This is a genomic window from Lacimicrobium alkaliphilum (assembly GCF_002591895.1).
Classification (GTDB): domain Bacteria; phylum Pseudomonadota; class Gammaproteobacteria; order Enterobacterales; family Alteromonadaceae; genus Lacimicrobium; species Lacimicrobium alkaliphilum.
This window is the reverse complement of the sequence record NZ_NISX01000023.1, coordinates 1-57,195: the sequence shown is the minus strand read 5'-3', so window position 1 is coordinate 57,195 and position 57,195 is coordinate 1. Positions and strand designations below refer to the sequence as shown.

The window sequence follows — 57,195 nt, the reverse complement described above, 5'->3', positions numbered from 1 at the left end:
AATACACACCAGCAACAACGCCAGTAAACGTTTTTTCTCATCACCATTGAGGTTGGAGAAGAAGAAAATAGCGGCGTAGTAAATGCAGAATATTGCTGTGATGCCAATGGCAACATTCTGCGCAATACTGACCGGATTGATGGTTAACAGCCCGGTCATAATGGAGAATGACACCAGGGCTAAAGCAACCAGAAATGCCACAATCACACCCCAACTTACCCGGGTGGCCTTTGGTGATAATGGCTGGGGAGCTATTTGCCCTACAGTTTCCAGTTTAGGCAAGGTGATTCTGTACTGAATCAGACCCAGGCCCATACCCACAGCGGCGGCACCAAAGGCCCAGTGCCAGCCCATATTGGTTTGCAGGTAACCACACACAAAATAGCCGATAATAGAGCCGATATTGATGCCCATGTAATACAGGGTATAGCCGCTGTCACGGCGTTCATCTTCACTGCTGTAAAGCTGGCCCACCATGGCACCGATATTGGGTTTGAGCAGCCCTGTGCCCAGTACCACCAGAATCAGGCCAATGAAAAAGGTGTGATCGCCGGGAATGGCCAGCACAATATGGCCACACATGATGACGATGCCCCCATACCAGACGGCTCGCTGCCCGCCGAGCAGGCGATCGGCTATCCAGCCACCCGGTAACCCCATAAAATATACCGCGCCGGTGTACAGACCATAAATGGCTGTGGCTGATGCGACGGTAATAGCCAGACCATTTTCCTGCATGCTGGCTGTCATATACAGTACCAGCAAGGCGCGCATGCCGTAATAACTCATGCGCTCCCACATCTCGGTAAAAAAGAGTGTTGAAAGGCCACCAGGGTGACCAAAAAATCCCGTGTCGTTTTTCATTGTTGTTTTCGTTGTCATTATTATTAGCCTTGTAGAAATTGCACAATCCGTCACTCTGACCTTTTTTGAGGGATACAGTATCCGCTCAATAACAGACCAAAGCTGCAATAGCGTGGGCTTGGTTATACAGTTGAGTCTGTCGAAATGCAAGCCTCTGCACCCGGCTTTTAAAGGCTGCAGACCCTAAACTTTTTGTGAGACGCGCCCATGGGGATTGGTCCATGATTCCGGAAATTTCCCTTGCAAAACATAGGAAAACGCGATCAATTCGGCAATTACCAGGTACAGCTCCCGGGGGATTTCCTGGCCCAGGTCGAGCTGGTTGAGAAACCCGGCAAGATGCTCATCTTCGTGTATCAGCACGCCGGACTGGCGAGCCAGTTCAATAATCTCATCGGCAAGATCGCCAAAGCCTTTGGCGATCACCTTCGGCGCCTGTTGTTTATCCTCAGCCTGATATTTAATACCTACTGCACTGCGCGGTTTGCTGTTTTTGGGATTCTTCATGCCTGTGTCTCGAAAACCTGATAGGGCCGTTGTTGAAGGTGTTGCGGAATTTTCCCCAACTGGCATTGGCTATGATTGATGTCTATGCCTAACGCTTCAAAACGCTTTTTCAAATGAGGCAGAAAAGCAATGACCTTATCTTTAAGCTTGTCATTAGCGGCATAGAAATCCAGTTCCAGTTGAGTGTCATATAATCTGGCCTTGGCCAGAAGGCCTCCGAGCTCACCGATATCCATTTTCATCGTCAGGTTCCATTGTTTATCACCGCCGTGTTGTTGCTGATTTTTTTTATCTGGCGGCGGTTCACGGCGGATAAGCAGCTCAATATCCTTTCGGTTGGAATCCTGACCGACGGGCAGACTGTAATAAAAACTGTCCTGGCCCTGAAGCTGACTCTCTGCGCTGCTGGCTTTGTGCCCAGTATGGCTTGCCAATAACAGGTTCAGATTACGAATCAGTTGATGCCTCTGTTCGGCCTGGGCAAAATCAGCCAACCCTCTTGGGGAGACCCGATTGCCGCCAGAGACCGTTTCCAGCATACCGCTTATTCGTTCAGCCAGCCTCTCACCCTGAGCGGGTTGATTTCTTGCTTGTCTGGCAGCCAGAGACAATTGCAACAAGGTCACCAGGCCACCGATAAAACCCTGCTGACTGGTACTGGTAGTGAGACTTAAAGGGGTCAATGCCATTGCTGGCTGGCTAAGCAGAGCCCGCAACTGAACGGCATCTTGCTCGGTGCCTTTTGGCAGGCTCTGATTTAGCTGTTGTGTAAGTTGTTGCACGACTTTGGCAGTATCGGGTTGATTAATAACACTGTCCTTCAGCGCCTGTTCAACCTTGCTCATATTCAAAGCCGGAGACTCCTGTATTGCGAGGGTACGACGCAATAACAGCTGCAGAGACTGATTGGTAGTGGAATCTGCCGACGGCTTTAATAACTGTGGGCTGACTAAATCTGCATTTTGCTGAGCCACTGACAGATTCTGGCCTGAGATAGCAGGTTGTGAGGTTATTACCTGTGAGTTCGGTGTTGGTTTTTGTCCTGCCAGTGTCGGCAACAACTGTTGCAGGCTCTGCCGCTGAGTGTCGGATAAGCTGATACTGGCTTTCTCTGTACCATTTGTCATCGTCAACAGCAGATTTACCTTGCCCGAGTGTGTGACATTCAGGGCGCCGGCATCCGGCATAGTCCTGAGCTGATTCAACAGTGGCAAAAGTGGTTGCAGCGATGGTGGTGCCTTTTGCAACAAATTCTCAACACTGCTTTGCGACAGGGGGATGGTTTTGTCTTTGGCAATCAGAACGGTCAACGGACTGACCTGATTGGCCGGCATCGTCACCTTCACGGTGTTTTGCGACGCCGGAGCTTTAGGCTCCATGGTCAGTGCCCATTCACCAGTGTTTTGATAGCGAAGCTGTACTATTTGCCCTTTGCTCAATTCTAAAGGGGGCCTGGGCAATTGCACATCAATCTGAGTATTCGCCAGTTGTAGCGTCAATCGGGTGCCCTGTGCAGCGATTACCTTTGCCGACAACGCCACGGTATTGTGTTCTACATTGACGGATTGTTTAAGCTTATCGGTTACCGGAGCAAGGCTTTCAGAGAGTGATTGTGCCAGTATCACCTCTGCCAGTGCCTTAGGGATTAATTGCGATATTGTGGTGCTGTTCACATCAGAGCGCCCCGATTGCAGCAGGCCAGGTGGGGTAGAAAAAATCAGTTTTCCGGTGTCTTTGTTGTCCAGTGTCAGCGTGTAAATCTGCCCTGCGCTGAGCTGCCCCCGTATTGTCCGGCCGGGTAATTGTAACTCCCCTTTTTGCGTTTGCAGCAGCAATTGGTTGCCCGAAAGGTGTTGAACCATTGCCTGGCTGGCCTGCTGTTGCAGTCCGGTTGTCGCTGCATTGCCTGCAGATTGCAGCTGTTTCAGGGCAAGCGTTAGCTGCCGCTGTGAGGAGAGTAAAATATCTGACATGCTCTGTTATCGGCCTGACCGTTAGTCTGTTAATAGCTCATAGCATCAAGCATATACCCAGCGATTACAGAATAGAATGGCAGCGCTTTATTGTGTTATTATCGCGCCCGAATTTTTCTTCACTGCCAGAGCCTGATTTGAGCTGTTTGTCTGTCAATAACCTGTGTTGCATTAAACGTGATCGTGTCTTGTTTGAGCGCCTTAGCTTTACCGTCGAGACCGGTGACATCATGCATATTCAGGGGCCTAATGGTGCCGGCAAGACCAGCTTGCTGAGAATTCTGGTGGGGCTGGCTGAGCCCGATAGCGGAGAGGTGTTGTGGCAGCAACAGAATATCAGGCAGGTGATGCAAGGTTATTCGTCACAGCTGGTTTATTGCGGTCACAAGTATGCCGTTAATCAGAGTTTAACTGCCGCAGAGAACCTGCTTTATTGGTGTCGCATGCAGAATGTTTCTGCAAATACGGACGTCTATCCCGTACTGGATGAGATTGGTTTAGTGGGCCTTGAACATTTACCGGCGGGGCAGTTGTCCGCCGGCCAGCAGCGGCGTATTGCACTGGCCCGATTGTGGCTTAAACCGGCCAGGTTGTGGGTGCTGGATGAGCCATTTACGGCACTGGATAGTTATGCGATTGACTTACTGAGTCGCAAAATGGAACAACATCTGGCAGGGCAGGGAATGCTTCTTCTCACATCACATCAGTCACTGGCACTCGATCACCCGGTACGTACCCTGGAGCTGGAGTACCGTTTATGAGGGGATCATTGCAGGCATTGCTGACAAGAGAGCTGGCGCTGGCATTCAGACAAAAGGGTGAGTTGTTGCAACCACTGGTGTTTTTTGTACTGGTGATTAGTCTGTTTCCTCTTGGAGTAGGCCCGGGGCCACAAATGTTGCAGAAAATAGGTCCCGGTGTCATTTGGGTGGCGGTGTTACTTGCTTCTTTACTGGGTATGGAGCGGCTGTTCAGAGACGATTTTAATGACGGATGGCTGGAACAAATGATGCTGTCGCCAGTACCCCTCACTCTGGTGGTATTGATCAAAGTACTGTCTCACTGGCTGACCTGTGTATTGCCGCTGTTATTGATTTCCCCTTTATTGGCGGTTTTTCTGAACCTGACTCTGGACATGTATCAGGCGTTGCTGATTACGTTACTATTGGGCACCCCGTTACTGAGTCTTGTCGGCGCCACCGGAGTAGCTCTGACAACCGGGTTGCAGCGAGGCGGGGTATTGTTGTCGCTACTGCTATTGCCCTTATTTATTCCGCTGCTTATCTTTGCGACTTCGGCAGTGGATGCAGCGGCGTTGCAACTCTCTTATAATGGTCAGCTTGCCATTATAGGAGCGCTGTTATTATTGGCGCTGGCACTAACCCCTTTTGCTACGGCTTATGCTCTTAGAGTGATTCAGAGCTGAGTAAACCACAGACAAATAAAAAGGTAGTACGTTACATGTGGAAATGGTTACATCCCTATGCCAAATCAGAACAGGCCTTCAGGCTGTGTGGCAGGCTGCTACCCTGGCTGAGCATCAGCGCAGGGCTGATTTTAGGTGTAGGTATTGTTTGGGGGTTGGCCTATGCGCCATCAGACTATCAGCAGGGCGATTCTTTTCGCATTATCTATATCCATGTACCTTCAGCCATTTTATCTATGGGCGTATACAGCGTGATGGCGATCAGCGCACTGATTGGTCTGGTATGGCAGATCCGTACTGCCACCATGGCGGTGGCTGCTATTGCTCCGGTCGGGGCGGTGCTGACGTTTATCGCACTGTTTACCGGCGCGGCCTGGGGTAAACCGATGTGGGGAACCTGGTGGGTGTGGGATGCCCGGCTGACGTCTGAGCTGATTCTGTTGTTCCTGTATCTGGGGGTAATGGCGTTGTATCAGTCTTTTGATGACAAACAGCAGGGGGGCAAAGCTGCCGGTGTAATGGCCCTCGTGGGAGTGGTGAATCTGCCAATTATTCATTACTCGGTCGAGTGGTGGAATACGCTTCATCAGGGGGCCACGATAACCAAGTTTGGCAAGCCGTCGATTGCCCCTGAGATGCTGTGGCCATTGTTATTGTGCATTCTGGGTCTGGCGCTGGTATCAGCAGCCATTGGCCTCTACCGGTTTCAAACTGAACTTATGCGCCGTGAAATACACCGGCCCTGGGTAAAAGCACTGGCCGGTGACGGCCGTACGCAGGAGAACTCTAATGCAATTTGATAGCTGGTCGGCTTTTTGGGCTATGGGTGGATATGGTTTTTTTGTATGGCTGGCGTTTGGGATCAGTCTACTGGCGTTGATCGGGTTGATCCTGCAAAGCCGTCTGGCACGTAAACACGTACTTCGGGCGTTACTTGATGAGCAAAAACGCCAGGCAAGAATTCAGGCCAGTCGTCACCAGCAACAAGGCAGCAAATTATGAATCCAAGGCGTAAACAACGATTACTGGCTGTTTCCGCAGTGTTGGTCGTGGTGGCAGGAGCCATCGGCCTGATGCTATATGCGCTGGGACAGAATATTGACCTGTTCTATACCCCGTCAGAAATTGTGCAGGGTAAAAAGGGGGTTAAACCTCAGGTCGGTCAGCGCCTGCGTGTGGGTGGCATGGTGGTGGAAGGGTCGGTACGCCGGGATCCTGACAGTCTGGCGGTAAATTTCGATTTAGTCGATACCGGGCCAATGATTACCGTTAGCTATCAGGGCATTTTGCCCGATTTGTTTCGCGAAGGGCAGGGCATCGTGGCGACAGGGTATCTGACGCAAGCGAAGCATATTGAAGCAGAAGAAGTGCTGGCCAAGCACGACGAAGAATATATGCCGCCTGAACTTGCTGAGGCGATGAAAGGTATCAAGCATGTAAAGCCATCCGAAGCTGGCTACCAAAAGGAGTGATCAGATGTTAGCCGAACTCGGACATTTCTCATTAGTATTGGCGTTGTTGATGGCCATATTGCTGGCTATTTATCCTCTTTGGGGGGCTCAACGTGGCAGTGCGACGCTGATGGCCACAGCGCGGCCGCTGGCCATTGGTGTATTTTTATTTACCGCTTTTGCCTATTTCTGCCTGAGCTGGGCCTTTTTTGAGAATGACTTTACCGTTGCTTATGTGGCCCACAATTCGAATACGTTGTTGCCCTGGTATTATCGTCTTACAGCTGTGTGGGGAGGCCATGAAGGCTCGTTCCTGTTGTGGGTGCTGATATTTTCAGTATGGACGGTGGCTGTGGCTGTGTTCAGCAGCAGTATTCCCCGTGAATTTCTGGCCAGAGTGCTGGGAATTCTAGGCCTGGTAGGTGTTGGTTTTTACCTTTACATGTTATTGGCCTCCAATCCCTTTGAACGTTTGCTTCCGTTTTTTCCTGTAGACGGCAGAGATCTTAATCCGCTGTTGCAGGATTTTGGCATGATCATTCACCCCCCGTTGTTGTATATGGGGTATGTGGGGTTCTCAGTGGTCTTTGCCTTTGCTATCGCAGCACTGATTGCCGGAAGGCTGGACTCTACCTGGGCGCGCTGGTCGCGCCCCTGGACGCTGGCTGCCTGGATATTTCTTACCCTGGGGATCGCCCTGGGAAGCTGGTGGGCATACAAAGAACTGGGTTGGGGCGGCTGGTGGTTCTGGGATCCGGTGGAGAACGCCTCCTTTATGCCCTGGCTGGTGGGCACCGCATTGCTGCATTCTCTGGCGGTTACCGAAAAACGAAAAGTGTTTAAGTCATGGACGGTGTTGCTGGCGATTTCGGCGTTTTGCCTCAGTTTGTTAGGCACCTTTCTGGTGCGCTCCGGTATTCTTGTATCGGTGCATTCCTTTGCCTCAGATCCAACTCGCGGATTATTTATCCTGGCGCTGTTAATGCTGGTGATTGGCGGTTCATTATTATTATATGCGCTCAGGGCGCCGCAGCTGCGCAGCATTGGCCGCTATCAGCTGGTATCCAGAGAGATGATGTTGATCGGCAACAATATTTTGCTCAGCGCCGCCACACTGGTGGTTTTGCTGGGTACCCTGTTGCCACTGGTGCACAAGGAACTGGGGTTGGGTTCTATTAGTGTTGGTGCGCCGTTTTTTGATCAGATGTTTGTTTATCTGACCGTGCCTTTTGTGTTCTTGCTGGCCATGGGGCCCCTGAGTCGCTGGAAACAACAAAGTACTTCGGCCCTTGGTCGACATTTGCTGATGGCCTTTGGGATCAGTGTCAGTGCCGCATTGCTGATAGGTCTGGGCAGCGATTCGTTTTCTTATATGGCAACATTGGGGTTAGTGCTGAGTATCTGGATTCTGGTGGCAACGGTACAGGAAGTCCGCCAGCGAATCGCCGGTTCAGGGGAGATGTTCGCCGGAATTAAACAGCTTACGCCGAGTCATTGGGGCATGGTGCTCGGGCACCTTGGCTTTGCTGTGATGATCATCGGTATTGCCATGGTAACCAGTTACAGCCAGGAACGGGATGTGCGGATGGCGCCTGGCGATAGTATTGAACTGGCCGGCTATACCTTCCAGCTGCAGGGCGTTGAACCTCTGCGCGGGCCCAACTACACCGGGCATGTGGCGATAATGGATATTTATGCCAACGGCAAAAAGCTTAATCATCTGGAAGCGGAAAAGCGTTTTTATACGGTACAGCGCTCGGTCATGACCGAAGCCGCCATTGATGTAGGGCTGACCCGTGATTTGTATGTGGCACTGGGGGAGCAGCTGAATAACGGCGCCTGGGCATTGCGGGTTTATGTGAAGCCTTTTATTCGCTGGATTTGGGCGGGGGCGCTGTTAATGGCAATAGGCGGGTGCCTGTCTTTGTCTGATAAACGTTACCGGATGGCAAAACTTGCACACAAAGCCTCCACATCAGAGAAGCCGCAAATGGGGAAAGCTTCAGCGATGGGAGAGATAAAGAGGGCTGACGTATGAAAAAATTAAGTCTGTTCTTGCTGCCGTTGTTGCTGTTTTTGCTTGTCAGTGTGTTTTTACTTCAGGGGTTGTTCTCTGATCCAACAGAGCGCAAGTCCAGTCTGCTGAATCGTGGGGTACCGGATTTTTCTTTGCCTGATGTGATGAATGACAGCATTGTTTATGGCCCCGAGGTGTTTGATAACCAAATTACGCTGCTTAATGTATGGGGTACCTGGTGTGTCACCTGCGCATACGAACTGCCATTTTTGACTCAATTGCGTGAGCAGGGTGTGCGCATAGTGGGCTTGTACTATGAACAGGATCTGGACCCGGATTTTGGTGCCAAATCCTTGCGCCAGATTCGTCTTGATATAGACAAAAAGCTGGGGCAGCTGGGTAATCCTTATGCCTTCAATATTTTTGATCAACAGCGCAGTTTGTCGCTCGATTTGGGGGTAACGGGTGCACCGGAAACCTTCTTGATTGGTCCTCAGGGAAAAGTACTGCTGCATCATATTGGTGACGTGAATGAACGGGTCTGGCAACAGAAATTTGAATCGGTTTATCAAAGGTTGAGTGGTCAGGCGTTAAACCAGCAGGAGTCAGTCCGATGAGGTGTTTTTTAGCGTTGCTACTGATGATCAGTTTTGCTTTAAACGCTGCAGATGAAATCTATGATTTTGATGATCCGGGTCAACGGGCATTGTTCCTGACACTATCTGAGAGCCTGCGCTGCCCTAAATGTCAGAACCAGAGTATTGCCGGCTCTAATGCGCTGGTGGCGCAGGACATGAAACGCAAAGTTTATCAGCTGTTGCAGCAGGGCTATACGGAGCAGGAAATTATTGACTATATGAAACAGCGCTATGGCGACTTTGTCTATTATCAGCCTCCCCTGAATCCATTGACCCTGCTTTTATGGATGGGCCCCGCCTTATTCGTATTACTGGTGCTGGGCATTCTGATTAGACGCAGAAATAAGCCGGCTGTGCAGGCAGATTCGGCGATGCTGGCTAAAGCTGAGAAATGGCTGGAGGAAGATAAGTGACAGTTTTATGGTCAGGCTTTGCAGTATTGATTGTATTCGCCGCACTGTTGATATTCTGGCCCTGGCTGGGCAGGCGAATAGCCGATCCGAAGCTGGACAGCCAGAATTTGAATATCCGTCTTACCCGCCAGCGTCTGAATGAGTTGCAACGTGAGGTACAGGAAGGATTGATCGGCAAAGAGGATCAGCAACAGGCAGAGCAGGAGCTGAAGCTGGCCCTGGCGCAGGAACAAAGCTCTGAACAAAGGAGCGGTAAATCTTTCTCTGTGTTGGTGCTGACAATCGGATTGCTGTTGGCATTGGCGGTAGCGGGCGGCAGTTATTGGAAAGCTAATGAAATCGGTGATCTGAGGCATTGGCAGCAGGCCAAAAGTGAGATTGGGGAGCTAGGCAAGCGCGTGGTGGTGGACGCTGATCCCAGTGTTACAGCGCAAGAGCTCCAACGGTTTGCCCTGGCACTGAGAACACGCCTGTGGCGAGAGCCTGACGCGCCTGAAGGTTGGTTACTGCTTGGTCGTTTGCATGCGAGTCTTAACCGGTTGGATTCTGCAATCCAGGCCTATGAAAAATCCTTAGACCTGGATCCCACAAGGGACAGCGCGAAAATGAGCCTGGCCCAGGCACTGGTGATGACGGCCTCAGAAACCAATCTGCAACGGGCATCGGGTATTCTGCGCAAATTAACTGAAAAAGATAAAAGCAACCACAGCGCCATGGGCTTGCTGGCCATTACCGCTACTCAGCTGGGTCAGAACGACCTTGCCCTGGATAGCTGGCGGGAGTTGCAAAGTCAGTTACCAGAGAGTGATCCTATGTACGCCTCTGTTGCAGAGCGTATTGCTGCGCTTAATGGTAGTGAAAGTGCAGTCACAGAATTACAACTGAAAATCAGTGTGGCCCCTGAGCTGACATCAAAATTGCCGGAACAAGGCTACCTGGTTGTCTTTGCCCGCGATCCACAAAAAGGCAATATGCCTGCGGCAGTGATAAGGCAACCATTGGATACGATGCCCCTTACTCTGACGTTAACTGACGCCAATGCGATGATGGCGGATTATCGATTGTCAGATCTGAACCAGGCTCAGCTGATCGCACGTATATCACAGGACGCCGATGTCTCAAGCCAGGCAGGAGAACTTGAAGGCGAAGTCAGTATCACTATTCAGGCGGGCACCATAATGCAGCAAAGTATCGTTATAAACAGGGAAATTAAATGATCAGAAAGATATTGCTTGTACCACTGTTACTGAGCGTTTTGGGTGGCTGCGCATCAGCGCCAGAACGAGGGCAGACAGAAGACATCAACAGTATGCCAGAGGCAGAGCAGTCGACGCAGAATCAAGCGGTTGACCCTGTTGCCGGACAGTCTGTAAATGATCCTTTTGAAGGGATTAACCGTGCTATCTGGACCTTTAACTGGGAGTACCTGGACCCTTATGTTCTGCGCCCTGTGGCCGTGGCCTACGCCGATTATATGCCCGGGTTTGCCCGCACAGGATTGCTCAATGCTGCAATTAATCTTGAAGAGCCGGTGAATACCGTCAATAACCTGCTCCAGGGCAAGGTAGGCGGCTCTATGATCAGCATAGGACGTTTTCTGGTCAATTCCACTCTGGGTCTGCTGGGTACCATTGATGTAGCCAGTGAGATGGGACTGGCCAGAGAAGAAGAAGAATTCGAAGAGGTATTGGGGGTATGGGGTGTTGGCGCCGGACCTTATCTGATGTTACCGGCAATGGGACCGAGAGATGTCAGAGGTGGTGTCAGTATGGTGGCAGACTCGGCGTATTTTCCGCTAGATGATCTTAGCTGGCAACTCAGCCTGGCCCGGCGTTTGATTAAAGCGCTCGAAACCCGGGTATCACTGATTCAGCAGGAACAGCTGATTAATAATGCTGTCGACCCCTATGCTATGGTGCGGAATATCTATTTGCAGAATCTGGAATACAGAATCAAAGACGGTGAAGTTGAGAAGACTGAGCAGGAAGCTGAGCTTGAAGAGGATATTGATGCCTACCTGGAAGGCCTGTGATATTTTCGGCATTGACTTGTACGGTAAATGCCTCACTATATACCCGGACTCAGAGTCAGGCTAGCGCTTTGAGGACAGAGTACAACAATAAATAACAGATGGAATCAGGACGCAGTTATGGATCTAAATAATTTGAGGGTTGCGGTAATAGGGCTGGGATATGTCGGTCTGCCTCTGGCTGCAGAGTTTGGTAAAACGCGCAGTGTCATTGGTTTTGATATAAACAGTAAACGTATTGCTGAGTTAAAAAGAGGGGTGGATTCAACCCTCGAAGTCACCACAGAGGAACTTCAGCAGTGCAAAGGACTGAGCTTCAGCGATCAGTTGCAGGATCTGCAGCAGGCGAATGTATTTATTGTGACTGTTCCTACACCTATCGACAGTTTTAAACGTCCTGATTTGACTCCGCTGATAAAAGCCAGTGAGACGATTGGTAAGGCATTAAAGCCCGGAGACATCGTAATATACGAGAGTACTGTATACCCCGGTGCCACCGAGGAAGATTGCGTCCCCGTGTTAGAGCGCGTATCCGGACTTAAATTTAACCAGGATTTTTATGCCGGTTACAGTCCCGAACGGATCAACCCGGGTGATAAAGAGCACAGAGTGTCCACTATTAAGAAAGTGACCTCGGGCTCAACGCCTGAGATTGCTGATCTTGTGGATGCGCTTTATGGTGAGATTATTACGGTTGGTACACATAAGGCCAGCTCAATTAAGGTGGCCGAAGCGGCTAAGGTGATTGAAAACACCCAGCGGGATGTGAATATTGCACTGATTAATGAGCTGGCGATCATCTTTAACCAGCTGGGTATTGATACCCTTGAAGTATTGGAAGCGGCGGGAACCAAGTGGAACTTCCTGCCATTCAGACCGGGGCTGGTGGGCGGCCACTGTATTGGTGTGGATCCTTATTACCTGACCCACAAGGCACAGGCCATTGGCTATCATCCTGAGATGATTCTGGCGGGTCGCCGGCTAAATGACGGTATGGGCAAATATGTGGTGTCCGAACTGGTTAAAAGCATGATTCAAAAAGGGATCCAGGTACAGCAGGCCAGGGTATTGCTGTTGGGGCTGACCTTTAAGGAAAATTGCCCTGATCTGCGCAATACACGGGTGGTGGACATTGTCAGTGAAATCAGTGAGTACGGCGCCAGTGTTGATATTTACGATCCCTGGGCTAATGCGGAAGAAGCGATGCATGAGTATGGCCTGGAACTGGTAGAAAGACCCGCTGAACAGGCCTATGACGCCGTTGTGCTGGCTGTGGCTCATAACGAATTTAAGCAGTATGATCTCGCTACGTTCAATCGTTTATGTAAGGAAAAGCGGGTGATTTATGATCTCAAATACGCACTGGATAAATCACTGACAGACAGAAGGCTGTAATGACTATGGAGCGCTATCAGCAGGTATTGCAAAAAATTAAGACACAACCCCAGACCTGGTTGGTGACAGGTGCAGCTGGCTTTATCGGTTCTAACCTGGTGGAAGCCCTGTTAAGAGCCAACCAGCAGGTCATCGGGCTGGATAACTTTGCTACTGGTCACAAGCGTAATCTGGATGAGGTTAAAGCGCTGGTGGGAGATAGCTGTTGGCAGAACTTTCGCTTTATTGAGGGCGATATTCGCCATAAGGCCACCTGTGAGGATGCGGTCAAAGGCGTTGACCGGGTGCTGCACCAGGCCGCTTTGGGTTCTGTCCCGCGTTCTCTGAATGATCCCGACACCACTAACGACGTGAATATCAGTGGTTTTCTGAATATGCTCGGTGCGGCTAAAGACGAGGGTGTGAAGGCCTTTGTGTATGCGGCATCAAGCTCCACGTACGGCGATCACCCGGCACTACCTAAAGTCGAAGAGAATATTGGTAAGCCGCTCTCTCCTTATGCAGTGACCAAATACGTCAATGAGCTCTATTCTGATGTATTCGATCGGGCGTATGAATTTAAGAGCACCGGCCTGCGTTATTTCAATGTGTTCGGTCGGCGTCAGGATCCGGACGGCGCTTATGCAGCGGTAATACCAAAATGGACCGCGGCCATGAACCACAAAGAAGACGTTTTTATCAACGGCGACGGTGAAACCAGCCGGGATTTTTGCTATATCGACAATGTGGTGCAAATGAATCTGCTGGCGGCAATGACACCCCTTGAGAAAAGCGAAGTCTTCAACGTGGCGGTGGGTGACAGAACAACCCTGAATCAGCTTTTCCAGGCAATCAAAGAAGCGTTGCATGAGCAGGGGGTTAGTTACGACAAACAACCGGTTTATCGCGATTTCAGAGCCGGCGATGTAAGGCACTCTCAGGCTGATATCGGTAAAGCCCGGAGTCTGCTTGGCTATGATCCTCAGTACCGTATCTTTGAAGGTATCAGTCTGACCATGCCCTGGTATGTGCAAAACGTCTGATAGCTGATACCAGAGATAGTATCCAGCCAAAGGGATTTTCATTACAGAGACACGGAGGACACAGAGGTTAAAAAGGATAAACCCTTGATATCTCTGTGCTCTCTGTGACTCTGTGGTTAATCTTGTTTTTCCTTTCGTGACTTTGGTGTGGTTCGTGGTTGATGGCTTTTTCACCGCAGAGTCGCCGAGAGCGCGGAGAAAATAGACAGAAAGAGTTATCAGCCCTCAGTTATCAGGGGCAGTAAAAGCCTGGATACGCGCGATTGGAGTCTGGTAGAACTGGAGATTGTCAATTTCCCGTCATTCTTCGTCTATTCTATCCTTTGTTATGCCAACCTATTGTTTTTCAACGTATTTAAAAAGTGGCACTGGTATTGCTATCTTCACTCCAAAGCATCTTTAACTGTCAAAAAACAGTACTTTGTGGAGTGAACCCATGGAAATAAAAGCCGATTCTTTATATAGCCAGTTGCAGGCACTGGCCAGTGAGGCCAATGGTGGCATACCGCAAAATCAGCTCCTGGTAACCAATCCCAGCTCACAGAATTTTGGCGATATGCTCAAAGATGCCCTGGGTACGGTCAGTGATATGGGGTGGGAATCCCGTGATGCGCAAAGGGCCTTCGAGATGGGCGATCCCAACCTGAGTATGGCTGATGTGATGATCACCAAAGAAAAAGCCGGTATCGCCTTTGAAGCCACCGTTCAGGTGCGCAACAAGGTGCTCGAAGCCTATAAAACCATTATGAATATGCCCGTGTAATCCCGGATGTTGAACGATAAATCCATGCATTCTAATCAGCGCGGCTTATACAGCGATTGCATGTCGAGGAGATAACAGGTGGCTGAAGCAACAAGTACTGAGCTAGCGGTATCCGGTGATAACAATCTGGATGATGATACTCAGGAGCAAAAATCCGGTTTTGTCGAAGGTCTGGGGGGATTGGATCTGCTGCGCCAGATTACACTGATTGTGGCACTGGTCATTTGTGTGGCGATTGCGGTATTTATTATGATTTGGGCCAAAGAGCCTGACTTTAGACCCCTGGCAAAAATGCCCACCGAAGAGCTGATCGAAACCCTGGATTATCTGGATATGAATCAGGTGGAATATCGCCTGGATGGTAATGTTATCTATGTCAATGAAACCCAGTATCAGGACATTAAACTGGGAATGGCACGTCAGGGCATCTCCCAGGAGCCTTCTGCCGGAACAGATATTATCATGCAGGATATGGGCTTTGGTGTAAGTCAGAGAGTCGAAAAAGTACGCCTTAAGCATGCCCGGGAGCAACAGATTGCCCGCACTATAGAGAGTATCAGCGCAGTGAGTCGCGCTAACGTGCTGCTGGCTATGCCCAAGGAAAGTGTATTTGCGCGGGTAGAGAAGAAACCCAGCGCCACCGTAGTGGTGACCCTCAAGCGAGGTTCGGTGTTGTCGGGCCAGGAAGTGGATGCACTGGTAGACATCGTTGCTTCTGCAGTACAGGGGATGGAACCTAACCGGGTGACCGTAACCGATAGTAATGGCCGATTACTAAATTCGGGCTCTCAGGATGCAGAATCAGCCCGTGCACGTAAAGAATACGAAATAGAACAGCGTCGTGAAGCGGCCACACTTTCAAAGATCGACTCGATTCTGATCCCGGTCCTTGGCCTGGGGAATTATACGGCTCAGGTGGACGTTAGCATGGACTTCACATCCGTAGAACAAACTCAGAAACGCTACAATCCTGATTTGCCTGCAGTACGCAGTGAGATGACGGTAGAAGATAACACGGTGGGGGGGATCTCCGCAGGTATTCCGGGCGCTCTTACTAATCAGCCGCCCCTTGAATCTGATATTCCTGAAGATGCCACAGGTGGTGCGCAAGGTCGTACTTTACCGGGCCGCTCTCACAAAGAGGCCACACGCAATTATGAGCTGGATACCACCATCAGTCATACCAAGCAGCAAAGCGGAGTGGTGAGACGCCTGAGTGTGTCGGTGGCAGTGGATCATGCTCAACAGACCGCAGCAGATGGCACGTCTAGCAGCGTCCCCCGGTCTCAGGAAGAATTGCTGAATATTCGCCGTTTGCTTCAGGGGGGAATAGGTTTTGATGTGACCCGTGGCGATTCTCTGGAAGTGGTCAGCATTCCCTTTAAGCGGGTCGAAGATGTCGGGCTTGTGGAAACGCCTATTTGGGAGCAGGATTGGTTTATGCGTGCGCTGAGGCTGTTGGTTGGAGGCCTGGTGATTATGACCTTGATCCTGGCCATAGTTCGCCCCATGCTTAAGAGACTGATTTATCCTGAAGACACCCATGAAGCTGATAGCTTTGATGCTGATGCAGGGCTCGATCTCGGTGATGAAACAATCAGTATGTTGTCTCAGGAATTCGATGAGGGGCAGGTGGGCTTCAATTCTGACGGTTCATTGATGTTACCTGATCTCCATAAAGATGAAGATGTGCTTAAAGCCGTGCGCGCTTTGGTTGCCAATGAACCAGAGCTATCAGCGCAAGTGGTTAAAGGCTGGTTGATGCAGGATGAGTAAGAGATAATGGCCGCTAAACAAATGATTCAGGAGCAAGAGCAGGAAACGACGGGTTACGACGTCAGTAAGCTGGAGGGCGTGGAGAAAGCCGCCATGCTGTTGCTCAGTCTCTCCGAAGACGATGCGGCACAGATACTCAAACATCTGGAGCCTAAACAGGTACAGAAACTGGGCTCGTCCATGGCCAGCATCGAAGACATGACCCAGAATAAAATCACCGCGGTGCATAAACACTTTATCGAGGAGATTCAGAATTACAGCACCATTGGCTTCCAGAGTCAGGAGTTTGTGAAGAAGGCGCTCACCGCAGCACTGGGTGAAGACAAGGCAGCCAATCTTATTGATCAGATCCTGGTTGGTGGGGGCGCTAAAGGCCTGGATTCTCTTAAGTGGATGGACTCGAAACAGGTGGCCAGCATTATTCGCAATGAGCACCCGCAGATCCAGACCATCGTACTGTCGTATCTGGAAGCGGAACAATCCGCAGAAATCATGGCCCAGTTCCCTGAGAAGGTCAGGCTGGATTTGATGATGCGTATTGCCAACCTCGAAGAAGTACAACCCGCCGCCCTACAGGAGCTCAACGAGATCATGGAAAAACAATTTGCCGGACAGGCCGGTGCTCAGGCCGCCAAGATGGGCGGCCTGAAATCTGCAGCAGATATCATGAATTATCTGGACACCAATATCGAAGGGCAGCTAATGGATGCCATTCGCGAGCAGGATGAAGAAATGAGTCAGCAGATTCAGGATCTGATGTTCGTGTTCGACAACCTTGCAGAAGTGGATGACCGGGCCATTCAGACCTTGCTTCGTGAAGTACAGCAGGAAGCGCTGCTCAAAGCCATTAAAGGTGCGGATGATAACCTCAAAGAAAAAATCACCAAAAACATGTCCAAACGGGCTGCAGAAATGTTACTCGATGATTTGGAAGCCATGGGGCCTGTGCGTATCAGTGAAGTGGAAGCGGCACAGAAAGAAATTCTGTCTGTTGCTCGTCGTCTGGCGGATGCGGGTGAAATTATGCTTGGTGGCGGTGGCGGTGATGAATTCCTTTAAGCACGTTTTAACTGTGTTTTCTTTGCCGTGCTCGGACCAATACGCTTATGACCTCTGACAAAGATGCGACTCAGAAAGAGACTGAGCAGGTTCGCTCCTGGGAGTTGCCGTTTGTTGAGGATGAGACGGACGTAGAACCAGACCGAACCAATGCACTTAACCGTACCAGTGACTGGAAATATGAGCCTCCTGAAGAAGAAGAGGAAGTGCTGCCGCCCACGGCGAAGGAAATAGAAGAAATACGCCACAATGCCTACCAGGAAGGATTCGAACAAGGGCGTACCGAGGGCTTTGAACAGGGGCATCAGCAAGGTCTGGAACAGGGCCTTGCAGAGGGCACAGAGAAAGGCCTGGAGCAGGGGAAAAGTGAAGGGCTGAGCGCAGCCAAAGAACAGGTTGATGAGTTGGTGGCAAATTGGCAACAACTGATTGATCAGCTGACCAGACCCGTTGAACAAGTCGATGCTGAACTGGAAAAAGAACTGGTGCAACTGGCTGTTTCTCTGGCAAGAGCTGTGATCCGAACTGAAGTGAAGACAAATGACAAGGTTATTCTCCAGGCCCTGAGTGAAGGGCTTAAAGTGTTACCTATTCAGGACAAAGGCTACCAGATTCATTTGCACCCCGAGGATATTCAGCTTATCCGCGAGCACTTTGGTGAGCAGGAGATTGAATCCCATCATTGGCAGTTGATAGAGACCCCGGACATGACCCGTGGCGGTTGCGACATTGTTACCCAGAACAACGCGGTGGATCTTTCCGTCGAACGCAGGGTCAGACAGGTATTAGAGAAGTTTCTGCTGGAACAGGGACTGTCTACAGGCAGTAAAGAGCAGGAATAATAATCCATGCCCGTGTCATTGTTAGAAAGAATTCGTAAATATCAACATCAGGTGCCTCAGGCGCAGGCTGTCGCCGCCGGTAAACTGGTGCGCGGTATTGGGCTGACCCTTGAAGCTGTGGGGTGTCAGATGCCGGTTGGCAGCCAGTGTCTGGTACAGACTGTGGACGGCGAAATTGAGGCCGAAGTCGTCGGGTTTGCCGAATCGGTGACCTATCTTATGCCAACCGAAGCGGTGCGCGGGATCGTGCCTGGGTCCCGGGTTCAGCCTTTGGACCGGGAGCCGGGAATTCCTGTGGGGATGGATTTGCTTGGCCGGGTGGTGGATGGTAACGGTAACCCCCTGGATGGCCTGGGTACTATTGTGCCGGAGAAACGGATCCCTTTATCCCGGCCGCCGATCAATCCCTTATTACGCAGACCTATAAAACAAGCACTGGATGTCGGCGTCAGAGCCATCAACTCTCTGATTACCGTGGGTGTTGGTCAGCGTATGGGGTTATTTGCCGGCTCCGGAGTGGGTAAAAGTGTACTGATGGGCATGATGACCCGGGGCACCTCGGCTGATGTGGTGGTAGTGGGCCTGGTCGGAGAGCGTGGCCGTGAGGTTAAAGAGTTTATTCAGGAAATACTCGGCGAGGAAGAGCGGCAGAAGTCGGTGGTGGTCGCGGCCCCTGCCGATACCTCACCACTGATGCGTCTCAAAGGCTGTGAAACAGCTATTGCCATTGCCGAGTATTTTCGTGATAAAGGTATGAATGTGTTGTTGCTGGTGGATTCACTGACCCGTTATGCAATGGCACAACGAGAAATCGCTCTGGCGGTAGGGGAGCCGCCGGCAACCAAAGGCTACCCACCATCGGTATTTGCCCGGCTTCCGGCACTGGTGGAACGGGCTGGTAATGGCAGTGGTAGCCAGGGTGCTATTACGGCTTTTTTTACCGTACTCACAGAAGGGGATGATCTGCAGGATCCTGTTGCTGACTCAGCCCGGGCTATTCTGGATGGTCACGTGGTGCTATCGCGCAGGTTGGCCGATAGTGGCCATTATCCGGCAATAGACATTGAAGCCTCTATCAGCCGTGTGATGCCCATGGTTGTGAGCACTGAACATGAGGTGGCGGCAAGACGTATCCGCCAGGTTTATTCAACTTACCAGCAGAATCGCGATCTGATTAGTATCGGTGCATACACTCAGGGTACTGATTCCAGAATTGATCTGGCCATCAAGGCCGAGCCGGTAATAAATAAATTTTTGCAGCAGGGAATGAGAGAAGTGTTGCCTTACGATGAGAGCCTGGAAAATATGAGTCAATTGGCTAAGGGGTTAGGCGATGTCAACTAAGCAGCTCGAGCAGGTGGCACAATGGGAGCAGCGTAAAGAAGATAAACTGGCTCAGGAGTTCTATCAGGCACAGACTCACGTGCAGGAAAATCAGCGTAAACTGACTGGCCTGCAAAGCTATCGCCTGGATTATTTACGACAATTGCAAAACCGTGCCAATAAAGGTTTGGGCGCAATGTCATTTGGCCAGCACCAGGCCTTTATCGATAAGCTCGACAGTGCCTGTACCCAACAGACGCGAATGCTGGCTCAGGCCAGGGCTGCCGCCGAACAGCGCAAAGGTTTATGGCTGAAACAGCAACAGAAGCGAAAAGCGGTTGAAATGTTGATAGATAAAAAACAAAACGAGCAAAGAAAGCGCGAAGACAGGCAGGAACAGGCATTGCTCGATGAATTTGCCACCCAACGGTTTGTCCGAAAAGCGGCGAACCATCAGTAGTGCCCTGTTGCAATACTCTGGAACACTATTTGCAATGCATCATTCGTTAACGACCCTTTGAGGATTTCCAGCGGTGCTTTAAACCGCCTGATGGGCTCCGGGTTTACTCGCTGCAAAGCGCATCGCTAAAGCAATATAAGTGCATAAGCGAAATAAATTGCAGCGTAATTACTGATAAACGAATAGGTCCATGATGCAACATATTGCCGTTATCCGTCCTGAAATTGCCGCAAGCTCAGTTGCGACCGGTAAAGTGAATTCAGCACCTCAGCAACAAGAGGGTTTTTCACGTCATCTTAATCAGCACTCTGAGCGTCAGGGGGCAGAGTTGGACACCCGTCAAAAGGCACAGAGGCGACATGGCGACGACATCAGTGCCTCTGCAGATAACGCGCAGTCAAAACAGACTTCTTCTCACAAACGCACGGATGCCAGTGACGAATCCGCAATGGATAAGGCTGAACGAATAAAATCCGGCGATGCAACGTCAGGTAGAAGTACACCCGGGGCTGATACCGGGAAAGCGCACAGGAATGGTACTGAACAGGACAGCACAGCGCATCGGGCAAAAAGTGATACAGATAAGCACGATAGCGCCGTAACAGATGATAGCCGTGATGATAAAGATATTGATGGCGGCGAAAACAACAAAGCTGAGGAATGGCTGGCGCTGGTACATAAGCTCGTTACTAATGCGGGGATGGCCGGGAAAGGCACTGAGTCCAGCAATACAGAGAATTCAACGGATGGGGAGTCAGATACCCACAATACCGGTGAGCTCAGTGAGAAACTAAAGGCGTTGCTGGAACAGCTTGGTCTGGGGCAGGAAACTACGGCTATGGCTGGTGAAAAGCCAGTTGAGGGAGAATTGGATGCACAGAAGGCTTTACTTGAGAAACTTGGCCTTGACGCAGAAAAGGTACTGCAACAGGCGCAGATGTCAGGAAAACTCTCTGAGCTGAAAGCCTTGTTGCAAGGAGCTCTGGATGGTTCTGAATCCCAACAGGGTAAGCCGATGCTTGAGCAGGTGTTGGCACTTCTTCTGGTGGAACAAAAAGGGCAGGCCGACACCGGTGAGCCGATTGCACAGAATCATGCACTGGGGCTAAAAACTGACGCTGCAGGTTCTGCGAATAATTCACCAGGACAATCCGACTTGGTCGCCGCGCGCTGGCAGGAGTATCAACAGCGGATGGAAAAGTCAGGCCAGCAGGATAAGAATAATTCTGCTCTGTTAAAGAGCCGGGCTGAGGAAATGAGGCCGGGTGCAACTTCAGAAGCGGTGGCGTCAGCAAACAACGGCGAAAATGCGAAACAACAGAGCCTCCCGAAGAATGGGTCCAAAGAGAGCAGTATGTTACAGAATCTCGCCCGGCTGCCGGAACCAGCCCTGGATAAAACATTGCAGAATCTGGCCGAGCGGCTACCAGTTAAAGACGCTGACCCTGCGGTTATCAACAGCTTTATTGATAACCTTAAGGCCGGCATCGAGGAGTTTAAGCAGCAACGTGCTCAGGGCCGGGAACCCGGACTGGATTTGCAGGGGTTGGTGAGCCGCGCCATGGGGGGAGAAAATGATGTGCAATCGGCTCAGCAACAAAATATCACTCAGGTATTGAAGCAGTTTGGTGAGAGTCTGACACAGTCATCTGGTAATCTGCGTAGTGATATTCATCACGCTTTTATTCAGCCTTCTATGGAGCGAGTATCCGGACAAGAAACCCAGATAGCGGCAGAAACAACGAAAGCAGCACCCCATTCCGCGATGGAAAGGGCTGTGAACATAGCTCGCCCCGAAGCGGCGGGGCAGTTGGCTGATCGGGTCAGAATGCTGGTCAATCAGGGCAATATGAGTGCCGATATCCGCCTCGATCCGCCGGATCTGGGCAGTATGCAAATTCGTATCAGCATGAATGGTGAGCAGGCCAGTGTGAACTTCGTGGTACAGTCGCAACAAGCCAGAGACATGCTTGATCAGGCCGTACCAAGGCTTCGGGATATGCTGGCTGAACGTGGTATCGAACTGGGGCAGTCCTCCGTCGAACAACAGCAAAAAGACAATAAAAGTGGCGACTCCCAGCATCAGGGGAAGTTAGCTGACACCAACGCAGAAGACGACATGAGCGAACAGCAGTCCGACCTGAGCGAGGGTCAGGAGGTCAGGCTGACCAATGGTGCACTGGGCGGTATTGACTACTTCGTATAAAAAGAAGTTTGCGTTGTAGCCTGTCCCTTGAGGATAATGACCAAATGATACGAGCTGAATGAGAAAATCATGGCTGAAAAAGAACTGGAACTGGAAGACGGTGGCAAAAAGAAAAAGTTAATACTCATCGTGGTGGTCGCCCTGGTATTGATTGGTGGTGGCGTGGCTGGCTGGTTATTTATGGGCAGTAGCGAAGAGACGTCACCTGAGCAAACGATGAGCAGTACGTCAACGTCATCGGATAGTGCCGCTCCCGCTGCCTCAACATCACAGATGGGAACGGCTTTGTATGTGGCGATGCCCAGACCTTTCGTGTTCAATGTACCTGGTTCAGGCCGTGACCGTATTGTTGAGATTAAGGTTCAGTTATTGGTGCGTGGTTCCGATAATGAAGAAACGGCCAAGATGCATATTCCGATGATCGAAGGTACCTTGCTGAAAGTCTTCAGCTCCGCCAATGCCGATGATTTGGTTACCGAAGCCGGCAAGGTGGCGATTCGCGAGCAGGCCGTAAAGGAAGTAAAAGCGGCGATGAAAGAAATTACTGACAGAGAAGTGGTGTCGCAGGTGCTGTTTACCGGCTTTGTCATGCAATAGGAAAACAAAGTGAGCGATCTATTATCACAAGACGAAATCGATGCCCTTTTACACGGTGTTGATGATGTAGAAGAGGAAGATGTCGAAACGACAGAGTCCAGCGGCTCGGCGTTGGAATATGACTTTTCCTCTCAGGATCGTATTGTTCGCGGTCGTATGCCGACCCTGGAGATCGTTAACGAGCGATTTGCCCGTCATATGCGGGTCAGTCTGTTTAATATGATGCGCCGCAGTGCCGAGGTATCCATCAACGGTATTCAGATGATTAAGTTCGGCGAGTATGTACATACCTTATTTGTGCCTACCAGTCTGAATATGGTGCGTTTCCGCCCTCTCAAAGGGACCGGACTGATTACCATGGAAGCCAGGCTGGTTTTTATCCTGGTTGACAATTTCTTTGGTGGTGACGGGCGATATCATGCCAAGATCGAAGGACGGGAGTTTACTCCCACTGAGCGGCGTATTATCCAGATGCTGCTGAAACTGGTCTTTGAAGATTACAAAGAAGCCTGGTCACCGGTAATGGATGTGTCCTTCGAGTATCTGGATTCAGAAGTGAATCCGGCGATGGCGAATATCATCAGCCCAACAGAAGTCATCGTCATCAGCTCATTTCATATTGAGCTTGATGGTGGTGGGGGAGATTTCCATGTGGCGCTGCCGTACTCCATGCTTGAACCCATTCGAGAGTTACTCGATGCCGGGGTTCAGAGTGACAAGGAAGATACGGATCTGCGATGGAGTAAGGCACTGCGGGATGAAATCATGGACGTACAGGTAGAAGTGTCGGCCAGCTTACTGGATGTTGAACTGAGTTTGCAGCAAATCATGAATATGAAACAAGGCGACATCATCCCTATAGAGATGCCTGAGCACGTGGTGATGTATGTTGAAGATCTGCCAACATTCCGTACTAAGATGGGGCGTTCAAGAGATAATGTAGCGCTTAAGATCACCGAGAAAATTCCGCGGCCCACCTCGGTAAAATCTGAATTGCAACTATTGACGAAAAATGGCCGCCGTCTGGACAGTGATGCTGAACTGGCCAGTCTGGAAGATGATTTGTAAGTAGCCCGGATAGTTCCAGGGCTGGTATTGAAAGAGATGAGGTAGCGTATGAGCACCGAAGATGATGACAAAAAAGATGACGAATTGGATGACTGGGCGGCGGCGATGGCTGAACAGGCTGAGTCTGAAGAAGGCGGTGACGGTGATGGTGAAAAGGCCGATACCGATGCAGAAAATGGCGCCGACGTTCAGGTGGCCGAGCTTGATGAATTAGAAGATAACCCAGAGATCAGTAGTGAAGAAAAGCGCAAGCTGGATACCATTCTGGATATTCCGGTAACCATTTCTATGGAGGTGGGCCGCAGTAACATCAGCATCCGAAACCTGTTGCAGCTAAACCAGGGATCTGTTGTGGAATTAGACCGGGTAGCCGGCGAACCACTAGATGTTTTGGTAAATGGCACGTTGATTGCTCATGGAGAAGTAGTAGTAGTTAACGATAAATTTGGTATTCGCCTAACCGATGTTATTAGTCAAATCGAAAGGATTAAAAAACTCAGATAAATCAATGGTTAAGCCGCTATTCTGCGGCTTGGCCGGATTTACCACTCCCTCATTCGCTAACAATATTCCCTTAAGCAGCCCCGCTGACTATGTGTCAATTTTACTGTCATTAGTACTAGTTGTGGCACTGGTGTTTATGCTTGGGTACCTGATGCGACGGTTTAATGTCACTCATAGTGGCAGCGCTCAGCTAAAACTCGTCGGCTCTATGTCTGTTGGCACCAAAGAGCGCATCATGGTGGTCGAAGTTGGCAAAGAGCAATTTTTGCTGGGAGTTACCAGTCAGAGCATTAATCACCTGGCTCGTCTGGATAACCCTATTGAAGTGGCGCAGCCTGGTGGGGAGCATTTCAGGCAAAAACTCAGTCAATTTATGCAGGGCAATAAGAAAAAGCCGGGAGAAGCCGATGAATAAGTTGTTATTGCTGCTTCTGGCAATGCTGTCGTTGATGTTGCCTGACGTCGCCCTGGCTGACCCTGGCGTCAAAGCTCTGACAGTTACCACTAATCCTGATGGCAGTCAGGACTACACCATGACACTGCAGACGCTTGCGATCATGACGGCTTTGAGTCTGATCCCGGCTTTTATCATGATGATGACATCTTTTACGCGAATTATTGTGGTGTTATCGATACTTCGTCAGGCCATCGGTTTGCAGCAGTCGCCATCGAATCAGATTCTGATTGGCGTCAGTCTGTTTCTGAGCATGTTTATTATGGCGCCGGTATTTGAACAGATTAATGAGACCGCGCTGCAACCATATCTGGACGAGAGCATTACCTCAATAGAAGCCTATGAAATTGCAAAGCAACCCATGCGTGCTTTTATGTTGTCTCAGACAAGGGTAAAAGATCTTGAAACCTTTGTGGAAATCGGAGGGTATCAGGGGCAGTTTCAGGATCCCCAGGACGTGCCCATGAATGTACTGATCCCGGCTTTTGTGACCAGTGAGCTGAAAACGGCATTTCAGATCGGCTTTATGTTGTTCTTGCCATTTCTGATCATCGACTTGGTGGTGGCCTCAGTGCTGATGGCCATGGGGATGATGATGCTATCGCCGATGATTGTGGCACTGCCATTTAAACTGATGTTATTTGTACTGGTAGACGGCTGGAATCTGATTTTTGGCACACTGGCTTCCAGTTTTGGTATGGGAGTCTAGCGTATGTCACCAGAAGTATTTGTCGAAGTACTACGAGAAGCACTACAGATGGTCATCATCCTCGTTTCAGCCATTATCCTGCCGAGCCTGGTTGTTGGCTTGATCGTATCAGTTTTCCAGGCTGCAACCTCTATTAACGAACAAACCATCAACTTTTTGCCGCGTCTGATTGTTACCCTGTTAGCCCTGAGCTGGGGAGGTCACTGGCTGGTCAGTCAGATTATGGACTTTACCTTTACCATAATCGGTCGCATCCCTGAGGTCGTAGGCTAGCCATGACCAGATTCAGAGATCGCTGATGGAGATAATGGCCGGCACAATTACCCAGTATCTGGCAGATCTGTTGTTGCCATTTATGCGCATTGCGGGTTTGTTTGCCGCTATGGTCGGTATCAGCGCCAAAACAGTGCCGCCGCCAGTCAGGGCACTGTTAACTCTGTTTCTGAGTCTGGTGATTATGCCGCTGGTTCCCCCCGTGCCTATCGATGAAATGGTGTCAGTCGGCACCTGGGTATTGGTAATACAGCAGCTGATTATCGGTATTGCCATTGGCTTTATTTCTACTCTGGTGCTGAATACCTTTGTTATTGCCGGGCAGATTGTGGCGATGCAAACGGGCCTGGGCTTTGCCTCTATCGTTGACCCGGTAAACGGCATCAACGTACCGGCAGTCGGGCAGTTTTATCTGATTCTGGCCACTTTGTTATTCTGGGCATTTGACGGCCATCTGACCATGATCCGCATGATAGTGATGAGTTTTGAGGCTTTTCCCATTGGTGAAGCCTGGTTTCAGCCGCAGCAGTTTAAAGCCCTTGCGCACTGGGGAGGCTGGATGTTTGTAGCGGCGCTGACATTGTCTCTGGCACCTATTGTTTCTCTGTTGCTGATTAATCTTGCTTTTGGGGTAATGACAAAGGCGGCGCCACAGTTAAACGTGTTTACCATAGGTTTTGCCATTGCTCAGATAGCAGGATTGATCATTATCTGGCTGACGATGGACAATTTTACCCATCATTTTGAGGTACAGTGGGAACGGGCTACGTTATTTATGTGCCAGTTGCTGCGTATCTGTCCCCCTTAGATTATCGCCGGAGTAATTGTAGATGGCTGAAAACGAAGCGGGTCAGGAAAAAACAGAAGAACCCACGGCGAAAAAGAAACAGCAGTCCGCCAAGAAAGGACAGATAGCCCGTTCCCGTGAGCTGTCTACCACCTTAGTCTTGATTGCCAGTGCCGGGGCACTGATTCTGCTCGGAAAGAGCATTGCTTCGGTGTTGTACAGGATGACAGAACGCATGTTTACCCTGTCCAGAGATGAAACCTATGACCCTAACCATATGTTTCAGGCCATGGGTAATATGCTGGATGAAATTGCCGGGCCCATAGCCTTGTATATGGCTATGGTTACCGCGGCGGGTATTTATGGCAGCATCGCACTGGGGGGATACAATTTTACCTGGCAGGGGGCCGCGCCTAAAGGCAGTAAACTCAATCCTATCAGTGGTCTGAAGCGCATGTTTGGTATCAATGGCCTGGTTGAGCTGCTAAAAGCGCTGGCCAAGTTTATCATCGTTGCCGCCAGTACTTATCTGGCACTGGTATTTTTCTCCGATGAAGCGCTACATCTGGACATGGAGCTCTATCCGCTCAATATAATGCATGCTTTGGAACTCCTGGGCTGGGCATTTTTGATCATATGCTGTTCGTTGTTACCCATTGCGGCATTTGATGTGCCGTATCAGAGTTATAAGCATAATGAAGAGATGAAAATGACCCAACAGGAGGTCAAAGACGAGCGTAAGAATGCCGAAGGGAACCCAGAAGTTAAAAGCCGCATCCGTAAACTCCAGTTCCAGGCTGCTGCCCGGCGCATGATGCAGGAAGTGCCTCAAGCCGATGTGGTGGTCACCAACCCCACACATTTTTCTGTGGCACTAAAATATGATCAGAATGGTACGCGTGCGCCTGTTCTCGTAGCCAAAGGCAGTGACGAGCTGGCCATGCACATACGTAAGATTGCTAATGCCCATGAGGTACCCATTGTCGCTTCTCCGATGCTGGCCAGGGCTATTTTCTATACTACCGAACCTGAACATGAAGTTCCGGAAAAACTGTTTATGGCGGTAGCTCAGGTACTGGCTTATGTGTATCAGCTTAAAAATTGGCGCAAAGGCCGGGGTAAACGGCCTAAGCCGGTATCGAAAAACCTTCCGATTCCACCGGAATTACGATACTAGATATCACCACTAACAAAACTAACCGCAGAGACGCAGAGATGCAGAGAACGAGTAGAAGTGCAGGGGGAATTATGAATAAAAGCTATTCACCACAGAGACAGAAAAGATTTCAGCCATCAGCTTTCAGTCTTCAGAAGCTGACATCTGAGAGCTGATAACTGACAACTTAAATGATGATACTTCAGTGTCTATGGTGAAATCACTGTGGTGGTTATCACTCAAAGCGGTTTCTTGAAGTTTTTCCAGTTAATCTTATTTGAAAGCAGCAACTCGCGCAGGCTTAGTGTGCGGGGTTGGTATTTACCAGCATGTTTCCACACATGGCCACAGCAGGCGGCGCTCAGAGTCGTTTTTGATGGTACAAGCAGCGACAGTTGTACGCCCGCTCGTGCTTCTTGTTGGCAGTGGCCGTCGAAAGCGAACCAACCATGCTTATTGAGATGTAGCCGGCTCTGTTGTGGATCCAGTCTGTCAATACTGTCGAGTTCCAGATGCAGTAAACCCAGGTGTTCATAACAAACCGGCACCGGCATGCCAAAAGCACCATGCAGGCCGAACCATTGATGGTTCCTGCTGGGATCTGTCGCTTTGGGAGGGCGCGCAGACTGCCTGCACTGCCAACTGGCATTGTGAATATCGATCTGCAATGGCCCCTGATGCTTTAGCATCTCTTCAGCTGCTCTTTTTATATGATGGCTGAGACCTTTAAGTCGTCTGTGTAGCAGGGATAGGTTGGCAATTCTGGTTAACTGCGGAAGTTCTCTTTCATACAGCGCATTGCACAGCTCTGCGTAGTGCAGTTGCTGGTTATCACGGCGAAAAATATCCGATTGATTCTGCTGCATGGCTAATACCCGTTACGCCGGGTAATTGGTATAAGGGGAGCATACATCGCTCCCCTTGTCTTAATCAGGCCTGGCCCTTGATTTCACGGCGACCGGCATAGGTCGCCTTATCGCCAAGTTGCTCTTCAATACGCAATAATTGATTGTATTTAGCGACCCGGTCGGAGCGGCATAATGAGCCGGTCTTAATCTGACCCGCTGCTGTCCCTACTGCCAAATCAGCGATGGTGGCATCTTCGGTTTCCCCACTGCGGTGAGAAATAACAGCGGTATAGCCCGCTTCCTGAGCCATACGAATGGCTTCAAGGGTTTCTGTTAAAGAACCAATCTGGTTGAATTTAATCAGGATTGAATTCGCGATATTATTATCGATACCACGCTTGAGGATTTTTGTGTTGGTGACGAAAAGATCATCGCCCACCAGCTGAACCTTATCACCAATCTTTTTCGTCAGGCTGGCCCAACCGTCCCAGTCGCTCTCGTCCAGGCCATCTTCAATTGAAAGGATAGGGTAGCGGTTACTGAGATCGGCCAGATAGTCACCGAAACCTTCAGAATCATAGACTTTACCTTCACCTTTAAGATCATAGGTACCGTCTTTGTAGAACTCGGAAGCAGCGCAGTCCAGTGCCAGGGTCACATCTTTATTCATCTGGTAGCCGGCTTTCTCTACCGCTTCAATGATAACGGATAAGGCTTCCTCATTAGAGCTGAGGTTTGGTGCAAATCCGCCTTCGTCACCCACAGCCGTATTCAGTCCCTTGGCATTGAGAACTTTCTTCAGGTTGTGGAAAATTTCCGCTCCCATTCGCAGCGCTTCCCGGAAGCTGCTGGCACCAACAGGCTGAACCATAAATTCCTGAATATCGACATTATTATCGGCATGTTCACCCCCATTGAGGATATTCATCATCGGTACCGGCATGCTGTATTGTCCGGGAGTACCATTGAGATCAGCGATATGCTGATACAGAGGAATATTCTTGTCATTAGCAGCAGCTTTGGCGGCAGCAAGGGACACTGCCAGAATCGCATTGGCGCCGAGTTTTTCTTTGTTCTCAGTACCATCAAGCTCAAGCATGATGTGATCAAGTTGCTGTTGTTGTTGCGCATCCTGCCCCAGCAGCGCGGGTTTAATCTGTTCATTCACTGCGGCCACGGCTTTAAGCACGCCTTTACCCAGGTAGCGGGATTTATCACCATCTCTGAGCTCAAGCGCTTCGCGCGAGCCGGTGCTGGCACCGGAAGGTGCACACGCACGGCCCCAGGCGCCGCTGTCAAGATACACTTCTGCTTCTACTGTGGGGTTTCCACGGGAGTCCATGACCTCACGGCCGATAATATTGATTATGTTTGACATCTTGTTGTTGCCTCTGAAATACGATGGCCCTGTTACTCAGGGCGTTATTCTTGGTTACTGACGCCAACAGGCGAACAGGTACATCCGGATGAGCCGGACATACATCAATTATTATTTTTATGGTATTGCCCCGCGGAATGCACAAAGCCTTCAAATAAAGGATGCCCATCGCGTGGTGTAGAGTTAAATTCGGGGTGGAACTGTCCCGCCACAAACCAGGGGTGATCTTCTATCTCGACAATTTCCACTAAACGCTTGTCGGTAGACAGTCCGGTAACCTGCAGTCCTGCCGCTTCAATTTTTGGGCGCAGATTATTGTTCACTTCGTATCTGTGTCTGTGGCGCTCATAAATACTTTCGCTGCCATACATCTGATGTACCTTGCTGCCTTTTATCAGATGGCAAAGCTGGCTGCCCAAACGCATGGTACCGCCCAAGTCTGAATGCTCGGTGCGGGTTTCCAGGCTGCCATCAGCATCCTGCCACTCTGTTATCAATCCGACCACAGGGTAGGGACTTTGTGGATCAAACTCTGTGCTATTGGCATTTTCCATCCCGGCTACATTGCGGGCGTACTCTATGACAGCGACCTGCATACCAAGACAGATACCAAGGAAGGGTACCTTATTCTCACGGGCATACCGGACGGCCATTATCTTGCCTTCCACGCCACGCTCGCCAAACCCTCCCGGGACCAGGATGGCGTCCAGATCAGCCAGTAAATCAGTGCCCTTCGTTTCGATATCCTGAGAATCGATATATTTGATATTCACCGTCAGGCGGTTTTTCAGCCCGGCGTGTTTTAGCGCTTCATTGACGGACTTATAGGCATCGGGCAGTGCGACGTATTTACCAATCATGCCCACGTTAACTTCACCATTGGGGTTGGACTCTGCATACAGTACCTGCTCCCATTCGGACAGATCCGCCTCCGGACAGTCCAGGCCGAAGCGCTGAACAACCAGTTCATCCAGCCCCTGAGATTTGAGCATGGAAGGGATGCGATAAATACTGTCTACGTCGCGCAAGGCGATGACGGCTTTGTCATTGACGTTAGTAAACAGGGCGATCTTTGATCGCTCATTGGAAGGCAGAGGCGCCTCTGAACGACAAACCAGAATATCCGGTTGTATGCCAACTGAACGAAGTTCCTTAACGGAATGCTGAGTTGGCTTCGTTTTGACTTCACCGGAAGCGGCCAGGAAGGGGACCAGTGTCAGGTGCATATACAAGGCGCGCTCGCGACCAATTTCAGTGCCAAGCTGACGAATGGCCTCGATAAAAGGTTGAGACTCAATATCACCTACAGTGCCACCGATTTCTACGATGGCAACGTCGGCGCCTTCTGCTCCTTCGATGATACGACGTTTTATTTCATTGGTAATATGAGGGATAACCTGAATGGTAGCACCGAGATAGTCACCGCGGCGCTCCCGGCGCAGCACTTCTTCATACACGCGCCCGGTAGTAAAATTATTACGGCTGCTCATACGGGTACGGATAAAGCGCTCGTAATGGCCGAGATCGAGGTCGGTTTCTGCCCCATCATCGGTTACAAAGACTTCGCCATGTTGAATGGGGCTCATGGTTCCCGGATCAACGTTGATGTAGGGGTCTAGTTTCAGCATGGTCACATTCAGGCCTCTGGCCTCTAATATGGCCGCAAGAGAAGCAGCGGCAATACCTTTACCCAGTGATGACACCACACCACCCGTCACGAAAATATAGTTTGTCATTTGAAACCTAAGAAGTAGGGTTGAACAGAAACAGGATACCGGCCAGTGTGCTCAGAGACGTTGGAATTAACGTTCTGAAGTCACCTCAGCATCTTCATATCAGGACGGGAAAATAGTATACCTAACAACCCGCTATCGCTCAATGAATTATTGGTCGACAGCGGGTGCAGGTAGTTGCCATACAAGGATGGCAAAAATGGATTTACCTGGTGACTTTAACCTTTTTCATCGCAGTGACCCTGGTGTGAATACGGCGATTTTTACGGCTGGCCTCGGCAGTATTAGCGTCAATCAGTGGGCGTGTTTCACCATAACCTATGGTACTGAGTCGATCTGCATCGATACCGTAGCGCTGTATTAATACATCCCGAACCGCATTGGCGCGCTGTTCAGAAAGCTTTTGGTTATACGCTTTATCACCTACCAGTGATGTATGACCTTCAATTTCAGCATCAGTGTTGGGGAAACGGCGCAGAAACTCGGCAAACTCACTGAGTTGCTGAGAATCCGGATTCTGTACTTCGTAACTATTATTGGCAAACAGAATCGCCATTGAGGCTTCAACCTGCTCTTCTGTGAAAATGCTGCAACCCTGCGCATCGACTTTGTCTTCAGCAGGCGTATTTGCACAGCGATCCTGCTCATCATTGACACCGTCGCCATCTGAGTCTTTGGGTGGCGTGGCAGCTGCTTCAGGGGCCACTGCTGACGATGTTGTGCTGGCGGTCTCTGGTGCAGTATTTACAGGTTGGTATGCAGAGCCTGAAGTTTGACCAAACTTATAGGCCAGACCAAGTTTAAAACCAAAGTCGGTGATATCCTCATTAAACGCATGGTAGGCGGCAAATTCGGTAACCAGTTTCCAGCTATCGTTCAGATGCCAGTGACGACCGATTCCAAGATTAACAGGGCTGTAGCGCTCAGCAATATCCATTTTCTTAATGCCGGCAAACAGATACGTATTGGCACTATCCATAAAATAGAGGGCATCAACACCATATCGATCACCGGAAACGTCGTTATTGCTATTCTGGTAGTCCATGTCCAGCGATGACCATTCAAATCGTGCCGCCCAGCGGGGATTAATTCGCATGCCATACTCGATGCCAAGTCCGTCGCCGTTGTCATACGGGTTAACATTATCCGGATAGTTCTTATCAGTGTCGTAATATTCAATAAAGCCACCAAACCACTGATCATATTGTTGATCGTCAGCGGCAGAAGCAGTGAAGCTAAGCGTTACTGCCAGCGCTAGTATTGTTTTGTGCATAAGTAGTCCCTTGTATCGTAAAGATTGTTTAATAATTCCAGAGCTGCTAATTATTATTCTTGTAGCTGCGGTCTTTCCTATCGGGCAACGCTGACCTGATTGCGACCAGACTGCTTGGAATTATACAGCGCTTTATCCGCGCGGGAAACCAGTGAGTCTACAGTGTCCTGATGTTTATAGGCAGCAATGCCGAAACTGGCTGTGATCTTGATTTTATCCACCTTTAACTCTGATGCAATAACAGTGCGGATTTTCTCTGCAAGCTCTGTGGCGGAGTTTTGCTCAATGCCCGGGCAAATAAGTAAGAACTCTTCTCCGCCCCAGCGGCCTACCGTATCTGTGTCCCGTGTATGTTGTTTTAGCAACTCGGCCACTCGGGTTATTACTTTGTCACCTTTGATATGGCCGAATTTGTCATTAACCCGTTTAAAATGGTCAATATCTCCCAGTATCACGCTCAGTGGCGAGTCATAACGGCTGGCTCTGCCTATTTCACTGGCGAGAATATCATCCAGCTTACGGCGATTTGACAGCGATGTGAGGCTGTCGGTTTCACTGAGTTGTTTCATCAGGTTTGCACGCTCCTGCTGAACCCGACCTTCAAGTTTGGATTCGAGCAGGTGCTGTTGACGTTCATTCAATTGCACGGTCATCAATTGAAAATTTTCCTGTAACTGATCAATCTCATTGATGCCTGTCGTCTCGAGCCTGAATTCGTGACCCGTTTCGATATCTGAGGTAAGTCTGGAGAGCGATTGAATAGGCCTGGCGATTTTAGCGGATAGTTGCCTGGCACGCTTTTTGGCAGCGTATATAAATACAATATACAAAAGCAACAGGGCACCGATGGCAATAAAACCAATGCGGATAGTGCGAGCCTCTACCGCTAAAGCTTCACTGAACAGATTGGACTCGTCAACCATGGCTATTACCTGCCACCCGGTACTGTCTACCCTGGCACTTAATACCAGGTATTTTCTGTTATCAATTTCAAGGGATTCGCTTTGTTGTCCATTATTCAGAAACTCTGAGAAAAACAGATTGATGCTGCTCGACCGGAATGACAACAGATTGAACTCGTCTTTGCGATCAACACTCTTCTTCATCAGGTCAGTAAAATCCTGGCCTGCGATAACGTCAACCCCCAGGGTGGCATTAATATCCGGATCTATAGCGAGAATATTGCCTTGCTGATCAAGCATCAGGCTGCTGGCCTGCCAGGGGAGGTCGTGATCTATAACCTGTTCAGCCAGCTTTGAAATGGCTACATCGATACCGGCAACGCCTTCGAGTTTTTGTGAAGCATAGATCGGCGCCATGGCGGTAATAATCCAGCCCATTCCAAAGGGATCCAGGTAGGCATCGGTCCAGACGGGAATTTTTTCAGGGTTGTGTTGTACATCGGCCAGATAATAAAAAGGCTGCTGGCGAATATCCATGACGGGGCCCAAAAGTACCGGGAGATTATTGAGTGGGGGGTATAAGCGCACCATCGAGTCCCAGCTATTAAAGTAGCTCTGCGCAATAACCGGATTGATTTGAGTTATACCTTTAATCAATGGCTCCATTTGTTCAGACCAATGGGCCTTTTTTATCCTGCTGTCATCGATACCATGCAGGCTCGAGTAGTAAAGGGCACTGCCATCACCGGGAGCTGGGCGGTAGAGTGCGCCATTGCTATGAAATTGGTAAGTGTTGAGGTCCTGGAAGCTGACTTCTTTTGGACGTTGCTGATAGAGGTATTCGAGTTGTCGTTGCAACTGACTCGCGTTACGACTGACCTCTTGTAGATTAACATCAAGCAGTCTGGCCTGCTGTTGCGTGATCGTTTTCAGATTTTCAGTAGCCTGGGTTAGCGCCAGTGCCATCTGTTGATCGGTTATCAAAAAGATAACCGTGAAGTACATCCCTACCAGGGCTGATTCAACAATTAACAGTGGAATCAGCACTGACCTCACATAGCTGCGCTGGATAAGCTTACTTAAGGGCATCGACGTCAAACCAGCTATCCTTTCGAGTCCGTTGGCTAACAGTTTACATGCCGGGCCAGATTATTAACCATGACACCAGCGGTAAGTTATCAGAGTTTATCGAAACAGATTTCCAGATAGACAGAACCTGCGTCGCTGCTAAATGGCAGAATAATTTTTGGCCCGTCTACCTTGTGTGTAATTGTATGTTGTTTACCGGAGACTACCATTGGGGTCGCCATTTCAAATTCATAACCCTTCTGTGCAAGTTCGTTTTTGGCTCCACCAGTGACCATGTTGGTGATCTCCCCAACCATATCGGTTACGTCGGCATCAATTTTAGCGGGTTTTTCTCCCAGCATACGTTGCATTATTTCCAGTGCCAGGTCCGCGTCAAAGGTAATAGAGAACGAACCTTTAATCTGTGGACCAACCATGCCAATTAAACCTGAGACATCGCCACGGGCCACTTCATCTGATTTTTTATTGGGTTTGCCAGCTTTAAGATCTGTCTGCGCCATGGTCGCCAGTACGTTGATCAAAGAAGTGATGAAAGGATTAATAAACTCTACATTCATAGTTTCGGGGTATCCGTTGTTAACGTTCCTGACAGGCCGCACAGACTCCATGGGCTTCAATGGTTTGTGTAGAAACCTGGAAGCCAAAGGCATTTGCCTGAGCATCAAGGGTTTCTTTAAGGCCTTCTGACTGTATTTCTTTTACTTCCCCACAACGGTCACAGATCAAAAACTGGACCGGATGGCTGCAGCCAAAGTGGTGGCAGGCAATAAAAGCATTGTTAGATTCGAGCCGGTGTACCAGCCCAAACTCAAGTAAAAAGTCCAGCGTACGATAAACGGTAGCAGGTTTGGCGGAGGTCTCTGTTTCTTTTAACTCATCAAGCAGCTCATAGGCACCAGTGGCACCAGCCTTGTTGATTAAGATGGCGTAGATTTTTTCCCGCAATAGGGTAAATCGCGCTCCTTTGCTTTCACAATATCGTCTTGCATTTTCAACTAATTGTTCTGACTTCATTTTTTATAATAATTAGACACATCTTTGAATCTAGTTTAGCACACAGATTGGTGTGAGAAAGTGGTGATAATTGCTGATATCGCGGATAAATTCCACCGCGGAGATTTTGCAACCTGTTAGATTTGATATAATCAGCTTTTGCTGTTTACCAGAAGAGCCTGAGTACCTGATGAGTTTACCGGAGTCTGATGTCTGTTTAGTAGAGGATACCCCTTTTAACCGTATAATTTCAGTTGCTCCTATGCTGGATTGGACTGACAGACATTTCCGTTTTTTTATGCGCCGCATCAGTAAGCATGCCCTGCTGTACACAGAAATGGTTACTACCGGGGCAATTCTTTACGGTAAAGGCGACTATCTTGGGTTCGATGAGCAGGAGCATCCGTTGGCCTTGCAACTGGGCGGTTCAGACCCCGGGGCGATGGCTGAATGCGCTTTGAGAGCGCAGGAAAGAGGATACGATGAAGTTAATATCAATGTAGGCTGTCCCTCCGACAGAGTTCAGAACGGACGATTTGGCGCCTGTCTGATGGCAGAACCGGAGACTGTGGCGGACTGTGTCCGCGCAATGAAAGAGGCGGTTAGCATACCTGTTACAGTTAAGTCCCGTATCGGTGTAGACGATATGGATGAATACCGGCATCTTACTGATTTTGTGCGTGCTGTTGCTGAAGCTGGCTGTGATACCTTTATTATACATGCCCGAAAAGCCTGGTTAAAGGGGCTCAGTCCCAGGGAAAACCGGGAAATACCGCCACTGATGTACGAACGGGTTTATCGGCTTAAGCAGGAATTCCCGCATCTTCATATTAGCATTAATGGCGGCGTAAAAACCCTGGAGCAGGCAGAGCAGCATTTACATTATCAGGACGGGGTAATGATTGGCCGGGAGGCTTATACCAACCCCTATCTGTTATCAGAAGTAGACCATCGCTTCTATGCAGATGATCATGACATCCCTGACCGGCTGCAGGTGCTCTGTGCAATGGTGCCGTATATTGATTCTCAGGTCGAAACAGGAGCCAGACCCTGGCATATTGCCAGGCATATGCTGGGTTTGTTTCAGAGCCAGCCCGGAGGACGAATCTGGCGGCGTCATTTAAGTGAAAATGGCAGGCATGCAACCTCGGGACAGTTATTGTTGGATGCGTATGAGAAGATGCAGTCACAACTAAACCCGAATCGCTGAGTTGAAAAGGTTAAATTGACCACTTTGTTGGTTAATTTAACCAGTCTATGATTTCCCTCGCCTTATTTGTTTTAAAATCTTCCGGCCAATGAAATTTAAAATCCTTTACAAACAATAAGATAGCATTAATTGGCAATCCTGGCACAACTATCGCAATACCTCATGCGACTTAGTTATCAACCCAAGGAGAATATCATGTCAACTAAACTTACTATCGTTTCTACTTTGATTGCTGCGGCTTCTATGAGCACTAATGTTCAGGCCCGGGAAATTTCGTTACAGGATTTCGTCGGCCATATGGTGACCACTGCAGTTAATGTGACTCAACAAGAAGTCAGACAAAATGTGCAGCAAGCAGTAGCTAACACCAGCTATTCCGTTTTCAATGCACCTGGTGCTTCCGTGAAAATTACGGATTTAGCCGCCGGGCAGACTAAGAAAAGCAAGGAAGAGTCTGCTGAAAAGCAGGCGGAGTGACATCATGTTAGATCAGTTCAACCTGATCAGCCTGATGCTGTTGCCTGTAATAGCATATCTGGTGGGCGCTGTAATCATTGCCGCTATTGAACGGTTTATGTCTAAAGCGCCATCCTGCAATAACGGTTTCAGACCCGCGAAATAGGGAATGAAACCGTATCTTGTTTTACTACCTGTTAAAACTTACTCTGTGTAATGTCTCTCTTTTCTGATTCTGTTCCTATTTTCTTTTCGGTGCCTTTCCTGGATCCATACCCGATCTCTTTTGTGCGTAACAATTTGTTTTGTAAAGAGTATTTTATGTTTGGTTAAATTGGCCAACTTGTTAGTTAATCTAACCAATAAGGTTTGTATTTTTCTTCACATATTTTGCTCCCCTATCGTTAGAAAGGTTAAATGTCTATAAAAAACAATGATATAAATCCAAGTTTAAAGTTGGCATAAGAGTTGATACTTAACCAATGACAACTGTGTTTTTAATGAAATAACGTTTTGTGGAGAAGAACAATGAGTATGTTTTCAAGAATCAGTGACATCGTGCAGGCCAACATCAATGCCATTCTCGATAAGGCCGAGGATCCAGAAAAAGTCATTCGTCTGATCGTACAGGAAATGGAAGAAGCACTGGTGGAGCTCAGAACCATCACTGCACAGCACCTCGCCAGTAAAAAAGGTTTACATCGCCGGCTCGAGAGTGCTCAGAAGCAGGCTGGAGATTGGCAGGCAAAAGCTGAGCTGGCAATGGATAAGAACAGAGAAGAACTGGCACGTTCAGCACTGCAGCAAAAATACCTGTCAGAAAAGCAAAGCGCGCAGTTAGCCGCTGAAATGCAACAGATTGATGAATCACTGCAGGGATTACAATCTGATATCAGCCGGTTGCAGGATAAACTGAAGGACGCCAGGAGCAGGCAGAAAGCACTGGAGACCCGTCAGAAAAGTGTTTCAGGGCGTTTGAGAGCCAGACAGGCTGCGGACGAACAGAAGATTCAGAAGGTCGTGGGGCGATTCGAGCAATACGAATATCGGATTGACGATCTTGAAGCCAGACTCGAAGCTTACGATATGGTCGGCAGTGCCGAGCCACTGGAATCAGAGTTTGACAAGATGGAGCGTGAGCAATATCTGGATGATGCCCTGAACGCGTTAAAAAGCAAAGCTAACAACAAGGCCGCCTGACAGGGCGGTCACGGGAGTGAATGATGAAAACTGTATATGATCAGAATTGTATTCGTAAAGATAAGCGTAACGGCAAAGTCGCCGGTGTATGTGCGGGCCTGGCCCGACATTTCAATATCCCGGCCTGGTTAGTCAGACTGGTGACGGTAATTTGCTTTGTTACCTTCCCCATGGCCATTGCTATTGCTTATATTGCGGCCGCATTTTTATTGCCGGATGCCTACTGATAACGTGGCATCTACGGGAGAACATAATGAAAACGTTTTTCTTGGTTTTGCTGATTGCAGCTGCCATGGTGATGAGTATCGGCGCCATATTGGATGCTGTAACGGGTTTATCGTTTTATTTTGGTGAAACGTTACTGAACCCGATACAGGCATCCATCGGAGCCATTGTTGCTGGTGCAGTATTTATTCTGCTCGGAAGTCTGTTGGCCATCAGTCTGATTGGTGTGATCTGCGTTGTTCTGGCCAGCGTGTTTATTGCTCTTCTGGTAGCAGGAGTGAGTGCAATGTGGCCGGCACTGCTACTGGTACTGGTGATTTATCTGTTAGTCAGAGATAAAAAGACGGCCCGGTACTGCTGAACATCTTTTCTGCAGGCATTGGCTTTGACAGGGAATTGCTGAATAATCAGTACAACATGAGTTGATATCATTGAAAGGAGTTACCAGGTGAAAGGCCTAGTTGCACTACTATTATTATTTTCCAGCGCAGTTTTTGCTCAGGTGGAAGTGAATACGCCCATTGTTCGTCTGTTGCCACCGGGGGTGCCTAATACTGCAGCTTATATGCAATTGGTCAATACCGCTTCACAAGATGTGGAACTGGTGGGCGCCAAAACTGACGTGGTTGAACGGGTAGAGATCCATGATCACCAAATGTACGACGGTATGATGAAAATGGTGCAGCAGCAAAGTGCTACGGTTCCGGCTGACAGTACTCTCACATTCAAGCCTGGTGGCCTGCACCTGATGATGTTTGGTGTCAAAAAGCCGCTAGAGAAAAACCAGCATGTTACCATCACCTTACTGTTTGCCGATGGAAGCGAAATGGAGGTTGATGCTGTGGTTACCGAACCCGGGGCCGACAACTCTCACCAGCACCATTAATCACAATTAAGGAGTCAGCCATGAGAGACTATCTGAGCCTGAAGAGGGTATCCCTCGGGGTAGCGGTTTTGGTACTACTGTTCTATATACTGGCCGTTTACTGGAGCAGTGAGCCTGAAGTGTTTAATGTTAACCAGCACGCAAGAGCCCAGGCGGAACAACGTAACCAGCTTCTGGTGCCAGGATATACCACCACCAGTACATTGATTCGTGTTGCCGGTACACTGATGGATAAACCCGGAGGTTATCTGTCCAATGATGTGATGCCGCCCTCCGTGCTGATGGATAATATGCCTGCATGGGAATTTGGTGTGCTGGAAATGGTCCGGGATCTGGCTTTGGCGATGCGTAAAGATCTCAGTCGATCGCAGTCGCAGTCTTCAGAAAATGTTTATCTGGTTAATGCGCAGCCGAAATTCAATATTGATAATCAAAGCTGGATTCTGCCCTCTGCAGAATCTCAGTATCAGGATGGGATTCAGTCATTACAGCAATACCTGGATAATCTGGCCAACCCATCAGTAGATGATAGCCAGTTCTATACCCGTGCCGATAATTTACGCGACTGGTTGCGTCAGGTAGAGAAACGTATGGGAAGCCTGTCTCAACGCTTAAGCGCCAGTGTTGGTCAAAGTCGTCTGAATACTGACCTGGCCGGTGACCCCGAGGCGCGTCAATCGACTCCGTCGGCACCTGATCAGTACACCAAAACCAGCTGGTGGGAATTAGATGATGTATTTTATGAATCCCGGGGTGCCAGTTGGGCGCTTTTACACCTGTTAAAAGCCGTAGAAACAGATTTTGCGGACGTGTTGGAGAAGAAAAATGCGACCGTCAGTCTGCAGCAAATTATTCGTGAATTAGAAGCAACTCAGCAAACCATCTGGAGTCCGATAATTCTTAATGGCGGCGGTTTTGGTATGATGGCCAACCATTCGCTGGTGATGGCGAATTATATTTCCAGGGCCAATGCGGCTCTGATAGACCTTAACGATTTGCTCAATCAGGGATAGCGATATGTACAAAAAATACCTAACCGGCGCTGTTTTAGGCGCCTCTTTGCTGGTGCCCGTACAGGCAGATACACTACTGGGGCTGTACGTGGGTGCCCAGGCCTGGCACTCGGATGTTTCGGGAGGTTTTGCCAACGGTAGCACTGTTACAGATTTTGATTTTGACAAAGAGACAAACAGCAATCTTTACGTGGCGTTAGAGCACCCGGTGCCCTTGCTGCCAAATATCAAAATTCGCAGGCAAAATCTGAATATCTCTGGGGCAACGACATTGGACCAGGATTTTACTTTTGCCGGACAGACATATGTGCAAACCCGGAGCCTGGCCTCTGATGGGTATTTAGACAGTACGGATTATGTGGTCTATTACGAAGTTTTTGACAATGATCTGCTCAGTTTAGATTTGGGACTCAATGCTAAAGACTTCGATGGGCAAATCTCTGTGCGTGATGTGGATGATACCAGTATCACTTCAGCTCAGTCATTCCGTGGCATTGTGCCGCTTCTGTATTCCCGTGTACAAATTGGTACACCAGTCGGTGGGCTGGGGTTTACTGCCGAGGGCAGCTTTCTGGCAATAGACGATAGTTCTCTGTATGACTACCAGGCCGCCGTGACCTATCAGTGGCTGGATAATCTGGCCGTGGATCTGACGTTTCAGCTTGGTTACCGGGTGCTGCAGCTCGAATTGGATGATGTAGATGACCTCTACACTGATATGGAGTTCAAGGGGCCTTTTGCTGGTGTTGAAGTGCACTTTTAATCGCCATAGGGTGGACGAGTATGGCCACCCTTTTTTGCTCTGACTAAGTGTAAAGTTTATATGAAAATATAAATTAAGCACTTTCTGTAATAACGCATTTGAATTTATTCTTTCCTGTTTTTGTCTGTCACAGCTAACCTAGCCACAATATTTAACGGGTTAGTTTCTTTATGTCGTCATCCAATTCGCACAATTTGTCCCCGGCTGGTGTTCTGGACCAGACTCAGTGGTCTGAACTCCAAAAGGCGATTGCCCCCTTATCCTCCGGACAGTTGACCTGGGTCAGCGGGTATCTGGCTGGCCTGGCTCAGTCGCACCAGCCAGTCGCAGTGGTCACTCAGGAGGCAGGCCAACAACCAGAACGCAAGCTGACAATCTTATACGGTTCGCAAACGGGCAATGCTAAGGGGGTTGCGGAAGAATATAAGGATTTTGTTGAGCAGGCAGGCATCACGGCTGAATTGTTTAATATGGCTGATTACAAGCCCAAAAAACTTAAAGATGAGAGCCATGTGGTTATCGTGGTCAGCACCCATGGTGAGGGTGATGCCCCCGATGATGCGATTGAATTACACGAATTTCTGGCCAGTAAGAAAGTTGCTAAGTTGCCCAACCTGAAATACGCCGTGGTTGGTTTGGGTGACAGTAGTTACGAATTTTTCTGCCAGACAGCCAAAGATTTCGATCAGAGACTCTCAGCCCTGGGCGCCTCAGCTCTGACTGAACGGTTAGATTGCGATGTGGATTACGACACTGATGTGAGTAACTGGCGTGAAAAGGTCACGGAGCTATTCAAAGCAGAACTGAAATCCACTTCAGAGGCACGTGTGGTTACGATGCCGGGTGTGAACATGGCTGCAGCCACTGCTCAGTACAACAAAAAGAATCCTTTTACCGCCGTCCTGTTGGATGGCCAGAAAATTACCGGGCGGGATTCGGTTAAAGATATTCGTCATTTTGAAATCTCTCTTGAGGGTTCCGGTTTGCAGTATCAGCCCGGTGACGCCCTTGGTGTATGGTTTAACAATGACGCCGCGATGGTAGCCAGACTGCTCAAGGCGCTTGAACTCACAGGCGACGAAGAGATACAGGTTGCAGATGACACCCTGTTGTTACGTCAGGCTTTGATCGAAAAAATGGAGCTAACGCAGAGTTATCCCAGTTTTGCCAAGGCTTACGCAGAAGCCACGCAAAGCAGTGAGTTGGTGCAGTTACTGGAAGATAAAGCGGGATTGCGCCAATACCTGAGCCAGCGCCAGGTGGTGGATATTATCACTGAGTATCCGGGAAAACTTCAGGCTCAGCAGCTTGTTGCTATGCTCAGACCCTTGACACCGAGGCTTTATTCTATTGCGTCAAGTCAGGCTGAAGTTGAAGATGAAGTGCATCTGACGGTGGCTTTGGTTGAGTATGAAGCCTTTGGTTTCACACACAGAGGTGGTGCTTCCGGCTACTTAAGTCATGGTGTTGAGGAAAGCGGTGAAATAAGGGTGTTTGTTGAGCGCAATGATAATTTCCGTTTGCCAGAAAACCCCGATACCCCGGTCATTATGATTGGTCCTGGCACTGGCATCGCACCTTTTCGGGCTTTTATGCAACAGCGCGAAGCCGAAGAGGCTGATGGTCGTAACTGGTTGTTTTTTGGTAATCCTAATTTTACTCAGGATTTCCTTTATCAGGTGGAGTGGCAACGCTGGGTGAAGACCGGGCTGTTGAATAAAGTCAGTCTGGCATTTTCCCGGGATCAACAAGAGAAAATCTATGTACAGCACCGCTTGCTAGAGCAGGGGGAAGAGGTCTATCAATGGCTTGAACAGGGCGCGCATCTGTATGTTTGTGGTGACGCCAACAGGATGGCCAAAGATGTCCATCAGGCGTTGGTTAACATCGTCGCCGAGCACGGAAATCAGTCGGTTGAGAAGGCGGAAGAATATATCAGCCAGTTGCGCAAAGCCAAACGATATCAAAGAGATGTTTACTAATGAGTGATAAACCAGAGCAAAAACTGTCCGATAATGAGCGCATAAAAGGGCAAAGTAACTTTCTGCGCGGCACCATAGAGCAAGACCTGAAAGATGACCTGACAGGCGGTTTTACCGGTGATAACTTCCAGTTGATCCGATTTCATGGCATGTACCAGCAGGATGACCGCGATATCCGTGCAGAACGGGCAAAGCAAAAGCTGGAGCCTCTGCATAATGTAATGTTGCGTTGTCGCTTGCCCGGCGGAATTATCAGTCCTCGGCAATGGCTGGCGATAGATGAATTTGCCGCCCAGCATAGCTTGTATGGCAGTATCCGCCTTACCACAAGACAGACATTCCAGTTCCACGGCGTACTAAAGCCAAAGATTAAAAAGATGCACCAGATGCTGAATAAGGCTGGGCTTGATTCCATTGCCACTGCGGGTGACGTTAACCGCAATGTGCTTTGCACCTCCAACCCGGTAGAGTCTGAGGTGCATCAGCAAGCCTACGACTGGGCCGTAAAGATCAGTGAGCACCTGTTACCCAAGACCCGCGCTTATGCTGAAATCTGGCTTGATGGTGAGAAAGTTGAAACCACTGACAATGAACCGGTGCTGGGCAATAATTATTTGCCCCGCAAGTTTAAGACCACAGTGGTTATCCCGCCGCAAAACGATGTGGATGTGCATGCCAACGATCTTAACTTTGTTGCTATCGCTGAATCAGGCCAATTGATTGGCTTTAATGTCCTGGTGGGGGGAGGCCTGGCGATGACGCACGGGGATAAATCTACTTACCCCCGCAAAGCCGATGATTTTGGTTTTATTCCCCTCGAGCACACACTGGCTGTCGCCGAAGCTGTGGTGACTACGCAGCGTGATTGGGGGAACCGCAGCAATCGTAAGAATGCGAAAACCAAATATACCCTTGAGCGGGTAGGGGTTGAGACCTTTAAAGCTGAGGTGGAAAAGCGTGCCGGGATATCATTTGGACCAAGCAGGAATTATCAGTTTACCGGCCGTGGCGATCGTTTTGGCTGGGTCGAAGGGGTAGATGGCAAACACCATCTGACGTTGTTCATTGAGAATGGCAGGATCCTTGATTACCCCGACAAGCCATTGAAAACAGGTTGTGCTGAGATAGCCCGGGTACACAAAGGTGATTTTCGACTGACAGCCAATCAGAACTTGATTATTGCCGGTGTTGCCTCTGAAGATAAGGCGCAAATTGAAGGCCTGGCCAGAGATCATGGATTGTTGCAGGACGATATTTCCTCGCAGCGCGTTAATTCCATGGCCTGTGTTTCTTTACCCACCTGCCCGCTGGCGATGGCAGAGGCAGAACGCTATTTGCCGGACGCAGTGACGGAGCTGGAACAACTTTTAGCCAGGCATGGAATGCAGGATGAACATATTATCTACCGCGTAACAGGTTGTCCCAATGGGTGTGGCCGCGCGATGTTGGCGGAAGTCGGCCTGGTTGGTAAAGGGCCAGGAAAGTACAACCTGCATCTGGGTGGAGATCGTAATGGTACCCGTATTCCCAGAATGTATCGGGAAAATATCAGTGAGCAGGAGATCATGGAAGAGCTGGATACTCTGATTGGCCGTTGGTCTAAGGAGAGAAACCCAGAGGAAGGCTTTGGTGACTTTGTCATTCGTGCTGGTGTGGTCAAGGCGGTAGTCGATTCTGCAAAGGACTTTTATGACTGATGCAGGGGTAAATCTGAGCACCGTGGTGAATACCGATATTGGTGCTGATGAATTGGCTGAGATAAATGCTTACCTGGAAACTCTGAGTGCTGCCGAGCGTGTCAGGTGGGCCGTAAAGCATCTACCGCAACAGCCTATGATGTCTTCCAGTTTTGGGATCCAGGCTGCGGTAATGCTGCACCTTGTTACGCGCCACAAAGCGGATATTCCGGTTGTACTGACCGATACCGGCTACCTTTTTCCTGAGACCTACAGTTTTATTGAGGAGCTGACACAAACTCTGGATCTGAATCTGAAGGTTTACAGTGCTCATATGTCACCGGCCTGGCAAGAACAGAAGTATGGTCAGCTTTGGGATCAGGGACTGCCTGGTATCGAAGCCTACAACAAAATGAACAAAGTAGAGCCGATGCAGAGAGCGCTGAGGGAATTGCAGGTGGGCACCTGGTTTTCCGGCCTGCGCCGCAGTCAGTCAAGCAGTCGCGAGAAGTTGCCTTTTTTGCAACTGACCGATGGGCGGTTCAAAATATTCCCGATACTGGACTGGTCTAATAAACAGGTACATTACTATCTGCAGGAGCATGGATTACCCTATCATCCTCTTTGGGAACAGGGCTATGTTTCTGTCGGCGACTGGCATACTTCACGTCCTCTTGAGGCCGGAATGACGGAAGAAGAAACCCGATTCTTTGGCCTTAAGCGAGAGTGTGGCTTGCATGAATTTGGTGATGGAATTTAAGTCATTATTCAACCGTTGCGCGAAAAGCTAAACTACTTCGAAGGCACCCTGTAACATGCTGGTCAGGGCCTGAAGGTAGGTGGTATGGGGCTTGCCTGATACAAGGCGAAATAGCTCAGCTCCCGTTGCTGTAAATTTGTAATAATTTAAAACGGTGCCGTTGCGCCTGGCGCTGAGATGGAATGATTCGCCACAGCAACGCCATTCGCTGCGTTTGTGATTATCAAGCTCTCCTGACTCAATTTCTGTTGAGTAAATCAGCCCCAGATCCATTAATGACAGTAAGTCAGGGTAGGCCAGCCCGAACTGAGCAAGGTTCAGTTGCTGGCCTCGTTTAAGTGTCAGCATGGAAAGTAAGCTGGGCTTTATCCTGTAACCAAATAGAATCCTGGGGCTGAAGTCACCGCGTTTGCGGCTGGCCAGGCTGACCGCAGTCCGAAAGACTTTGGCATCTTTGTGGGTCAGTTGTGTGAGTATACTGATACTCCGCAAAGAGAAGGTTCCGGGCTGGCTTACTTCTACCGCCAGGATTTTAGCCCAAAGCTCCTGCATCGCTGGCGAATAAATGTCCTCTGCCATACTGATGTAGTTAAAAAACCAGTCCGGATCTATCGCTTCTTCGCCAATGTCTTTGTTGGGGCTGTATTCCATAGCCAGTTCAAGGATCCGCTCCAGATTCTGTAGTTTGCGTTGCTGGAGAACCTTTTGATGCCGTTGTGTTTTCTTTTCTACACTTTCATCCAGTTGTGTATGAGCGGGCGGTTTCAGTCCGGCCTGTGCAAACCAGTGAATAATTCTGCTACGTACCTGGCTGGTATCGGCAGTCTCGCGGGGCTCAGTTTTCCTGGGCGCCGCAGGTGCCACAGGCGATTTACTATCTGGTTTGTGAACCGGTGTAGGAGTAATTATGCTGTTTATTTTAGTCATGGCTATTCATCGCAATTAGACACTTTCCATACTGCCTGCTATCAACCGGATTCTGCAAGGTAAATTCCTCTGCCAGGTGGGTTGCACGGTACAGCAATTGGTTAATTGCTGTTGTATTAGGTTTCGCTTTTACAAATATTAGGATATTGTTAATCAGGTATTGTTCTATAGCTCAAGATGTTGGTTTACAAACAGGTCGTTAGATGAGCCCAACAGATTACGAAAATGATGAGATGCTTTTCCTCGATGAAGATGATTCTGTTGTTGAGGAATATGATGAAGCAGATGCCTGGCAAGTGCTGGTGGTTGATGATGATGAAGAGATTCATTCTGTAACGCGGCTCGCCTTATCAGATCTGGTTTTAAATGGCAGGAAACTCGCCTTTCTTGATGCTTATTCCGGTGATGAAGCACTTAAAATTCTGTCCGAAAAAGGGCAAAGCATTGCTATTGTGTTGCTGGATGTAGTGATGGAAACCGATGATGCCGGTCTTCAGGTTGCACGGCGTATGCGAGAAGAGCTCAATCTCCATGAGCCAAGAATTATTTTGCGAACAGGCCAACCCGGATATGCACCGGAAGAAAGTGTCATTAAAGAATATGACATTAACGATTATAAGACTAAAACCGAACTGACCCGCTCTAAACTGGTTACGACCATTATTGCTTCTTTACGTTCATATCAACAGATTCTTACCATCAATCAAAGCCGCCAGGGACTGAAGAAGATAATCGAGTCGGCTTCAAACTTGTTGGAAGAGCACTCTGTAAAAGGGTTTTGTGAAGGGGTGGTAACTCAGATCAGTTCTTTACTGGGACTGGATGCAGGAGGCGTTGTTTGTGCCCGAGCCGGTTCGGTGCTAGACAGAGATGACGATGGTGTTTATGTGTTGGGCGCGGCCGGTCCCTTTGCCAACTACATTAATGAAAAGCTGGATAACCTGCATGATAAAAAAATCATTGCCGAGGTAGGACAATGTCTGAAGGAAAAAGACCATATTTATGGTAAGGACTTTACTGTTCTGTACATGAATAGCAGCGGCTATGAAGCGGCAGTATATGTGCAGGTTGGTTGCACGATTAATGTCATCTACAAACAGCTTATTGAAGTGTTTATGTCAAGCATTTCAGTAGGTTATGAGAATGTTAATCTGTTTCACCAGTTGCGCAATGCAGCGTTTAAAGACATGCTTACTAAACTGCCTAATCGCAATGAGTTCATCAATATGCTGGATGAGCTTGAGCACACAGGTGTAGATTTAAATGAGCATGTGGTTGCGTTGGTGGATGTTAACCACTTTTCCGATATCAATGATGGATTGGGTCAGGATGCCGGTAATTTGTTGTTGATTGCGATCGCCGAAAGGCTTCATTCAGCAATGGGCGATGTTGTGCAGATGGGCCGGATTGGTGCCGATGTTTTTGGCCTGATCGGTAAGGATGACAGAGTAAATCCTCAGAGTATCAGCAAAGTGTTTTCTTCGCCGTTTAAAGCGGGTGATCATACTCTGCCGATTAACGTGACATTAGGCCTGTGTCGATTGTTGGATGAAGAATCCAATGGCCTTAATGTGCTTAAGCAATCCAATATTGCGCTGAATCGAGCCAAACGCAGTATGACTGCGAACTACGAATATTACGCGCCGGAAATGGAAGAGAAAACCACCTGGCGGTTAGGTATGATTCGGCAGCTTCGATCTGATTTTGCTGAGCGAAAGCTCGAGTTATGGTACCAGCCACAGGTTAACCTGGTTAATGAAGATATCGTCGGTATGGAGGCCTTGCTTCGTTGGCCTGATAAGGATGGTGGTTACATTTCACCTGCGGTATTTGTTCCCTTAGCAGAGTATAGCGGACTAATTATTGATATTGGTGCCTGGGTGCTCGAAGAAGCATGCAGAAAGCTGAAATCGTTGCACCACAAAGGGTTTCCTGATCTGCGTGTCGCTGTGAATATTTCTATGCCACAATTCCGGGATTCACAGTTTGTCAGCCTGGTAAAAAGTGCTTTGATAGAGCACGACATTAAACCTAGTCTTCTTGAACTTGAAATCACTGAGAGTGTGGTGATGGACGAACCACAGATTGTGGTGGACTCCCTGAAAGAGTTAAAGGCTTTCGGCGTCACCATTGCTATTGATGACTTTGGAACCGGGTTTTCTTCGATGAGCTATCTGCAGAAGCTTCCTTTGGACAGACTCAAAGTGGACCGCTCTTTTGTTAATGAGGTTACACCAGGAAAAACGGCCTTTATTGCTGAAACCATTGTGACACTGGGAAACAAGTTAGGCTTACATACCATTGCAGAGGGTATCGAAAAGCGTGAACAGGCCAGTTACATGCTGCGTTTGGGTTGTGATGAGGCTCAGGGGTTTTTGTATGCCAGACCCATGCCTTTCGACGACTTAATTAACTTTCTGGATCATTATAACTCTTCAGAGAGTCAACAGGCCGGCGATTCTGGCTTGTAGGATGGGTAACACCTCTTCCTCAAACCAGGGATTTTTGGCGAGCCATAGGTTGTTTCTTGGGGAAGGATGAGGAAGTACAAAATACTCCGGCAGGTACTGGCAAAACCCTCTGACGCGCTGAGTCAGATTCAGTTTATCCCGCAGATAGTAATTTTGTGCATATTGACCGACCAGTAGTGTCAGTTTAATTTTGGGCATCGTGTCTAAAACAGCTGCATGCCACATTGGAGCGCATTCAGGGCGTGGCGGTAAATCTCCACTACGGCCCTTGCCCGGATAACAAAAGCCTATAGGCACGATAGCAATCTGGCTTTGGTCATAGAAAAGTGAACTTTCGGTTCCCATCCACTCACGTAGTCTCTTACCAGAAGCATCATCCCAGGGAATACCACTGCGGTGCACCCGGGTTCCTGGGGCCTGGCCCACAACAATCACCTTAGCCGTTTCAGAAGCTCTTATTACAGGTCTTGGCCCTAAAGGAAGCTGGCTCTGACAATGAGTGCATTGACGAATTTTTTTCAGCAGATTTTCAGTTGAACTCATAGAATTATTATCACTGTCATCTTAATGTCATAAACCTATGTTTAGAGAAATATTGCCATTGAGGTTAGGTTGGTGTTAAAATGTATATACACTCATAAGAGTTGTTGTAGGAGTTCACCATGCAAAAATTAATCGTTTCAGCAGTCCTGCTTGGCTTTTCGGCGCTAGCACAAGCTGCTGATGAGTCTGATAAGCTGACAGATTGTGTTGCTCAAGACACCCTGACTATCAATGCAAGCTGTGTTGAAAACAAGATCAACCAGAACATCGGATACCGGAATATGGTGAATCGTATTGATCAACAAGCAGCGTTACAATCAGGTGACAATGCCGTTGCCACTATACGGTTTTACCCCGAACGGTACCTTATTGAAGTGGTTACCCATCGTGATGCGTTAGTGGCCGCAAACCGTACCCACTAAAATACCTGTTCTATAAAACAGAGCTGAATGTTTCAGCTCTGTTTTTTTTATGCTAGAAAATCCTGTTCAGCCCGTTAATGGCAGCTACCCTGTAGGCCTCTGCCATGGTTGGGTAGTTAAAGGTGGTATTGACAAAGTACTCGATGGTATTGGCCTCACCCTCCTGCTGCATGATGGCCTGGCCGATATGTACAATCTCTGAGGCGCGCTCACCGAAACAGTGGATCCCAAGAATTTTTTTACTTTCTCTGTGGAACAGGATCTTAAGGCTCCCTACCTGAGTATTCGCTATTTGAGCACGCGCCAGGTGCATAAACTGGGCTCTACCCACTTCATAGGGGACTTTTTGTGCTGTCAGCTCCTGCTCATTCTTACCTACTGAACTGATTTCCGGGATGGTATAGATACCGGCTGGGATGTCTTCTACGAGGCTGGCTGGGCAGTGGCCACTAATCATGGCCTGAGCGGCAAATCGTCCCTGATTATAAGCAGCCGATGCCAGGCTGGGATAACCAATAACATCACCCACAGCATAAATATTGTCAGCCTCGGTCTTATAGTTTTCATCAACCTTAAGTTGCCCCCGGGAGTCTGATTTGAGCCCGACAGCCTCCAGGTTAAGCATATCGGTATTACCCGTGCGACCGTTGGCGAACAACAGGCAATCGGCACGCATCTTTTTTCCTGATTTGAGGTTTAGCACGACCGCATCGTCCCGCCCCTCAACGGACGTATATTCTTCATTGTGGCGGATAACTACGCCGTTGTTCCAAAGATGGTAGCTCAGGGCATCGGAAATTTCTGTGTCTAAAAACGACAGCAGTCTGTCACGCATGTTTACCAGATCTACTTTCACTCCCATGCCTCTGAATATGGAGGCATATTCGGAGCCAATAACGCCGGCGCCATAGATGATGATGGACTTTGGATCTTTCTTCAGTGACAAAATAGAATCGCTGTTATAGATCCTTGGATGACTGAAATCGATGTCTGTCGGAGTGTATGGCCGTGAACCCGTAGCGATCATAATCTGTGCCGTACTGATTTGTTCAACAGAACCGTCCTTTCGGGTGATACTGATGTGATGATCATCTATAAAGGATGCTTCGCCCTGGATAACCTGAACATCATTGCGGGCATAAAAACTGCCTCTCAAACGACTCTGTTTTCGAATTACGGCGCCAGCGTGTTTGAGAATATCCTGAAATGTAAGGTGTATGGCCTGATCACCAGCATTAAAAAGAGGATTGGTATTGTACTCTATCAAGCGGCTTACTGAATGCCTGAGGGCTTTGGATGGTATTGTACCCCAATGTGTGCAACCACCTCCTACAGAATCATGGCGTTCAATTACTGCGACTCTTCTGCCCGCTTTGGCCAGTTGCATGGCGGCACCTTCGCCGCCTGGTCCTGTACCAATAATTACCGCATCATATTGAAAGGGTTGTTTGTTAACCGTGGCGTTCTGCTTCACTGACTTTCCTGACATATTGCCTCTTATCAATCATCTTTACAGGTATTAGCCTTGCTGAGTTTTGCACTAAAGGCAAGGGTAATTTAGCCCGCTGATTAAGAGAAAATTATGAATAATCAGTCTCAAACTTATGCATTTCAAGCCAGCGACTCTTGGCCAGAGCGAAGGCTTGCTTCAATTCGCGATATTTGTAATCCAGATCTAGCTTTTCATATTGTGCAGCAACCTGGCGTTTCTTTATCTCCAGCAGACGTTTTTTGATGTCATAATAGGCCGTCATCTTTTCGACCAGCAACTCGTATTCTTTTTGTACTCTTTGACTAATGACGTTAGCGTTGGGCAAATGCGCCACTCTGCGCTGCACATGTTTTAACTGCATTTCCACTCTGGCGCGTTCGATACGTTGTTCAGGAACTCTGCGCAGATTCTTGGTAAGGCCCAGATAAGACAGGCCACGTATCAGCCATTTTGTAGGATCAAACTGCCACCAGCGAATACCATTACGGTAGTCATATTCAAAACTATGGTGATAGTTATGATAACCCTCACCAAAGGTAAGCAAGGCTAGAAAACCACTGTCCCTGGCGCTATTCCTGTCGGTATAGGGTTGTTTACCCCACATATGGGCAAGGGAGTTTATAAAGAAGGTAACATGGTGCACTACCGCCAGCCTTAATACGCCCGCCAATAACAGCATGCCCCAGATATCGCCGTTGAGCCAGCCCAGCAACAACGGCAGGCCAAAGTTGGTGGTCAGTGTCAGTACAAGATAATGCTTGTGCTGCCACATGACGACCCTGTCTTTTTGCAGGTCGCGGCAGTTATTGTAGTCCTGATAACGACTCGCCTGATACTCCCTCAGCATCCAGCCGATATGGGAAAACCAGAACCCTCTGCCTGCGGAATAGGGATCCCTGTCATTGTCGTCTACATGTTTATGGTGAACACGATGATCCGATGCCCAGTGCAGTATACTGTTTTGTAGTGCCAGGGCTCCGCCAAGAGCAAACAGTACTCTGATCACAGGGTGTGCATCATAGGCCTTGTGAGCCCAGAGTCGATGATACCCGGCTGTAATGGACAGGCCAGAGAGCCATATTAAAGTAATACAGCTGATAATTTCGACTCGGTCAAAGCCATTGGTTATGCCCTCAACAGGAACCAGAAACAGGCAAATCAGAGTGGTAACAGTAAACAGGACAACATTAGTCAGAATAAGAGAAGGTTTTTGCATGTATTGAGTATAACTTAATTTGAGCGTACAACTGTGCGCTAGCGAACAAGTGTGCGCTAATTTATCCAGTTTGTGTAGCTGAGGCAAGCAAAGATAATAGTATTTGGTGATACACTGACACACACTTTCTAATTTGTTAGATAAAAAGCTTGCTCAGAATGAACCGTCAGCAACAAAAATTGAAAACCCGCAGGGCCATAATCGATGCGGCATTTAACTTGCTGGACGAACAGCGCAGCCTGTCCAGTGTCAGTTTGCGTGAAGTTGCCAGAGCGGCGGGTATTGCGCCCACTTCTTTTTATCGTCACTTTAAGGATATTGACGAGTTAGGGCTGACTCTGGTTGATGAGGCGGGGCTTGCGCTTCGTCAGTTGATGCGTCAGGCCAGATCCAGAATCGATGCCGGAGGGGGAGTAATCACCACGTCAGTGAATACCTTTATGGAATTTGTGGTGGCGAATAGCAACGAATTCAGATTGTTGCTCAGGGAGCACTCTGGAACGTCCCCGGCTTTCCGGGCTGCGGTGATAAGAGAGATTCAGCATTTTATTGAAGAGCTTAGTGATTATACCGCCAACCACACGGAGCTCAGTGGGAATCTGGCCAGCCTTCAGGCTGAAGCTATGGTCAGGCTGGTTTTTAGCGCGGGTGCTGAGGCTATTGATGCCAGCCCGGCACAAAGAGAAATACAGGCCCAGCGTTTGATTCAACAGCTACGAATCATTTCCAAAGGAGCCTCCTTCTACGTCAGTAAAGCTTGAACGAACAGTTTGATTATCTGAACTGTATTATTTGTTGCGCCGCAGTAATACCCCGCATTCCACATGATGGGTATATGGAAATTGATCGAATAATGCGAACCGCTCGATTGAATGGGTTTGAGTCAGATACTGCAGGTTATTAAGCAGAGTCTCCGGGTTGCAGGAAATATAGACTATATTGTTATATTCACTAACCAGCTCGCAGGTTTCAGTATCCAGGCCAGCGCGTGGGGGATCAACCAGCACGGTGTTGCAGTTAAAAGATTGGAGATCCACATCCTGCAATCGACGGAAGGTTCTCTGACCTTTTTTGGCCTGGGTAAATTCCTCACTCGACATACGGATTACTGTCACGTTTTCAACCTTATTCAGCACCATGTTGCTGTTGGCCGCGTCAACAGATGCCTTGGAAATTTCAGTAGCGAGTACCTGATTGAAGTTTTGGGCCAGCGGCAGGGTGAAATTTCCCAACCCGCAGTAAAGCTCCAGCAGATCACCTTCAAAGCCCTGCGTAACATCCAGAGCCCACTCAATCATTTTCTGATTTACGCCAGCATTGGGTTGAGTGAAACTGTTTTCAATTTGTTTAAAATGCAACGCTCTGTTATTAATCTGGAGTGTCTCAACAACAAAGTTGCGATCTAATTGCCATTGTTGTTTTCTGGCTCTGCCGACAATATCTATATGATATTTCTTTCTAAGTTCCTGCAGAATTGATGTGATGCTCTGTTGCCACTGTTCGTCAAGAGGGCGGTGATAAATCAATGTGACAAGAATTTCCCCGCTCAGCGTGCTCAGGTAATCTATTTGATAGAGTTTCCGTCGGGCAAATTGGTTGGATTTAATTAGCGGAATAATATCCTGCATCACATCATTGATGAGGTTGCTGGCCGGGGGAAACCTGTCAACCCGATACTTTTCCTTGGTTTGTGCATCAAACATTATATGAAAGAGATCATCACTCTGATGCCAGACTCTGAATTCTGCACGCATTCGATAATGCAGGGGCGCAGAAGGAAAGACTTCCAGTTCCGGGCAGGCAAACTCCGTAAAGCGCTTTTCTATCTGGGTAGTCTTCTCATTTAGCATGTTTTGATAGTTGCTGCTGTCAATCTCTGTGGGGCGCATGCTGAAGTCCTTGGCAAATGGGGCGCAGATTCTAGCAAGAGGTCCGGGTAAAATGCCATCACTGCTTTTTGTCTGAAAAGACTAAAATTTAACCTACAGCTGCCGATACAGATACCGAGGTGGGAGGAATCTATCATGAACTTAGGTGAAATTAAGGCATTTCTGGGTGACAAGGCGCAGCAGGCCGGTCGTTCGGATGTGCAAAATCAATTGCGAAACGAAGGGCTTCGACAAGCGGCAAGTCAGCCAGCCAGCGCGGTCACGCTTTCGCAGAGTATGGCATCGGGTAAATTTGTTGGCATGGCAGTATTCAGTTCAGCGCTGAATGAAACCCTGACAGTTGACAACAGGCGACCGAAATTTGAGCGTCCGGAGCCTGAAGATAAACCATTGTTTGATTTTGAAGAAATCGCTAAAAACGTGCTCAGTTTCGTTGGCGGCGCCATACGTAATGCTCAGGCGAAGGGGGCAGACGAAGACAAGCTTACAACAATGTTTGATCAGGCTCGTCAGGGCGTTCTGAAAGGCGTTAAGATGGCTGAGAAAGATCTGGCGGGTATGATGAACGATGAGATTTCAACCGGTATCAGGAAGAGTCAGGATCTAATTGAAGAAGGGCTCCAGTCTCTGGAGCAAAAAGTCTTTGGTCAGCCAGAGCAAAGCCAGTCCGTATCCGGGTCTTACAGTTATTCGAGACAGGATACCAGCGAACTGGCTATAACAACTAAAGATGGTGATGAAGTTACCATTCGGTTTGAAGACAGCGCGCAATTTGCCTTTAATCAGAGTTTAATGGTTTCAGCTCCGGCTTCAGAGAGAGAGGCGCAAGCAGAAAACCAGGGGTTCAGTTTTACGGCGAGCCAGAATTATCAGTTTTATCAGGCTAATGCTTTCAGTTTCTCGGTACGGGGAGAACTGGATGAGTCGGAGCTTGGCGCGATTGGTGATTTAGTGGGTAATGCTGCTGATGTAGCGGATGAGTTTTACAATGGCGATGTGGAAGAGGCATTTAATCAGGCGCTTAAGCTGGGGTTTGATGACTCAGAGCTGACCAGCTATGCGCTGCAACTTAGCAGAAACGAGCAAACCAAAGTTATTCAGACCTATGAATCTGTTTCTCATAATGATGAAAATAGTCGTGGACAAGATGGATTTGGGGCTGTGAAAACGGTGTCTCGCTATCTCGAGCGAATGCTGAATATGGTCGAGAAGGCTCAGCAAACGCTGCCTGATAGAGAAGGTTATGAAAATCTTATTAATGGGTTGGTTAATGAAATGCCGGATGTACAAACGCCGGATTTGTTGCAAGCCATAAACCGCTTCCACTCGTTCAATAATAAATTGATGAGCAACCTACCTCAATCAGCAATGATGCAGACGGAATCTGGGGCATAAAAAAAGCCTGCTTTTGCAGGCTTTTTTATCACTGATGTTATTAATGGTCTTGCTTATCTTTTGCCATTCGTACTTTAAGCGTTCGCTCCTGAAATTCAGTATCATTCAATGAGGAAATGGCTTTTTCAGCATCCTTCTCCGCCATTTCAACAAAACCGTAGCCCTTTCTCTTACCGGTACGACGATCTTTCATTAATCTGACCGACACAACCTCGCCGTGAGATGAGAAATGTTCTGACACCTCCTGTTCGCTTGCCCGATAGGGAAGATTACCCACATAAAGTGTTTTGCGTTCTCCGGTAAAAGAGGAAGCCATTGTTTGACTTCCATCAGAGGATGAAGGCTGAATAGCTGTACGAACAAATAATTTGGCCAATTGCGGTGACACAATACCTCCAATCAGCAAGCCTACAGCTAAAGCCTGGTTTGATAAGAGCAGTTCAGCAGGAAACAAAAAGAAAGCTAATATGGCAAGAATGCCTGCAATAAGTATATAAAGAAGAAAAGATGGATTCATGTAACTACCTAAAATGTAATTAAAAAGTTAATAGCGCCTTTATGGTACTCATTTATAAGGCTCAGGCCAACTATTGCACTGATTAAAATGAAAATGGTCAAGTCGATCCTGGTATTTGCGCACAAAAAGCACCCTGTCTGATGTAAATCTGAGCAGTCGGTTAAAAAGGGGTGTTTTTTCCTTGCACGGGGATGAGGTGTGTGTAAAATGCGCGCCACTTCGAC

General features: G+C 48.8%; 60 protein-coding genes (1 of these 60 only partly in view). 43 read left to right on the top strand and 17 right to left on the bottom strand.

The genetic code is table 11. From position 1 onward, the window contains the following. The 3 genes from CDA54_RS17655 to CDA54_RS17645 form a co-directional block, all read right to left on the bottom strand. Positions 1-882, bottom strand: partial view of a peptide MFS transporter gene (locus CDA54_RS17655; protein ID WP_099036369.1) — the 5' portion only. 669 nt of this gene lie to the left of the window's left edge; only the first 882 of its 1,551 coding nucleotides appear in the window; its start codon is at positions 880-882; its stop codon lies beyond the left edge, outside the window. A 165-nt stretch (positions 883-1,047) separates the two neighbouring features. Next, positions 1,048-1,371 (bottom strand): EscU/YscU/HrcU family type III secretion system export apparatus switch protein, encoded by a 324-nt coding sequence (locus tag CDA54_RS17650; protein ID WP_099036368.1) that lies wholly within the window; start codon positions 1,369-1,371, stop codon positions 1,048-1,050. Further along, positions 1,368-3,344: a flagellar hook-length control protein FliK gene (locus CDA54_RS17645; RefSeq protein ID WP_099036367.1), complete on the bottom strand. Its 1,977-nt coding sequence runs from the start codon at positions 3,342-3,344 to the stop codon at positions 1,368-1,370. The genes CDA54_RS17650 and CDA54_RS17645 overlap by 4 nt, the downstream gene beginning before the upstream one ends. Positions 3,345-3,481: 137 nt before the next feature. Between CDA54_RS17645 and ccmA the strand changes: the two genes are divergently transcribed. The 27 genes from ccmA (at position 3,482) to flhB (ending at position 27,733) form a co-directional block, all read left to right on the top strand. Continuing rightward, positions 3,482-4,105, top strand: coding sequence for a cytochrome c biogenesis heme-transporting ATPase CcmA (gene ccmA, locus CDA54_RS17640; protein WP_099036376.1), 624 nt, complete (start codon positions 3,482-3,484; stop codon positions 4,103-4,105). Continuing rightward, positions 4,102-4,770 (top strand): heme exporter protein CcmB, encoded by a 669-nt coding sequence (ccmB, locus tag CDA54_RS17635; protein WP_099036366.1) that lies wholly within the window; start codon positions 4,102-4,104, stop codon positions 4,768-4,770. Before ccmA ends, ccmB begins: the two co-directional genes overlap by 4 nt. A 35-nt stretch (positions 4,771-4,805) precedes the next feature. After that, on the top strand, positions 4,806-5,570 hold the full coding sequence (locus CDA54_RS17630; RefSeq protein ID WP_099036365.1) for a heme ABC transporter permease: 765 nt from the start codon (positions 4,806-4,808) through the stop codon (positions 5,568-5,570). Next, positions 5,560-5,772, top strand: coding sequence for a heme exporter protein CcmD (ccmD, locus tag CDA54_RS17625; RefSeq protein WP_099036364.1), 213 nt, complete (start codon positions 5,560-5,562; stop codon positions 5,770-5,772). The genes CDA54_RS17630 and ccmD overlap by 11 nt, the downstream gene beginning before the upstream one ends. After that, positions 5,769-6,242, top strand: a complete 474-nt coding sequence (gene ccmE / locus CDA54_RS17620; protein WP_099036363.1) for a cytochrome c maturation protein CcmE — start codon at positions 5,769-5,771, stop codon at positions 6,240-6,242. The genes ccmD and ccmE overlap by 4 nt, the downstream gene beginning before the upstream one ends. Positions 6,243-6,246: 4 nt before the next feature. Continuing rightward, positions 6,247-8,259, top strand: a complete 2,013-nt coding sequence (locus CDA54_RS17615; protein ID WP_099036362.1) for a heme lyase CcmF/NrfE family subunit — start codon at positions 6,247-6,249, stop codon at positions 8,257-8,259. Next, on the top strand, positions 8,256-8,855 hold the full coding sequence (locus CDA54_RS17610; RefSeq protein ID WP_099036361.1) for a redoxin family protein: 600 nt from the start codon (positions 8,256-8,258) through the stop codon (positions 8,853-8,855). The genes CDA54_RS17615 and CDA54_RS17610 overlap by 4 nt, the downstream gene beginning before the upstream one ends. Continuing rightward, positions 8,852-9,289 carry a cytochrome c-type biogenesis protein gene (locus CDA54_RS17605; protein ID WP_099036360.1) on the top strand — a complete coding sequence of 146 codons (438 nt, stop codon included), beginning with the start codon at positions 8,852-8,854 and terminating at the stop codon, positions 9,287-9,289. The genes CDA54_RS17610 and CDA54_RS17605 overlap by 4 nt, the downstream gene beginning before the upstream one ends. Further along, a complete protein-coding gene (ccmI, locus tag CDA54_RS17600; RefSeq protein WP_099036359.1) occupies positions 9,286-10,506 on the top strand; it encodes a c-type cytochrome biogenesis protein CcmI in 1,221 nt (406 codons plus the stop codon). Before CDA54_RS17605 ends, ccmI begins: the two co-directional genes overlap by 4 nt. After that, positions 10,503-11,321, top strand: a complete 819-nt coding sequence (locus CDA54_RS17595; protein WP_099036358.1) for an MlaA family lipoprotein — start codon at positions 10,503-10,505, stop codon at positions 11,319-11,321. Before ccmI ends, CDA54_RS17595 begins: the two co-directional genes overlap by 4 nt. 117 nt (positions 11,322-11,438) lie before the next feature. Beyond that, a complete protein-coding gene (tviB, locus tag CDA54_RS17590; RefSeq protein WP_099036357.1) occupies positions 11,439-12,713 on the top strand; it encodes a Vi polysaccharide biosynthesis UDP-N-acetylglucosamine C-6 dehydrogenase TviB in 1,275 nt (424 codons plus the stop codon). Between the two features lie 5 nt (positions 12,714-12,718). Further along, complete coding sequence (locus tag CDA54_RS17585; RefSeq protein ID WP_099036375.1) at positions 12,719-13,735, top strand: SDR family oxidoreductase; 1,017 nt, start codon at positions 12,719-12,721, stop codon at positions 13,733-13,735. Positions 13,736-14,171: 436 nt separating this feature from the next. Then, positions 14,172-14,498 (top strand): flagellar hook-basal body complex protein FliE, encoded by a 327-nt coding sequence (fliE, locus tag CDA54_RS17580; protein WP_099036356.1) that lies wholly within the window; start codon positions 14,172-14,174, stop codon positions 14,496-14,498. Between the two features lie 78 nt (positions 14,499-14,576). Further along, a complete protein-coding gene (gene fliF / locus CDA54_RS17575; RefSeq protein WP_099036355.1) occupies positions 14,577-16,274 on the top strand; it encodes a flagellar basal-body MS-ring/collar protein FliF in 1,698 nt (565 codons plus the stop codon). A gap of 6 nt (positions 16,275-16,280) precedes the next feature. Beyond that, a complete protein-coding gene (gene fliG / locus CDA54_RS17570; RefSeq protein ID WP_373286100.1) occupies positions 16,281-17,333 on the top strand; it encodes a flagellar motor switch protein FliG in 1,053 nt (350 codons plus the stop codon). A 47-nt stretch (positions 17,334-17,380) separates the two neighbouring features. Beyond that, the gene (fliH, locus tag CDA54_RS17565; RefSeq protein WP_099036354.1) at positions 17,381-18,175 is read left to right on the top strand and encodes a flagellar assembly protein FliH; all 795 of its coding nucleotides are present in this window, start codon (positions 17,381-17,383) and stop codon (positions 18,173-18,175) included. A 6-nt stretch (positions 18,176-18,181) separates the two neighbouring features. Continuing rightward, positions 18,182-19,519, top strand: a complete 1,338-nt coding sequence (gene fliI / locus CDA54_RS17560) for a flagellar protein export ATPase FliI (protein WP_099036353.1) — start codon at positions 18,182-18,184, stop codon at positions 19,517-19,519. Then, entirely contained in the window at positions 19,509-19,958 is a 450-nt protein-coding gene (gene fliJ, locus CDA54_RS17555) for a flagellar export protein FliJ (RefSeq protein WP_099036352.1), read from the top strand. Before fliI ends, fliJ begins: the two co-directional genes overlap by 11 nt. Before the next feature lie 190 nt (positions 19,959-20,148). After that, the gene (locus tag CDA54_RS17550; RefSeq protein ID WP_099036351.1) at positions 20,149-22,164 is read left to right on the top strand and encodes a flagellar hook-length control protein FliK; all 2,016 of its coding nucleotides are present in this window, start codon (positions 20,149-20,151) and stop codon (positions 22,162-22,164) included. A gap of 69 nt (positions 22,165-22,233) precedes the next feature. Further along, a complete protein-coding gene (gene fliL, locus CDA54_RS17545) occupies positions 22,234-22,761 on the top strand; it encodes a flagellar basal body-associated protein FliL (RefSeq protein WP_099036350.1) in 528 nt (175 codons plus the stop codon). 9 nt (positions 22,762-22,770) lie between these two features. Beyond that, positions 22,771-23,829 (top strand): flagellar motor switch protein FliM, encoded by a 1,059-nt coding sequence (gene fliM / locus CDA54_RS17540; protein WP_099036349.1) that lies wholly within the window; start codon positions 22,771-22,773, stop codon positions 23,827-23,829. Between the two features lie 48 nt (positions 23,830-23,877). Continuing rightward, positions 23,878-24,333 (top strand): flagellar motor switch protein FliN, encoded by a 456-nt coding sequence (gene fliN, locus CDA54_RS17535; RefSeq protein WP_099036348.1) that lies wholly within the window; start codon positions 23,878-23,880, stop codon positions 24,331-24,333. Between the two features lie 91 nt (positions 24,334-24,424). Beyond that, positions 24,425-24,748 carry a flagellar biosynthetic protein FliO gene (fliO, locus tag CDA54_RS17530; protein ID WP_244903108.1) on the top strand — a complete coding sequence of 108 codons (324 nt, stop codon included), beginning with the start codon at positions 24,425-24,427 and terminating at the stop codon, positions 24,746-24,748. Further along, positions 24,741-25,496: a flagellar type III secretion system pore protein FliP gene (fliP, locus tag CDA54_RS17525; protein WP_099036346.1), complete on the top strand. Its 756-nt coding sequence runs from the start codon at positions 24,741-24,743 to the stop codon at positions 25,494-25,496. Before fliO ends, fliP begins: the two co-directional genes overlap by 8 nt. 3 nt (positions 25,497-25,499) lie before the next feature. Next, a complete protein-coding gene (gene fliQ / locus CDA54_RS17520; protein WP_099036345.1) occupies positions 25,500-25,769 on the top strand; it encodes a flagellar biosynthesis protein FliQ in 270 nt (89 codons plus the stop codon). Between the two features lie 25 nt (positions 25,770-25,794). Beyond that, positions 25,795-26,577, top strand: coding sequence for a flagellar biosynthetic protein FliR (gene fliR / locus CDA54_RS17515; protein WP_099036344.1), 783 nt, complete (start codon positions 25,795-25,797; stop codon positions 26,575-26,577). Between the two features lie 22 nt (positions 26,578-26,599). After that, the gene (gene flhB / locus CDA54_RS17510) at positions 26,600-27,733 is read left to right on the top strand and encodes a flagellar biosynthesis protein FlhB (protein ID WP_099036343.1); all 1,134 of its coding nucleotides are present in this window, start codon (positions 26,600-26,602) and stop codon (positions 27,731-27,733) included. 218 nt (positions 27,734-27,951) lie between these two features. Here the strand turns inward: flhB and CDA54_RS17505 are convergent, their stop codons facing one another. The 7 genes from CDA54_RS17505 to CDA54_RS17475 all read right to left on the bottom strand — a co-directional run bounded on the left by CDA54_RS17505 (position 27,952) and on the right by CDA54_RS17475 (position 35,949). Next, complete coding sequence (locus CDA54_RS17505) at positions 27,952-28,578, bottom strand: hypothetical protein (RefSeq protein WP_099036342.1); 627 nt, start codon at positions 28,576-28,578, stop codon at positions 27,952-27,954. A 64-nt stretch (positions 28,579-28,642) separates the two neighbouring features. Then, positions 28,643-29,938, bottom strand: a complete 1,296-nt coding sequence (gene eno, locus CDA54_RS17500) for a phosphopyruvate hydratase (RefSeq protein WP_099036341.1) — start codon at positions 29,936-29,938, stop codon at positions 28,643-28,645. Between the two features lie 104 nt (positions 29,939-30,042). Then, on the bottom strand, positions 30,043-31,674 hold the full coding sequence (locus CDA54_RS17495) for a CTP synthase (RefSeq protein ID WP_099036340.1): 1,632 nt from the start codon (positions 31,672-31,674) through the stop codon (positions 30,043-30,045). Positions 31,675-31,876: 202 nt separating this feature from the next. Beyond that, positions 31,877-32,944, bottom strand: a complete 1,068-nt coding sequence (locus CDA54_RS17490) for an OmpA family protein (protein ID WP_099036339.1) — start codon at positions 32,942-32,944, stop codon at positions 31,877-31,879. Between the two features lie 77 nt (positions 32,945-33,021). Further along, the gene (locus CDA54_RS17485; protein ID WP_099036338.1) at positions 33,022-34,935 is read right to left on the bottom strand and encodes a sensor domain-containing diguanylate cyclase; all 1,914 of its coding nucleotides are present in this window, start codon (positions 34,933-34,935) and stop codon (positions 33,022-33,024) included. An 89-nt stretch (positions 34,936-35,024) separates the two neighbouring features. Then, positions 35,025-35,492: a chemotaxis protein CheX gene (locus CDA54_RS17480; RefSeq protein ID WP_099036337.1), complete on the bottom strand. Its 468-nt coding sequence runs from the start codon at positions 35,490-35,492 to the stop codon at positions 35,025-35,027. Between the two features lie 19 nt (positions 35,493-35,511). Then, positions 35,512-35,949: a transcriptional repressor gene (locus CDA54_RS17475; protein WP_099036336.1), complete on the bottom strand. Its 438-nt coding sequence runs from the start codon at positions 35,947-35,949 to the stop codon at positions 35,512-35,514. 241 nt (positions 35,950-36,190) lie between these two features. On the opposite strand from CDA54_RS17475, the gene dusA reads away from it, so the two are divergent. The 12 genes from dusA (at position 36,191) to CDA54_RS17420 (ending at position 46,099) form a co-directional block, all read left to right on the top strand. Beyond that, positions 36,191-37,138 (top strand): tRNA dihydrouridine(20/20a) synthase DusA, encoded by a 948-nt coding sequence (gene dusA, locus CDA54_RS17470; RefSeq protein WP_229748166.1) that lies wholly within the window; start codon positions 36,191-36,193, stop codon positions 37,136-37,138. Between the two features lie 195 nt (positions 37,139-37,333). Further along, positions 37,334-37,615, top strand: a complete 282-nt coding sequence (locus CDA54_RS17465; RefSeq protein WP_099036334.1) for a hypothetical protein — start codon at positions 37,334-37,336, stop codon at positions 37,613-37,615. Between the two features lie 4 nt (positions 37,616-37,619). Continuing rightward, positions 37,620-37,760: a hypothetical protein gene (locus CDA54_RS19655; RefSeq protein ID WP_180237269.1), complete on the top strand. Its 141-nt coding sequence runs from the start codon at positions 37,620-37,622 to the stop codon at positions 37,758-37,760. A 362-nt stretch (positions 37,761-38,122) separates the two neighbouring features. Further along, positions 38,123-38,794 carry a PspA/IM30 family protein gene (locus tag CDA54_RS17460; protein WP_099036333.1) on the top strand — a complete coding sequence of 224 codons (672 nt, stop codon included), beginning with the start codon at positions 38,123-38,125 and terminating at the stop codon, positions 38,792-38,794. A gap of 23 nt (positions 38,795-38,817) precedes the next feature. Continuing rightward, entirely contained in the window at positions 38,818-39,021 is a 204-nt protein-coding gene (locus tag CDA54_RS17455; protein ID WP_099036332.1) for a PspC domain-containing protein, read from the top strand. Positions 39,022-39,047: 26 nt separating this feature from the next. Then, a complete protein-coding gene (locus tag CDA54_RS17450) occupies positions 39,048-39,380 on the top strand; it encodes a hypothetical protein (RefSeq protein ID WP_099036331.1) in 333 nt (110 codons plus the stop codon). An 87-nt stretch (positions 39,381-39,467) separates the two neighbouring features. Next, entirely contained in the window at positions 39,468-39,905 is a 438-nt protein-coding gene (locus CDA54_RS17445) for a copper chaperone PCu(A)C (RefSeq protein ID WP_180237268.1), read from the top strand. Between the two features lie 20 nt (positions 39,906-39,925). Next, entirely contained in the window at positions 39,926-40,918 is a 993-nt protein-coding gene (locus tag CDA54_RS17440; protein WP_099036329.1) for a DUF2333 family protein, read from the top strand. A 4-nt stretch (positions 40,919-40,922) separates the two neighbouring features. Beyond that, positions 40,923-41,681: a TIGR04219 family outer membrane beta-barrel protein gene (locus CDA54_RS17435; RefSeq protein ID WP_099036328.1), complete on the top strand. Its 759-nt coding sequence runs from the start codon at positions 40,923-40,925 to the stop codon at positions 41,679-41,681. Positions 41,682-41,851: 170 nt separating this feature from the next. After that, positions 41,852-43,663 carry an assimilatory sulfite reductase (NADPH) flavoprotein subunit gene (locus CDA54_RS17430; protein ID WP_099036327.1) on the top strand — a complete coding sequence of 604 codons (1,812 nt, stop codon included), beginning with the start codon at positions 41,852-41,854 and terminating at the stop codon, positions 43,661-43,663. After that, positions 43,663-45,360 carry an assimilatory sulfite reductase (NADPH) hemoprotein subunit gene (cysI, locus tag CDA54_RS17425; protein ID WP_099036326.1) on the top strand — a complete coding sequence of 566 codons (1,698 nt, stop codon included), beginning with the start codon at positions 43,663-43,665 and terminating at the stop codon, positions 45,358-45,360. Before CDA54_RS17430 ends, cysI begins: the two co-directional genes overlap by 1 nt. Further along, positions 45,353-46,099, top strand: coding sequence for a phosphoadenylyl-sulfate reductase (locus CDA54_RS17420; protein ID WP_099036325.1), 747 nt, complete (start codon positions 45,353-45,355; stop codon positions 46,097-46,099). Before cysI ends, CDA54_RS17420 begins: the two co-directional genes overlap by 8 nt. A gap of 27 nt (positions 46,100-46,126) precedes the next feature. Here CDA54_RS17420 and CDA54_RS17415 read toward each other — a convergent pair whose 3' ends face one another. Beyond that, a complete protein-coding gene (locus CDA54_RS17415) occupies positions 46,127-47,026 on the bottom strand; it encodes a TIGR03899 family protein (protein ID WP_099036324.1) in 900 nt (299 codons plus the stop codon). Positions 47,027-47,229: 203 nt separating this feature from the next. On the opposite strand from CDA54_RS17415, the gene CDA54_RS17410 reads away from it, so the two are divergent. Continuing rightward, positions 47,230-49,497 carry a bifunctional diguanylate cyclase/phosphodiesterase gene (locus CDA54_RS17410; RefSeq protein WP_099036323.1) on the top strand — a complete coding sequence of 756 codons (2,268 nt, stop codon included), beginning with the start codon at positions 47,230-47,232 and terminating at the stop codon, positions 49,495-49,497. On the opposite strand, the gene CDA54_RS17405 is transcribed toward CDA54_RS17410, so the two are convergent. Beyond that, the gene (locus CDA54_RS17405) at positions 49,462-50,040 is read right to left on the bottom strand and encodes a uracil-DNA glycosylase family protein (RefSeq protein ID WP_099036322.1); all 579 of its coding nucleotides are present in this window, start codon (positions 50,038-50,040) and stop codon (positions 49,462-49,464) included. The genes CDA54_RS17410 and CDA54_RS17405 overlap by 36 nt on opposite strands. A 119-nt stretch (positions 50,041-50,159) precedes the next feature. Between CDA54_RS17405 and CDA54_RS17400 the strand changes: the two genes are divergently transcribed. Further along, positions 50,160-50,462, top strand: coding sequence for a hypothetical protein (locus tag CDA54_RS17400; RefSeq protein WP_099036321.1), 303 nt, complete (start codon positions 50,160-50,162; stop codon positions 50,460-50,462). A 52-nt stretch (positions 50,463-50,514) separates the two neighbouring features. Here CDA54_RS17400 and sthA read toward each other — a convergent pair whose 3' ends face one another. Together sthA and CDA54_RS17390 are read right to left on the bottom strand one after the other, a co-directional pair. Then, a complete protein-coding gene (sthA, locus tag CDA54_RS17395) occupies positions 50,515-51,936 on the bottom strand; it encodes a Si-specific NAD(P)(+) transhydrogenase (protein WP_373286101.1) in 1,422 nt (473 codons plus the stop codon). Between the two features lie 106 nt (positions 51,937-52,042). After that, positions 52,043-53,170 (bottom strand): fatty acid desaturase, encoded by a 1,128-nt coding sequence (locus tag CDA54_RS17390; protein WP_099036319.1) that lies wholly within the window; start codon positions 53,168-53,170, stop codon positions 52,043-52,045. 158 nt (positions 53,171-53,328) lie between these two features. Between CDA54_RS17390 and fabR the strand changes: the two genes are divergently transcribed. Then, complete coding sequence (gene fabR, locus CDA54_RS17385) at positions 53,329-53,931, top strand: HTH-type transcriptional repressor FabR (RefSeq protein ID WP_099036318.1); 603 nt, start codon at positions 53,329-53,331, stop codon at positions 53,929-53,931. 27 nt (positions 53,932-53,958) lie between these two features. On the opposite strand, the gene trmA is transcribed toward fabR, so the two are convergent. Beyond that, on the bottom strand, positions 53,959-55,059 hold the full coding sequence (gene trmA / locus CDA54_RS17380; protein WP_099036317.1) for a tRNA (uridine(54)-C5)-methyltransferase TrmA: 1,101 nt from the start codon (positions 55,057-55,059) through the stop codon (positions 53,959-53,961). 135 nt (positions 55,060-55,194) lie between these two features. On the opposite strand from trmA, the gene CDA54_RS17375 reads away from it, so the two are divergent. Further along, positions 55,195-56,454: a DUF5610 domain-containing protein gene (locus tag CDA54_RS17375; protein ID WP_099036316.1), complete on the top strand. Its 1,260-nt coding sequence runs from the start codon at positions 55,195-55,197 to the stop codon at positions 56,452-56,454. Between the two features lie 40 nt (positions 56,455-56,494). On the opposite strand, the gene CDA54_RS17370 is transcribed toward CDA54_RS17375, so the two are convergent. Next, positions 56,495-56,971, bottom strand: coding sequence for an RNA recognition motif domain-containing protein (locus CDA54_RS17370; RefSeq protein WP_099036315.1), 477 nt, complete (start codon positions 56,969-56,971; stop codon positions 56,495-56,497). A gap of 8 nt (positions 56,972-56,979) precedes the next feature. Beyond that, positions 56,980-57,195: hypothetical protein (locus tag CDA54_RS19770; protein WP_218962427.1), on the bottom strand; the 216-nt coding region annotated here is incomplete at its 5' end.

Bases quoted from the DNA above. Each gene is read 5' to 3' on its own strand.
- CDA54_RS17585 (WP_099036375.1), top strand. From the start codon at position 12,719: ATGGAGCGCTATCAGCAGGTATTGCAAAAAATTAAGACACAACCCCAG.
- CDA54_RS17605 (WP_099036360.1), top strand. From the start codon at position 8,852: ATGAGGTGTTTTTTAGCGTTGCTACTGATGATCAGTTTTGCTTTAAAC.
- flhB (WP_099036343.1), top strand. From the start codon at position 26,600: ATGGCTGAAAACGAAGCGGGTCAGGAAAAAACAGAAGAACCCACGGCG.
- fliR (WP_099036344.1), top strand. From the start codon at position 25,795: ATGGAGATAATGGCCGGCACAATTACCCAGTATCTGGCAGATCTGTTG.
- tviB (WP_099036357.1), top strand. From the start codon at position 11,439: ATGGATCTAAATAATTTGAGGGTTGCGGTAATAGGGCTGGGATATGTC.
- CDA54_RS17455 (WP_099036332.1), top strand. From the start codon at position 38,818: ATGAAAACTGTATATGATCAGAATTGTATTCGTAAAGATAAGCGTAAC.
- fliG (WP_373286100.1), top strand. From the start codon at position 16,281: ATGGCCGCTAAACAAATGATTCAGGAGCAAGAGCAGGAAACGACGGGT.
- CDA54_RS17375 (WP_099036316.1), top strand. From the start codon at position 55,195: ATGAACTTAGGTGAAATTAAGGCATTTCTGGGTGACAAGGCGCAGCAG.
- CDA54_RS17465 (WP_099036334.1), top strand. From the start codon at position 37,334: ATGTCAACTAAACTTACTATCGTTTCTACTTTGATTGCTGCGGCTTCT.
- CDA54_RS17615 (WP_099036362.1), top strand. From the start codon at position 6,247: ATGTTAGCCGAACTCGGACATTTCTCATTAGTATTGGCGTTGTTGATG.
- ccmB (WP_099036366.1), top strand. From the start codon at position 4,102: ATGAGGGGATCATTGCAGGCATTGCTGACAAGAGAGCTGGCGCTGGCA.
- fliP (WP_099036346.1), top strand. From the start codon at position 24,741: ATGAATAAGTTGTTATTGCTGCTTCTGGCAATGCTGTCGTTGATGTTG.
- fliL (WP_099036350.1), top strand. From the start codon at position 22,234: ATGGCTGAAAAAGAACTGGAACTGGAAGACGGTGGCAAAAAGAAAAAG.
- CDA54_RS17400 (WP_099036321.1), top strand. From the start codon at position 50,160: ATGCAAAAATTAATCGTTTCAGCAGTCCTGCTTGGCTTTTCGGCGCTA.
- CDA54_RS17480 (WP_099036337.1), bottom strand. From the start codon at position 35,492: ATGAATGTAGAGTTTATTAATCCTTTCATCACTTCTTTGATCAACGTA.
- fliE (WP_099036356.1), top strand. From the start codon at position 14,172: ATGGAAATAAAAGCCGATTCTTTATATAGCCAGTTGCAGGCACTGGCC.
- dusA (WP_229748166.1), top strand. From the start codon at position 36,191: ATGCTGGATTGGACTGACAGACATTTCCGTTTTTTTATGCGCCGCATC.
- fliH (WP_099036354.1), top strand. From the start codon at position 17,381: ATGACCTCTGACAAAGATGCGACTCAGAAAGAGACTGAGCAGGTTCGC.
- CDA54_RS17390 (WP_099036319.1), bottom strand. From the start codon at position 53,170: ATGCAAAAACCTTCTCTTATTCTGACTAATGTTGTCCTGTTTACTGTT.
- fliI (WP_099036353.1), top strand. From the start codon at position 18,182: ATGCCCGTGTCATTGTTAGAAAGAATTCGTAAATATCAACATCAGGTG.
- fliQ (WP_099036345.1), top strand. From the start codon at position 25,500: ATGTCACCAGAAGTATTTGTCGAAGTACTACGAGAAGCACTACAGATG.
- CDA54_RS17460 (WP_099036333.1), top strand. From the start codon at position 38,123: ATGAGTATGTTTTCAAGAATCAGTGACATCGTGCAGGCCAACATCAAT.
- eno (WP_099036341.1), bottom strand. From the start codon at position 29,938: ATGTCAAACATAATCAATATTATCGGCCGTGAGGTCATGGACTCCCGT.
- CDA54_RS17415 (WP_099036324.1), bottom strand. From the start codon at position 47,026: ATGACTAAAATAAACAGCATAATTACTCCTACACCGGTTCACAAACCA.
- CDA54_RS17650 (WP_099036368.1), bottom strand. From the start codon at position 1,371: ATGAAGAATCCCAAAAACAGCAAACCGCGCAGTGCAGTAGGTATTAAA.
- CDA54_RS19655 (WP_180237269.1), top strand. From the start codon at position 37,620: ATGTTAGATCAGTTCAACCTGATCAGCCTGATGCTGTTGCCTGTAATA.
- CDA54_RS17645 (WP_099036367.1), bottom strand. From the start codon at position 3,344: ATGTCAGATATTTTACTCTCCTCACAGCGGCAGCTAACGCTTGCCCTG.
- CDA54_RS17490 (WP_099036339.1), bottom strand. From the start codon at position 32,944: ATGCACAAAACAATACTAGCGCTGGCAGTAACGCTTAGCTTCACTGCT.
- CDA54_RS17405 (WP_099036322.1), bottom strand. From the start codon at position 50,040: ATGAGTTCAACTGAAAATCTGCTGAAAAAAATTCGTCAATGCACTCAT.
- CDA54_RS17370 (WP_099036315.1), bottom strand. From the start codon at position 56,971: ATGAATCCATCTTTTCTTCTTTATATACTTATTGCAGGCATTCTTGCC.
- CDA54_RS17610 (WP_099036361.1), top strand. From the start codon at position 8,256: ATGAAAAAATTAAGTCTGTTCTTGCTGCCGTTGTTGCTGTTTTTGCTT.
- CDA54_RS17475 (WP_099036336.1), bottom strand. From the start codon at position 35,949: ATGAAGTCAGAACAATTAGTTGAAAATGCAAGACGATATTGTGAAAGC.
- ccmD (WP_099036364.1), top strand. From the start codon at position 5,560: ATGCAATTTGATAGCTGGTCGGCTTTTTGGGCTATGGGTGGATATGGT.
- fliJ (WP_099036352.1), top strand. From the start codon at position 19,509: ATGTCAACTAAGCAGCTCGAGCAGGTGGCACAATGGGAGCAGCGTAAA.
- CDA54_RS17410 (WP_099036323.1), top strand. From the start codon at position 47,230: ATGAGCCCAACAGATTACGAAAATGATGAGATGCTTTTCCTCGATGAA.
- CDA54_RS17430 (WP_099036327.1), top strand. From the start codon at position 41,852: ATGTCGTCATCCAATTCGCACAATTTGTCCCCGGCTGGTGTTCTGGAC.
- fabR (WP_099036318.1), top strand. From the start codon at position 53,329: ATGAACCGTCAGCAACAAAAATTGAAAACCCGCAGGGCCATAATCGAT.
- CDA54_RS17495 (WP_099036340.1), bottom strand. From the start codon at position 31,674: ATGACAAACTATATTTTCGTGACGGGTGGTGTGGTGTCATCACTGGGT.
- ccmE (WP_099036363.1), top strand. From the start codon at position 5,769: ATGAATCCAAGGCGTAAACAACGATTACTGGCTGTTTCCGCAGTGTTG.
- CDA54_RS17630 (WP_099036365.1), top strand. From the start codon at position 4,806: ATGTGGAAATGGTTACATCCCTATGCCAAATCAGAACAGGCCTTCAGG.
- cysI (WP_099036326.1), top strand. From the start codon at position 43,663: ATGAGTGATAAACCAGAGCAAAAACTGTCCGATAATGAGCGCATAAAA.
- CDA54_RS17485 (WP_099036338.1), bottom strand. From the start codon at position 34,935: ATGCCCTTAAGTAAGCTTATCCAGCGCAGCTATGTGAGGTCAGTGCTG.
- CDA54_RS17595 (WP_099036358.1), top strand. From the start codon at position 10,503: ATGATCAGAAAGATATTGCTTGTACCACTGTTACTGAGCGTTTTGGGT.
- CDA54_RS17505 (WP_099036342.1), bottom strand. From the start codon at position 28,578: ATGCAGCAGAATCAATCGGATATTTTTCGCCGTGATAACCAGCAACTG.
- CDA54_RS17420 (WP_099036325.1), top strand. From the start codon at position 45,353: ATGACTGATGCAGGGGTAAATCTGAGCACCGTGGTGAATACCGATATT.
- CDA54_RS17435 (WP_099036328.1), top strand. From the start codon at position 40,923: ATGTACAAAAAATACCTAACCGGCGCTGTTTTAGGCGCCTCTTTGCTG.
- trmA (WP_099036317.1), bottom strand. From the start codon at position 55,059: ATGCGCCCCACAGAGATTGACAGCAGCAACTATCAAAACATGCTAAAT.
- fliN (WP_099036348.1), top strand. From the start codon at position 23,878: ATGAGCACCGAAGATGATGACAAAAAAGATGACGAATTGGATGACTGG.
- CDA54_RS17440 (WP_099036329.1), top strand. From the start codon at position 39,926: ATGAGAGACTATCTGAGCCTGAAGAGGGTATCCCTCGGGGTAGCGGTT.
- CDA54_RS17550 (WP_099036351.1), top strand. From the start codon at position 20,149: ATGATGCAACATATTGCCGTTATCCGTCCTGAAATTGCCGCAAGCTCA.
- CDA54_RS17450 (WP_099036331.1), top strand. From the start codon at position 39,048: ATGAAAACGTTTTTCTTGGTTTTGCTGATTGCAGCTGCCATGGTGATG.